At 68.3% G+C, this 55,395-nt stretch carries 55 protein-coding genes (1 of these 55 only partly in view); 17 read left to right on the top strand and 38 right to left on the bottom strand.

Translation table 11 applies throughout. The features are described from left to right. On the top strand, positions 1-110 hold the end of the coding sequence (locus DN824_RS08465) for an aldo/keto reductase (RefSeq protein ID WP_138407918.1). It extends 871 nt beyond the left edge of the window; only the last 110 of its 981 coding nucleotides appear in the window; the start codon falls outside the window, past its left edge; the stop codon is at positions 108-110. A gap of 63 nt (positions 111-173) precedes the next feature. Here DN824_RS08465 and katE read toward each other — a convergent pair whose 3' ends face one another. Next, the gene (katE, locus tag DN824_RS08460; protein ID WP_138407917.1) at positions 174-2,318 is read right to left on the bottom strand and encodes a catalase HPII; all 2,145 of its coding nucleotides are present in this window, start codon (positions 2,316-2,318) and stop codon (positions 174-176) included. Between the two features lie 311 nt (positions 2,319-2,629). On the opposite strand from katE, the gene DN824_RS08455 reads away from it, so the two are divergent. Genes DN824_RS08455 through DN824_RS08445 form a run of 3 tightly spaced genes read left to right on the top strand, consistent with a single transcriptional unit; the run spans position 2,630 to position 5,145 of the window. Continuing rightward, complete coding sequence (locus DN824_RS08455) at positions 2,630-3,637, top strand: methionine ABC transporter ATP-binding protein (RefSeq protein ID WP_138407916.1); 1,008 nt, start codon at positions 2,630-2,632, stop codon at positions 3,635-3,637. After that, a complete protein-coding gene (locus DN824_RS08450; RefSeq protein WP_138407915.1) occupies positions 3,637-4,314 on the top strand; it encodes a methionine ABC transporter permease in 678 nt (225 codons plus the stop codon). The genes DN824_RS08455 and DN824_RS08450 overlap by 1 nt, the downstream gene beginning before the upstream one ends. Before the next feature lie 57 nt (positions 4,315-4,371). Continuing rightward, the gene (locus DN824_RS08445) at positions 4,372-5,145 is read left to right on the top strand and encodes a MetQ/NlpA family ABC transporter substrate-binding protein (RefSeq protein ID WP_138407914.1); all 774 of its coding nucleotides are present in this window, start codon (positions 4,372-4,374) and stop codon (positions 5,143-5,145) included. Positions 5,146-5,249: 104 nt separating this feature from the next. On the opposite strand, the gene DN824_RS08440 is transcribed toward DN824_RS08445, so the two are convergent. The 8 genes from DN824_RS08440 to DN824_RS08405 all read right to left on the bottom strand — a co-directional run bounded on the left by DN824_RS08440 (position 5,250) and on the right by DN824_RS08405 (position 13,807). Next, positions 5,250-6,659, bottom strand: a complete 1,410-nt coding sequence (locus DN824_RS08440; protein WP_138407913.1) for an ABC transporter ATP-binding protein — start codon at positions 6,657-6,659, stop codon at positions 5,250-5,252. Beyond that, positions 6,656-7,453 (bottom strand): ABC transporter permease, encoded by a 798-nt coding sequence (locus DN824_RS08435; RefSeq protein ID WP_138407912.1) that lies wholly within the window; start codon positions 7,451-7,453, stop codon positions 6,656-6,658. The genes DN824_RS08440 and DN824_RS08435 overlap by 4 nt, the downstream gene beginning before the upstream one ends. Then, positions 7,450-8,388: an ABC transporter permease gene (locus DN824_RS08430; RefSeq protein WP_138407911.1), complete on the bottom strand. Its 939-nt coding sequence runs from the start codon at positions 8,386-8,388 to the stop codon at positions 7,450-7,452. Before DN824_RS08430 ends, DN824_RS08435 begins: the two co-directional genes overlap by 4 nt. Then, positions 8,385-9,905, bottom strand: a complete 1,521-nt coding sequence (locus DN824_RS08425; RefSeq protein ID WP_138407910.1) for an ABC transporter substrate-binding protein — start codon at positions 9,903-9,905, stop codon at positions 8,385-8,387. The genes DN824_RS08430 and DN824_RS08425 overlap by 4 nt, the downstream gene beginning before the upstream one ends. A gap of 155 nt (positions 9,906-10,060) precedes the next feature. Beyond that, positions 10,061-10,828: a heme ABC transporter ATP-binding protein gene (locus DN824_RS08420; RefSeq protein ID WP_138407909.1), complete on the bottom strand. Its 768-nt coding sequence runs from the start codon at positions 10,826-10,828 to the stop codon at positions 10,061-10,063. Beyond that, on the bottom strand, positions 10,828-11,865 hold the full coding sequence (locus DN824_RS08415) for a FecCD family ABC transporter permease (protein WP_138407908.1): 1,038 nt from the start codon (positions 11,863-11,865) through the stop codon (positions 10,828-10,830). The genes DN824_RS08420 and DN824_RS08415 overlap by 1 nt, the downstream gene beginning before the upstream one ends. Then, on the bottom strand, positions 11,862-12,746 hold the full coding sequence (locus DN824_RS08410) for a heme/hemin ABC transporter substrate-binding protein (RefSeq protein ID WP_138407907.1): 885 nt from the start codon (positions 12,744-12,746) through the stop codon (positions 11,862-11,864). The genes DN824_RS08415 and DN824_RS08410 overlap by 4 nt, the downstream gene beginning before the upstream one ends. Positions 12,747-12,748: 2 nt before the next feature. Next, the gene (locus tag DN824_RS08405) at positions 12,749-13,807 is read right to left on the bottom strand and encodes a hemin-degrading factor (RefSeq protein WP_138407906.1); all 1,059 of its coding nucleotides are present in this window, start codon (positions 13,805-13,807) and stop codon (positions 12,749-12,751) included. A 162-nt stretch (positions 13,808-13,969) separates the two neighbouring features. On the opposite strand from DN824_RS08405, the gene DN824_RS08400 reads away from it, so the two are divergent. Continuing rightward, positions 13,970-16,162 carry a TonB-dependent hemoglobin/transferrin/lactoferrin family receptor gene (locus tag DN824_RS08400; RefSeq protein ID WP_138407905.1) on the top strand — a complete coding sequence of 731 codons (2,193 nt, stop codon included), beginning with the start codon at positions 13,970-13,972 and terminating at the stop codon, positions 16,160-16,162. Between the two features lie 19 nt (positions 16,163-16,181). On the opposite strand, the gene DN824_RS08395 is transcribed toward DN824_RS08400, so the two are convergent. The 5 genes from DN824_RS08395 to DN824_RS08375 all read right to left on the bottom strand — a co-directional run bounded on the left by DN824_RS08395 (position 16,182) and on the right by DN824_RS08375 (position 20,254). Then, positions 16,182-16,817, bottom strand: a complete 636-nt coding sequence (locus DN824_RS08395; RefSeq protein WP_138407904.1) for an SCO family protein — start codon at positions 16,815-16,817, stop codon at positions 16,182-16,184. Positions 16,818-16,831: 14 nt separating this feature from the next. Next, positions 16,832-17,731: a heme o synthase gene (gene cyoE, locus DN824_RS08390; protein WP_138407903.1), complete on the bottom strand. Its 900-nt coding sequence runs from the start codon at positions 17,729-17,731 to the stop codon at positions 16,832-16,834. 10 nt (positions 17,732-17,741) lie between these two features. Beyond that, on the bottom strand, positions 17,742-18,809 hold the full coding sequence (locus tag DN824_RS08385) for a COX15/CtaA family protein (protein ID WP_138407902.1): 1,068 nt from the start codon (positions 18,807-18,809) through the stop codon (positions 17,742-17,744). Between the two features lie 85 nt (positions 18,810-18,894). Next, positions 18,895-19,470 carry a hypothetical protein gene (locus tag DN824_RS08380; protein WP_138408001.1) on the bottom strand — a complete coding sequence of 192 codons (576 nt, stop codon included), beginning with the start codon at positions 19,468-19,470 and terminating at the stop codon, positions 18,895-18,897. Next, positions 19,445-20,254 (bottom strand): SURF1 family protein, encoded by an 810-nt coding sequence (locus tag DN824_RS08375; RefSeq protein ID WP_138407901.1) that lies wholly within the window; start codon positions 20,252-20,254, stop codon positions 19,445-19,447. The genes DN824_RS08380 and DN824_RS08375 overlap by 26 nt, the downstream gene beginning before the upstream one ends. Between DN824_RS08375 and DN824_RS08370 the strand changes: the two genes are divergently transcribed. Continuing rightward, a complete protein-coding gene (locus DN824_RS08370) occupies positions 20,253-20,438 on the top strand; it encodes a twin transmembrane helix small protein (protein ID WP_138407900.1) in 186 nt (61 codons plus the stop codon). The two genes, DN824_RS08375 and DN824_RS08370, sit on opposite strands and share 2 nt — an antisense overlap. Before the next feature lie 9 nt (positions 20,439-20,447). Here DN824_RS08370 and DN824_RS08365 read toward each other — a convergent pair whose 3' ends face one another. The 8 genes from DN824_RS08365 to DN824_RS08330 all read right to left on the bottom strand — a co-directional run bounded on the left by DN824_RS08365 (position 20,448) and on the right by DN824_RS08330 (position 29,189). Beyond that, positions 20,448-21,344 carry a cytochrome c oxidase subunit 3 gene (locus DN824_RS08365; protein WP_138407899.1) on the bottom strand — a complete coding sequence of 299 codons (897 nt, stop codon included), beginning with the start codon at positions 21,342-21,344 and terminating at the stop codon, positions 20,448-20,450. A gap of 10 nt (positions 21,345-21,354) precedes the next feature. Beyond that, positions 21,355-21,906 carry a cytochrome c oxidase assembly protein gene (locus tag DN824_RS08360; RefSeq protein ID WP_138407898.1) on the bottom strand — a complete coding sequence of 184 codons (552 nt, stop codon included), beginning with the start codon at positions 21,904-21,906 and terminating at the stop codon, positions 21,355-21,357. A gap of 171 nt (positions 21,907-22,077) precedes the next feature. Next, complete coding sequence (gene ctaD / locus DN824_RS08355; protein ID WP_138407897.1) at positions 22,078-23,715, bottom strand: cytochrome c oxidase subunit I; 1,638 nt, start codon at positions 23,713-23,715, stop codon at positions 22,078-22,080. A gap of 13 nt (positions 23,716-23,728) precedes the next feature. Continuing rightward, on the bottom strand, positions 23,729-24,862 hold the full coding sequence (coxB, locus tag DN824_RS08350; RefSeq protein WP_138407896.1) for a cytochrome c oxidase subunit II: 1,134 nt from the start codon (positions 24,860-24,862) through the stop codon (positions 23,729-23,731). Positions 24,863-25,298: 436 nt separating this feature from the next. Further along, positions 25,299-25,565 carry a hypothetical protein gene (locus DN824_RS08345; protein WP_138407895.1) on the bottom strand — a complete coding sequence of 89 codons (267 nt, stop codon included), beginning with the start codon at positions 25,563-25,565 and terminating at the stop codon, positions 25,299-25,301. 52 nt (positions 25,566-25,617) lie between these two features. Then, a complete protein-coding gene (locus DN824_RS08340; protein WP_138407894.1) occupies positions 25,618-27,150 on the bottom strand; it encodes a SulP family inorganic anion transporter in 1,533 nt (510 codons plus the stop codon). A 76-nt stretch (positions 27,151-27,226) separates the two neighbouring features. Beyond that, positions 27,227-27,958, bottom strand: a complete 732-nt coding sequence (locus DN824_RS08335) for a carbonic anhydrase (protein WP_138407893.1) — start codon at positions 27,956-27,958, stop codon at positions 27,227-27,229. 166 nt (positions 27,959-28,124) lie between these two features. Beyond that, positions 28,125-29,189, bottom strand: a complete 1,065-nt coding sequence (locus DN824_RS08330; protein WP_138407892.1) for a PA0069 family radical SAM protein — start codon at positions 29,187-29,189, stop codon at positions 28,125-28,127. 156 nt (positions 29,190-29,345) lie between these two features. Here DN824_RS08330 and DN824_RS08325 point away from each other — a divergent pair, with 156 nt between their 5' ends. Continuing rightward, positions 29,346-29,876, top strand: a complete 531-nt coding sequence (locus tag DN824_RS08325; RefSeq protein ID WP_158295373.1) for a DUF4946 domain-containing protein — start codon at positions 29,346-29,348, stop codon at positions 29,874-29,876. On the opposite strand, the gene DN824_RS08320 is transcribed toward DN824_RS08325, so the two are convergent. From DN824_RS08320 to DN824_RS08305, 4 genes are all read right to left on the bottom strand, one after another. Beyond that, positions 29,863-30,657, bottom strand: a complete 795-nt coding sequence (locus DN824_RS08320; RefSeq protein WP_241666676.1) for a DUF1835 domain-containing protein — start codon at positions 30,655-30,657, stop codon at positions 29,863-29,865. The genes DN824_RS08325 and DN824_RS08320 overlap by 14 nt on opposite strands. Continuing rightward, a complete protein-coding gene (locus DN824_RS08315) occupies positions 30,654-30,923 on the bottom strand; it encodes a YheV family putative zinc ribbon protein (protein ID WP_138407890.1) in 270 nt (89 codons plus the stop codon). The genes DN824_RS08320 and DN824_RS08315 overlap by 4 nt, the downstream gene beginning before the upstream one ends. Next, positions 30,920-32,968, bottom strand: a complete 2,049-nt coding sequence (prlC, locus tag DN824_RS08310) for an oligopeptidase A (RefSeq protein WP_138407889.1) — start codon at positions 32,966-32,968, stop codon at positions 30,920-30,922. The genes DN824_RS08315 and prlC overlap by 4 nt, the downstream gene beginning before the upstream one ends. A 79-nt stretch (positions 32,969-33,047) precedes the next feature. Beyond that, positions 33,048-34,040 (bottom strand): bile acid:sodium symporter family protein, encoded by a 993-nt coding sequence (locus DN824_RS08305; protein WP_138407888.1) that lies wholly within the window; start codon positions 34,038-34,040, stop codon positions 33,048-33,050. Positions 34,041-34,122: 82 nt separating this feature from the next. On the opposite strand from DN824_RS08305, the gene DN824_RS08300 reads away from it, so the two are divergent. Both DN824_RS08300 and DN824_RS08295 read left to right on the top strand, forming a co-directional pair. Continuing rightward, positions 34,123-34,932, top strand: coding sequence for an AraC family transcriptional regulator (locus tag DN824_RS08300; RefSeq protein ID WP_138407887.1), 810 nt, complete (start codon positions 34,123-34,125; stop codon positions 34,930-34,932). 57 nt (positions 34,933-34,989) lie between these two features. Beyond that, positions 34,990-35,532, top strand: a complete 543-nt coding sequence (locus DN824_RS08295; protein WP_138407886.1) for a gamma carbonic anhydrase family protein — start codon at positions 34,990-34,992, stop codon at positions 35,530-35,532. Positions 35,533-35,686: 154 nt separating this feature from the next. Here the strand turns inward: DN824_RS08295 and DN824_RS08290 are convergent, their stop codons facing one another. Then, positions 35,687-36,445, bottom strand: a complete 759-nt coding sequence (locus DN824_RS08290) for an SDR family NAD(P)-dependent oxidoreductase (protein ID WP_138407885.1) — start codon at positions 36,443-36,445, stop codon at positions 35,687-35,689. Positions 36,446-36,564: 119 nt separating this feature from the next. Between DN824_RS08290 and DN824_RS08285 the strand changes: the two genes are divergently transcribed. Both DN824_RS08285 and DN824_RS08280 read left to right on the top strand, forming a co-directional pair. Further along, complete coding sequence (locus tag DN824_RS08285; protein ID WP_138407884.1) at positions 36,565-37,503, top strand: LysR family transcriptional regulator; 939 nt, start codon at positions 36,565-36,567, stop codon at positions 37,501-37,503. 70 nt (positions 37,504-37,573) lie between these two features. After that, the gene (locus DN824_RS08280; protein ID WP_138407883.1) at positions 37,574-38,218 is read left to right on the top strand and encodes an HAD family hydrolase; all 645 of its coding nucleotides are present in this window, start codon (positions 37,574-37,576) and stop codon (positions 38,216-38,218) included. A 71-nt stretch (positions 38,219-38,289) separates the two neighbouring features. On the opposite strand, the gene DN824_RS08275 is transcribed toward DN824_RS08280, so the two are convergent. The 3 genes from DN824_RS08275 to DN824_RS08265 form a co-directional block, all read right to left on the bottom strand. Next, on the bottom strand, positions 38,290-39,012 hold the full coding sequence (locus tag DN824_RS08275; protein WP_138407882.1) for a ferritin-like domain-containing protein: 723 nt from the start codon (positions 39,010-39,012) through the stop codon (positions 38,290-38,292). Positions 39,013-39,023: 11 nt separating this feature from the next. Continuing rightward, positions 39,024-40,193, bottom strand: a complete 1,170-nt coding sequence (locus DN824_RS08270) for a hypothetical protein (RefSeq protein WP_138407881.1) — start codon at positions 40,191-40,193, stop codon at positions 39,024-39,026. Between the two features lie 215 nt (positions 40,194-40,408). Continuing rightward, positions 40,409-41,467 (bottom strand): aminopeptidase, encoded by a 1,059-nt coding sequence (locus DN824_RS08265; protein WP_138407880.1) that lies wholly within the window; start codon positions 41,465-41,467, stop codon positions 40,409-40,411. A 65-nt stretch (positions 41,468-41,532) separates the two neighbouring features. Between DN824_RS08265 and DN824_RS08260 the strand changes: the two genes are divergently transcribed. The 3 genes from DN824_RS08260 (at position 41,533) to DN824_RS08250 (ending at position 43,884) form a co-directional block, all read left to right on the top strand. Further along, entirely contained in the window at positions 41,533-41,958 is a 426-nt protein-coding gene (locus DN824_RS08260) for a PA0061/PA0062 family lipoprotein (RefSeq protein WP_138407879.1), read from the top strand. 23 nt (positions 41,959-41,981) lie between these two features. Further along, positions 41,982-42,389 carry a PA0061/PA0062 family lipoprotein gene (locus DN824_RS08255; RefSeq protein ID WP_138407878.1) on the top strand — a complete coding sequence of 136 codons (408 nt, stop codon included), beginning with the start codon at positions 41,982-41,984 and terminating at the stop codon, positions 42,387-42,389. Between the two features lie 115 nt (positions 42,390-42,504). Continuing rightward, on the top strand, positions 42,505-43,884 hold the full coding sequence (locus tag DN824_RS08250) for a cation:proton antiporter (protein ID WP_138407877.1): 1,380 nt from the start codon (positions 42,505-42,507) through the stop codon (positions 43,882-43,884). A 3-nt stretch (positions 43,885-43,887) separates the two neighbouring features. On the opposite strand, the gene DN824_RS08245 is transcribed toward DN824_RS08250, so the two are convergent. From DN824_RS08245 to DN824_RS08215, 7 genes are all read right to left on the bottom strand, one after another. Beyond that, entirely contained in the window at positions 43,888-44,889 is a 1,002-nt protein-coding gene (locus tag DN824_RS08245) for an LLM class flavin-dependent oxidoreductase (RefSeq protein WP_138407876.1), read from the bottom strand. A gap of 294 nt (positions 44,890-45,183) precedes the next feature. After that, positions 45,184-45,399 (bottom strand): dodecin, encoded by a 216-nt coding sequence (locus tag DN824_RS08240; RefSeq protein ID WP_138407875.1) that lies wholly within the window; start codon positions 45,397-45,399, stop codon positions 45,184-45,186. 122 nt (positions 45,400-45,521) lie between these two features. Beyond that, on the bottom strand, positions 45,522-45,809 hold the full coding sequence (locus DN824_RS22875) for a KTSC domain-containing protein (protein WP_138407874.1): 288 nt from the start codon (positions 45,807-45,809) through the stop codon (positions 45,522-45,524). A 1-nt stretch (position 45,810) separates the two neighbouring features. Beyond that, on the bottom strand, positions 45,811-47,619 hold the full coding sequence (locus DN824_RS08230; protein WP_138407873.1) for an ABC transporter ATP-binding protein: 1,809 nt from the start codon (positions 47,617-47,619) through the stop codon (positions 45,811-45,813). Next, positions 47,616-48,773: a glycoside hydrolase family 1 protein gene (locus tag DN824_RS08225; RefSeq protein ID WP_138407872.1), complete on the bottom strand. Its 1,158-nt coding sequence runs from the start codon at positions 48,771-48,773 to the stop codon at positions 47,616-47,618. Before DN824_RS08225 ends, DN824_RS08230 begins: the two co-directional genes overlap by 4 nt. An 86-nt stretch (positions 48,774-48,859) precedes the next feature. Next, positions 48,860-50,125: a UDP-galactopyranose mutase gene (glf, locus tag DN824_RS08220; RefSeq protein ID WP_138407871.1), complete on the bottom strand. Its 1,266-nt coding sequence runs from the start codon at positions 50,123-50,125 to the stop codon at positions 48,860-48,862. Next, positions 50,113-51,300, bottom strand: coding sequence for a glycosyltransferase family 1 protein (locus DN824_RS08215; RefSeq protein ID WP_138407870.1), 1,188 nt, complete (start codon positions 51,298-51,300; stop codon positions 50,113-50,115). The genes glf and DN824_RS08215 overlap by 13 nt, the downstream gene beginning before the upstream one ends. A gap of 432 nt (positions 51,301-51,732) precedes the next feature. On the opposite strand from DN824_RS08215, the gene galE reads away from it, so the two are divergent. Further along, positions 51,733-52,782, top strand: coding sequence for a UDP-glucose 4-epimerase GalE (gene galE, locus DN824_RS08210; protein ID WP_138407869.1), 1,050 nt, complete (start codon positions 51,733-51,735; stop codon positions 52,780-52,782). A 13-nt stretch (positions 52,783-52,795) separates the two neighbouring features. Here the strand turns inward: galE and DN824_RS08205 are convergent, their stop codons facing one another. After that, positions 52,796-53,680, bottom strand: coding sequence for a LysR family transcriptional regulator (locus tag DN824_RS08205; protein WP_138407868.1), 885 nt, complete (start codon positions 53,678-53,680; stop codon positions 52,796-52,798). A 178-nt stretch (positions 53,681-53,858) separates the two neighbouring features. Between DN824_RS08205 and trpB the strand changes: the two genes are divergently transcribed. Then, complete coding sequence (trpB, locus tag DN824_RS08200; RefSeq protein ID WP_138407867.1) at positions 53,859-55,070, top strand: tryptophan synthase subunit beta; 1,212 nt, start codon at positions 53,859-53,861, stop codon at positions 55,068-55,070. Next, on the top strand, positions 55,067-55,395 hold a 329-nt coding region (gene trpA, locus DN824_RS08195; RefSeq protein WP_138407866.1), incomplete at its 3' end, for a tryptophan synthase subunit alpha. The genes trpB and trpA, both read left to right, overlap by 4 nt.

The following is a 55,395-nucleotide window of genomic DNA, read 5'->3' as shown; positions in this document are numbered from 1 at the left end:
CCGAGCACCTGGACGACGCGGTCGCCGCCCTGGGGCTGAGCCTCGACGCCGAGGAAATCGCCCGCCTCGAAGCGCCCTATGTGCCGCACCCGGTGGTCGGCTTCAGCTGATCGCCAGGCATTAAAAACCCGGCCTGGCGGGACTGCCCAGGCCGGGTCTGCGACACCCGGGCGTCAGGCCGGGATTGCCTTGGCCAGCGGCTCGCGGGCCCAGATGCGGTGCTGCGCCAGCGCCTTGGCGAAGCGGTCGAACACCGAATCCACATCGCCATCGGCACCGCCGATCAGGCCTTCGTCGGCCTGCAGCCGCAGGCTGGCGACCAGCCGCTGGGCATCGCCGAGCGCGGCGATCGGCTTGAGGTGCTTGTAGGCTTCGAGCACGTAGTGCAGCGCATCGCCCATCTCGCCGAGGGTCTGCACCGACGCCCCGCCGCCCGGAATGAAGACCCCGTCGAACATGATCGACGGCATGCCGTCGAAGGGCGCATCGACCATCAGCAGCTGGCCGTCGGCGGCGGTGACCGGCGCGGGCGAGGGACCGATGAACTTGGCGATGGCGCCTTCGGCTTCGAGCTTCTTCTGGAACGCCTGCACGGCGGCGGCGTCCACGCCATCGGCGATCAGGATCGCCACCTTGCGCGACTTGATGCCGCCGGGCAGGTGGTTCAACAGGCTCAGGGCCGGCGAGGATTCGAGGCTCAGCGGCTTCTTCTCCACGGTCGGCGCCGTCGGCGGCGTCAGCCCCAGGTTCTTCGCGACGCGGGTGGCCAGCTCCAGATCGATGTTGGCGAGGATCTGGTTGACCTGCCGCTCGCGGATGAAGATGCGCTCGACCTTGCCCAGCTCGAAGGTGTAGGCGCCGATGATGTGCTCCTTCTCCGGCGCGCTCATGCTGTTCCAGAACAGCGTGGCCTGGGAGAAGTGATCGCCGAACGAGGGGCTGCGATCACGGATCTTGTGCCCCTCGATGCGCTCGGGATAGCTCTCGAAGCCGCCGCCGCTGGCTGCCGGCGGGGTTTCCTTCGGCCAGCCGTTGTCGATCGAGTTGGGCTCGTAGTTGGCGCGGCCCTTGTTGATGGTCTGGCGGTGGAAGGCATCGCGCTGGTTGTTGTGCACCGGCGCCACCGGACGGTTGATCGGGATTTCGTGGAAGTTCGGCCCGCCCAGCCGCAGCAGCTGGGTGTCGGTGTAGGAGAACAGCCGGCCCTGCAGCAGCGGGTCGTTGGTGAAGTCGATGCCGGGCACGATGTGGCCGATGTGGAAGGCGACCTGCTCGGTCTCGGCGAAGAAGTTGTCCGGGTTGCGGTTGAGGGTCATCTTGCCGAGCTTCTGCACCGGCACCAGTTCCTCGGGGATGATCTTGGTGGCATCGAGCAGGTCGAAATCGAAGTTGTGCTCGTCCGCCTCCTCGACCACCTGCACGCCCAGCTCCCACTCGAAGTAGTCGCCCATCTCGATGGACTCCCAGAGGTCGCGGCGGTTGAAGTCCGGGTCCTTGCCGGCGAGCTTGAGCGTCTCGTCCCAGACCAGCGAATAGGCCCCGGCCAGCGGCTTCCAGTGGAACTTGACGAAGCGGCTGACGCCCTCGGCATTGATCATGCGGAAGGTGTGCACGCCGAAGCCTTCCATCGCCCGGTAGGAACGCGGGATGCCGCGGTCGGACATGGCCCAGAGCACCATGTGGGCCGATTCCGGGGTCAGCGAAACGAAGTCCCAGAAGGTGTCGTGGGCCGACTGCCCCTGGGGAATTTCGTTGTGCGGCTCGGGTTTGACCGCATGGACGAAGTCGGGAAACTTGATCGCGTCCTGGATGAAGAACACCGGAATGTTGTTGCCGACCAGGTCGAAGTTGCCCTCGTCGGTATAGAACTTGGTGGCGAAACCGCGCACGTCGCGCACCGTGTCGGCCGAACCGCGCGAGCCCTGGACCGTGGAGAAACGCACGAACACCGGCGTTTCCTTGCCCTCGGCGGCGAGGAACGAGGCCTTGGTCAGCCAACTGTGGTCGCCGTAGCTCTTGAACACGCCATGGGCCGCGGCGCCGCGCGCATGGACGATGCGTTCGGGGATGCGCTCGTGATCGAAGTGGGTGATCTTCTCGCGCATGATGAAATCTTCGAGCAGCGAGGGGCCACGGGTGGCGGGCTTGAGCGTGTTCTGGTTGTCGGCGATCTTCACGCCCTGGTTGGTGGTCAGTGCCTGGCCGGTGGCATCGGAGCGGTTGACCTCCAGTGCATCGAGCTTGGCGTTGTGGTTGCTGCGGTCGACGGTATCGGTACCGGCCAGTTCGCTTTGGATCGGTTTTTTCGAATCGGTCATGACGAGGCCTCGGCTAACGGTGCTTGCGTACGCTTTAAAAAAAATGCAGTCCGGTCGGTTTCGGCAGCTGTAACCGTGCAGACGTTCCTGGATTTCAACGACGGGGCGACGACCGGGGCGGCTCGCAGCGCCGCCACGCCCGGGCGTATCGTTAAAACGGACCGGCGCCGGGCGACAACGTTGCGTGACACCTAATAATGTGTGGCTATAACGACGATAGTGAGGCGCTATCCGGCGGCAGGCGGTGGGGGCGCGGCACAAAACAGGTAGAATGGTCCGCTTTGCCAGAGTCCGCCTCACAAGGTCCGCCCGTGATCGAATTCCACCACGTCCACAAAACCTACCGGGTCGAAGGGCGCGAGATCCCCGCGCTGCAACCGACCCAGCTGGAGATCGCCGCTGGCGAAGTGTTCGGCCTGATCGGCCACTCCGGCGCCGGCAAGAGCACGCTGCTGCGCCTGATCAACCGCCTGGAGGAACCCTCCGGCGGTCGCATCCTGGTCGAAGGCGAAGACGTCACCGCCCTGGATGCCAACGGCCTGCGCCGCTTTCGCCAGCGCGTCGGGATGATCTTCCAGCACTTCAACCTGCTCAGCTCCAAAACCGTCGCCGACAACGTGGCCATGCCCCTGCGCCTGGCCGGCGGGCATTCGTCCGCCGAGATCGACAGGCGGGTCGCCGCCCTGCTCGAGCGCGTCGGTCTCAAGGACCACGCGCGCAAGTACCCGGCGCAGCTCTCCGGCGGGCAGAAGCAGCGGGTCGGCATCGCCCGCGCGCTGGCCACCGAGCCGAGCATCCTGCTCTGCGACGAGGCCACCAGCGCGCTGGACCCGCAGACCACCGGCCAGGTGCTGCAGCTGCTCGCCGAGATCAACCGCGAACTGAAGCTGACCATCGTGCTGATCACCCACGAGATGGACGTGATCCGCCGCGTCTGCGACCGCGTCGCGGTGATGGATGCCGGGCAGATCGTCGAGCAGGGCCCGGTCGCCGAGGTGTTCCTGCACCCGCAGCACCCGACCACGCGGCGCTTCGTCCAGGAGGACGAGCAGGTCGACGAAGACGCGCAGCACGACGACTTCGCCCACGTGCCCGGGCGCATCCTGCGCCTGACCTTCCAGGGCGAGGCCACCTACGCGCCGCTGCTCGGCCAGGTGGCACGGGAAACCGGGGTCGACTACAGCATCCTTGCCGGACGCATCGACCGGATCAAGGACACACCCTATGGCCAGCTGACCCTGGCGCTGATCGGCGGTGACCTGCAGGCCGCCATGAGCCGCCTCGAAGCGGCCGACGTGCACGTGGAGGTACTGCGCTGATGGACGAACTGTTCGCCACCCTGTTCGCCAACGTCGACTGGTACGAGATCTGGCAGGCCAGCCTCGACACCCTCGCCATGCTCGGCGGTTCGCTGCTGTTCACCGTGCTGCTCGGCCTGCCGCTGGGCGTGCTGCTGTTCCTCACCGGCCCGCGGCAGATGTTCGAGCAGCGTGCCTTCTATGGCTTCGTGTCGCTGCTGGTCAACATCCTGCGCTCGGTGCCCTTCGTCATCCTGCTGATCGTGATGATTCCCTTCACGGTGGTCATCACCGGCACCTCGCTGGGGGTGGCCGGCGCGATACCGCCGCTGGTGGTGGGCGCCACGCCGTTCTTCGCCCGGCTGGTGGAAACCGCGCTGCGCGAGGTGGACCGCGGGATCATCGAGGCGACCCAGGCGATGGGCGCCACCACCCGCCAGATCATCACCAGCGCCTTGCTACCCGAAGCGCTGCCGGGCATAGTCGCCGCCATCACCGTCACCGCCATTACCCTCGTCTCCTACACCGCCATGTCCGGCCTGATCGGCGGCGGCGGACTGGGGGACCTGGCGGTGCGCTACGGGTACCAGCGCTATCAGCCGGACGTGATGGTCGTGACCGTCGTCCTGCTGCTGGTGCTCGTCCAGATCCTGCAAACCGTCGGCGACAAGCTGGTGGTACATTTCTCGCGCAAATGAACGCAAGGAGGCCGGCGCACGGGCGCCGCCTCGATCATTCAAAAAGGAGTTGAACCGATGAAGAAGCTATTGGCCGCCGTCGCGGCCTTCGCGGCACTGTCCGCCCATGCCTCCGAGCAACTGAGCGTCGCCGCCACCGCCGTGCCCCACGCCGAGATCCTCGAATTCGTCAAACCGGTACTGGCCGAGCAGGGCGTGGAACTCAACGTCAAGGTCTTCACCGACTACGTGCAGCCCAACGTACAGGTCGCCGAGAAGCGCCTGGACGCCAACTTCTTCCAGCATCAACCCTACCTCGACGAGTTCAACAAGAGCCGCCGCACCGACCTGGTGAGCGTCGCCGGTGTGCACGTCGAGCCCTTCGGCGCCTACTCCAGCAAGCACAAGTCGCTGGACGACCTGCCCAACGGCGCCACCGTGGTGATCCCCAACGACGCCACCAACGGCGGCCGCGCCCTGCTGCTGCTGGCCAAGGCCGGCGTGATCACCCTCAAAGACGGCGCCGGCATCACCGCCACGCCCAAGGACATCGCCCAGAGCCCGAAGAACATCAAGATCCGCGAGCTCGAAGCCGCCACCCTGCCGCGCGTGCTGACCCAGGTCGACCTGGCCCTGATCAACACCAACTATGCGCTGGAAGCCAAGCTCAACCCCACCGAAGACGCCCTGTTCATCGAAGGCAGCGACTCGCCCTACGTGAACATCCTGGTCTCGCGCAGCGACAACAAGGACAGCGACGCCATGCAGAAGCTCGCCGCCGCGCTGCACAGCGAGCAGGTCCGTCAGTTCATCGAAGAGAAGTACAAGGGCGCCGTGGTCCCGGCGTTCTGATCGCCCGACCGCCCGCCTGAAAAAACCCCGCTTCGGCGGGGTTTTTTTTCATGTCTGGGGCATGGCAAGAAGCCGCGCGCTGCACGGGCGACGGCCCGCTGCCGCTAAGCGCCTTGCCCACCCAGCGCCAGCTGCCGGTCGCAGGTCCTGACCAGCATCTGCGCGTCATGGCTGACCAGCAGGAGCGCGCAGCCACGCTCGAGGGCCGCCTCGGTGAGCAGCGCGATCACTTCGCGCGCGGTGATCGGGTCCAGCCGCGAGACCGGTTCGTCGGCGAACAGCAGCACCGGATCGAGCAGCAGGGCGCGGGCGATGGCCAGGCGTTGCAGCTCTCCACCGGACACCTCGGTTGCGCTTCGCGCCAGCAGGCCGGGCGCCAGCCGCAACTGCTCCAGCAACGGCGGCAGGCGCGCCGGATCGAGGCGGTGCAGCGCGATCAGGTCATCGAACAACCGACCCAGCGGGACGCCGGGAGCGAAGGCGGCCGGAGGGTCCTGGTAGAGCTTCAGGTAGCGGTGCGCGGCAACGCCCGGCTGACGTCGCACCTCACCCCGGTCGGGCGGCAGGAGACCGAGCAGAATGTCGCCCAGGCTGCTCTTGCCGCAGCCGCTGTCGCCGGCGATGCCGATGATCTCGCCGGCCGCGATGCGCAGGTCCAGCCCCTCGAACAACTGGTTGCCGCCGCGCTGCTTGGCCAGCCCGCGAGCCTCGAGCACCGCCGGCGCCTGCGCCGCGGCCACGCGCTCGGGTCGCACCGGCCAGAAGCGAGGGTCGGCCTCGATCAGCGCACGGGTGTAGTCGGCGGCGGGCGAACCCAGCACCTGCTCGGCAGCGCCCTGCTCCACCAGGCGCCCGGCGCGCATCACCAGCACCCGGCCACCGAGCTGGCGCGCCAGCGCCACGTCATGGGTGATGGTCAGCAGCGCCTGCTGCTCGCCGCGCTCGGCCAGCAGCGCGGCCAACTGATCGCGGCGACTGGCATCGAGCCCCTTGGTCGGCTCGTCGGCCAGCAGGATCTGCGCGCCGCCGGCCGTCGCCGCGCAGAAGGCCAGGCGCTGGGCCATGCCACCGGACAGCTGCCCCGGCAGCCGTTCGGTAGCGTCGTCAAGGCCGACGCCGGCCAGCGCCTGCGCCGCGTTCCGGTTCGCCTGCTCGACCGACAGGCCGGCCACGCATTCATGCACCTCGGCCACCTGCTGGCGGCTGCGCATCAACGGGTCCAGGGAATGCCAGGGTTCCTGCGGCAGCATGCCGATGCGCTGGCCCCAGAGCCGTTCGCGCTCGGCGCGGCCGAGGCTGGCGAGGTCGACGCCGTCGATCCGGACTCGCCCGTGGCTCCGCAGCGGCGGTGGCAGCAGGCCCATGATCGCCTGCATCAACAGGCTCTTGCCGGCCCCGGTCTCGCCGAGAATGGTGACTCGCTCGCCGGCCTGCAGGCTCAACGAAAGGCGTTCGAGCAGCGTGGCGCCTTCGGCGGTGACGCTCAGTTCGTCGATCTCCAGCAACGCGCTCATCGATCCTTCCCCGCCAGCAGGTTGAGCCCGAACACCAGCACGAACACCGCCAGTACCGGCTGCGCGAGCACCCAGGGTGCGTCGCTGTAATAAGGAAACAGCTCCACCATCATCAGGCCCAGCTCGGCGGTCGGCGGGCGCAGGCCGACCGCCACGAAGCCGAGCGCGGCCAAGGCCAGGATGGCGCCGGCGGCACCGAACGCGGCGAGGGTCAGCACCGGGCCGACCAGCGCCGGCCACAGGTGTCGGCGCAGGCAATAGAACCAGCCGAAGCCGAGCATGCGCGAGGCCTGCATCTGCGCCGAGCCGACCACGCTGCGGGTGATCGCGCGGGTCACCCGGAAGTATTCCACCCAGAGCACCAGCGAGATGGCCACGTAGAGCATCGGCAGCGAACCTGGCGCGAGGCCCGCGAACAGCAGGATCAGCACCAGCCCGGGCAAGGCCAGCACCATGTTCAGCAGCAGCGACAGCAGCCTGTCGATCCACCCCTGGCGCCAGCCCGCCGCAACGCCCAGGGCGACGCCGATGCTCGCCGAGGTGACCACGCAGAGCAGGCTCAGCAACAGCGACAGGCGCAGGGCCGCGCCCATGCGGGCCAGCATGCTGCGCCCGAACTGGTCGGTGCCCAGCGGTTCCGCCAGGCTCGGGGCGGCAAAGCTGCGGGCCAGGTCCTGCAGGGCCGGATCGGTTCGGTTGAACAGTCCCTCGAGCAGCGCGAACAGCACCAGCAGCGCAATCAGCGCGGCGCCGAGGCGCTGGCGGGCGGACAGCCCATGCAACGGATGTCTCATCGCTCGGCCCTCTGGCGTGGATCGATCAGGTAGCAGGCCAGGTCGATCAGCAGGTTGAGGACGACGAACAGCAGCCCGAGGGCCATCGCCGCGCCCTGGATCATCGGCACGTCGCGGTTGAACACCGCATGGGCCAGGCCGTGGCCGAGCCCGGGCCAGGAAAACAGGGACTCGATCATCACCACCCCTTCGATCACCGAAGCCAGCTGGATGCCGAGGAACGCCACCACCGGCAGCGCGCCGTTGCGCAGGCCATGGCGCACCAGGGACTGGCCGAAGCTGAGCCCCTTGACCCGCGAGAAGGTGAACATCGCCGAGCGCAGCACCTGGCTGGCGCTGTGGCGCACCACCCGACTGGACACCGCGGCCATCGCCAGCGCCAGGGTCACGGCCGGCAGTACCAGGTAGCGCGGCCCGTCGAAGCCGGCCACCGGCAGCAGCTTGAGCTCCAGCGACAGCACCAGGATCAATGCCAGGCCGATGACGAACACCGGTTGCGCACGCAGCAGCGCCGAAACCATCAGCGACAGCCGGTCGAACCAGCCCTCGGCGCGATAGGCCGCGTACAGGCCGACCGGAAGGGCGATCAGCAGCGAGATCAGCATCGCCGCGCCGGCCAGCAGCAGCGTATGGCCGAGCAGGTGACTGATCTCATGGGCGACCGGCAGCCCACTGACCAGCGAGTCGCCGAGGTTGAAGCGCAGCAGGTCGAGCAGCCAGTTCAGGTACAGCTGCAGCCCCGGCTGGTCGAGCCCAAGCTCGGCGCGCACCGCCTCGGCCGCGGCGAGGTCGACGTTGTCGTAGCCATAGCGGCCGGCGGCGATGCGAAACGCCAGGTCGCCGGGCAGCAGCCGCATCAGCACGAAGCTCAGGGTGCCCACCGCCCAGGTGACGAAGGCGGCCTGTCCCAGGCGTTTGAGAATCATCGGGATCATGGGGCGAAGCTCATGTCGGCGATCCGGTAGTTGCGCTCGTAGGGATCGAAACTGAAGCCGCGCACGCGCGCGGAAACGGCCGTCTGCTGGGTGTAGAAGAGCACCGGAATCACCGGCAGCTCCTCGGCCAGTATCTGCGCGACGCGCCTGGCGCCCTGGCGGTAGCGCGCCGGGTCGGGTTCGGCCTGCAGCGCCCGCAGCAGTGCCGGCAGCTCCTCGTTGTGCCAGCCCATCGCCCCCCAGTCGCCGTTGCCGCGGTCGCCGTAATCGGCCTGCAGCAGACTCAGCGGATCGGCGACGTTGCCGTAGTTGCGCGCCACCAGCGCCAGTTGCAGCGAACCGTCGTGATGGCCGGACGGAATGCCGCTGGAGTTGACCACCGAGACGTCGAGGGCGACGCCGATCTCGCGCAGCTGGGCCTGGATGGCCGTGGCCACGACGAACAGCTCGGGGCGGTCGGCGTAAGTCACCAGGCTCATGGCGAAACGCTGCCCGTCGCGCTGCAGGATGCCGTCGCCGCCCGCCCTCCAGCCGAGACCGGCGAGCAGCGCGCGGGCGCGGGACAGGTCGCGACCGATCGGTGGCAACGCGTCGAGGTGCCAGAGCGAGAGCGACGGAGGGATCAGCTGGTTGGCCTCGCCGCCGGGCACCCTGAGGATACGGCTGGCGATGCCTTCGCGGTCCAGCGCCAGGCTCAGCGCCTCACGCGCGTCGCGCTCGGCGAGAAACGGGTGGCTGGCGTCGAGCTTGATCTGGATGGTGCGCGGCACGGTGTCGGAATGTACCCGCACGTCGTCGCGACGGCGAAGCAGGTCCAGGCTCGCCGGGTCCAGGGTGTAGATGATGTCGGTCTGCCCGGCCATCACCTGCAGGGCACGACTCTCGGCGCGATGGCCCGTGAGGTAGACGGCGCGCTCGATGTTCGCCGGCTTGCCCCAGTAGCCGTCGAAACGCACCACGCCGAGCCGGTGCGGCGGGTCGAACTCGGCCAGCCGATAGGGGCCGGTGCCCAGCATCCAGCGCACCTGCCCGCGGGCGTCATAGGACGCCGGTGCGAGGATCGCGGTGGTGTAATGGGCCATCACCGCGCCCAGCGGGCTGTAGGGGCTGGTCAGGCGAATCGCGAGGCTCGACGGACCCTCGGCGATGACCTCGGCGATCGGCGCGGCGCGGATCACGCCCGGCTTGGCCAGGGCCTGCCGAACGGCCTGGGCGGCGGCCTCGGCATCGAGCGGCGAGCCGTCGTGGAAGCGCACCCCCTCGCGCAGCTGGAAGCGCCAGAGCAGACCCTCCTCGTGGGTCTGCCAGCGCTCGGCGAGGCCGGGCAGCAACCGGCCCTCATCGTCGACCTCGACGAGGGTCTGCGCGACCTGCAGGCGGGTGTAGAGATAGCCGTCGCGCGAGGGGTCCTGGCTGGTGAATTCGAACGGCCCGCCCAGGGTCAGCTGGTTGGGGTCCTGGTTCGGCGAACAAGCGGCCAGCACGAGCACCAGCAGCAGGCAACAGAGGGGTTTCACGAAGCGTCCTTCTTCCGGCAAACGACGATGTCGCCGGGCCGAGGACACACGGCCGCGGCGGCGAGCGCGGCCGCTGATGATATGTTATTGCATTCCTGTCGTGTACCTCCTGAAGAGCGCAACCGCTCTGGCGCGCCCTCCCGTGCAGGATATGCTCAGCGCACCACCACCAGCGGGTGGCCACGCTCCGGGTGGCGCTGCACCAGCACGTCCAGGCCGAACACGTCGCGCAGCGGCTGCGGCTGCAGGACCTGTTCGACCGAACCCTGCGAGTACGCATGCCCCTCGTGCAGGAGCAGCAGGCGATCGCAATAGCGCGCCGCCAGGTTGAGGTCGTGGAGGATCACCAGCACCGCCGCGCCACGCTCGGCGAAGCCGCGCACCGCCTGCAGGGTGCTGTGCTGGTGCAAGGGGTCCAGCGCCGAGGTGGGCTCGTCGAGCAGCAGCACCCGCCCCTCGGCGCCGGGCCAGAGCTGCGCCAGCACCCGCGCCAGGTGCACGCGCTGGCGCTCGCCGCCGGACAGCGCCAGGTAGCTGCGGTCCCGCAGATGCGCGGCATCGGCCGCGGCCAGCGCCTGATCGACGATGCGCAGGTCCGCCGCGCGGCCTTCGGCGTGGGGCAGCCGGCCCATGGCGACCACCTCTTGCACCCTGAACCCGAAACTCAGGCTCGACTGCTGCGGCAGCACGGCCAGGCGCTGCGCCCGCTCGCGCGACGGCCACTGCGCCAGCGGACGATCGGCCAGCAAAACCCGTCCCTCGCTGACCGCAAGCTCGCCACTGAGGGCACCGAGCAGGGTGCTCTTGCCGGCACCGTTCGGCCCCAGCACGCCGAACACCTCGCCGGCGCGCAGCTGCAGATCGATGCGCTGCAGGACGCTTCGGCTGCCGCGCCTGACTTCGAGATTCTCGACCCTGAGCATCAGCTGCGCCCCCGCACCAGCAGGAACAGGAAGAACGGCGCCCCCAGCAGCGCGGTGACGATGCCGATCGGCAACTCGGCCGGCGCCAGGAGCAGCCGCGCCAGCAGGTCGGCAAACAGCAGCAGGCTGGCGCCGGCCAGCGCCGCGGCGGGCAGCAGCACGCGGTGATCCGGCCCGCTGAGCAGGCGAATCAGGTGCGGCACCACCAGTCCGATGAAACCGATCAGCCCCGCCGCCGCCACGGCCGCACCGACGCCCAGGGCGGTGAGAAACACCAGCTCGCGCTTGAGCCGCTCCACCGAAAAGCCGAGATGGCGCGCCTCGGATTCACCCAGCAGCAAGGCGTTGAGCGCGGCCGCGCGGCGCGGCAACCACAGCGCCACCGCCGCGGCGATCAGCAGCAGCGGCCAGAGCCGGGCGTAACTCGCGCCATTGAGGCTGCCCAGGTTCCAGAAGGTCAGGGTGCGCAGGGTGGCGTCGTCGGCGAGATAGGTGAACAGGCCAATGGCGGCGCCGGCCAGGGCGGTCAGCGCGATGCCAGCGAGCAGCATGGTGGCGACGCTGGTCTGGCCCTCGCGGCGGCCCAGGCGATAGACCGTGGCGGTGACCACCAACCCGCCGGCGAAGGCACTCGCCGACAGCAGATAGGGCTCGAACGCCACCGGCAGGCCCCCCAGCGCGGAGCCGAAGACGATCGCCACGGCCGCGCCGAGGGCGGCGCCGCTGGAGACGCCGATCAGCCCCGGGTCGGCGAGCGGGTTGCGGAACAGCCCCTGCATCGCCACCCCGGTCAGCGCCAGCACCGCGCCCACCGCCAGACCCAGCAGGGTGCGCGGCAGGCGGATCTGGCCGAGGATGAGCTCGGCCTGGGCGAGCCCCGGATGGGAGTCGCCCAGGCCCGCCAGGCTGAGCACGGCGCGCCAGGTATCGCCCGGCGCGAGGCTCACCGGCCCGAGCGCCAGGGACAGCCAGACGGCGAGCAGCAGGAGAAGCGCCAGCAGTACGAACAGCAGGCGCGCGGGCAGGACAGGGGTCATCGGGTTACGTCGGTGGTCAGGGCCTGGGCGTGAGGATAAAAGGCCGCCGCCAGCGCCGCCAGCTCGGCGGGCAGGCGTGGGCCGAGCCCACCGACCAGCAAGGTCGGATCGAGGCCGTAGATCCGCGACTCGCGCACGGCGCGCAACGAGGCCAGCGCCGGGTGCCGGGCCAGCAGCGCCTCGCTCATGGCGGCGCCGGCCAGGCTGCGATCGGTGACGATCAGCACGTCCGGGTCGAGCGCGGCCAGGGTCTCGCTGGAAAGCGGCTTGAAGCCGTGATGGCCGGCCAGGTTGCGCCCTCCGGCCCGCTCGATCAGCCAGTCGGCGCTGGTGCCCTGCCCGCCCGCCAGCAGGTTGCCGCCGCCCTGGCCGAACAGCAGCAATACGCCGGGCGCCTCAGCGGACGTCTGCGCCGCGGCGACCCAATCGGCCTGGCGCGCCAGGCGCTGCCGGTACTCCTCGAACGACTGCGAGGCCCGGGCCGGCTCGCCGAGCAGTCGCCCGAGCCGTTCGAGGGTGTCCGCCAGGCTCGCCAGCTCCGGCTCCGCCGAAAGCGTCAGGACCTGCACACCGGCCCCGCGCAGTTGATCGAGTACCGTGGGCGGCCCCATTTCCTCGCTGCCGACGAGCACGTCCGGGCGCAACGCGAGTATCCCCTCGGCGGCCAGCTGGCGCTGGTAGCCGATGCTCGGCAGCGTCTGCACCGAGGCCGGATGCTGGCTGGTGGTGTCGACGCCCACCAGCCTGGCCTCGCCGCCGAGGGCGGCGATCCATTCGGTCAGCGAACCACCCGCGCTGACCCAGCGCTGGGGCAGCGGCTCGCCGTGGGCCGCGACGCTGCAAACGAGTCCCAACAGGACGCCCCCGAGCCAGGCACGCATGCTCAGGCCTCCACGGCAGCCGGCGCCTCGGCCAGCGCGCGCCAGTCTTCGCGCTCGGGAATCCCCGGCTTGCGCGCGCCGAACAGCTGCACGACCAGCTCGCCCTGGGCGTCGAAGGCCTCCCAGCTGGTGATGACGCCGTCGCTGCTCGGCTTGCGGACCCGCCACAGCTCGGTCACGCCGCGCACGTCCAGATGCAGGTTGAAGTCGGGGTCCAGGACGTTGAACCAGTGGTCCATCCAGCGAAGGCTGTTCACCGGGCCGGTGTGGATCTGGATGCAGTGGCGGTTGCCGACGAACACCATGATCGGTACCTGCGAGACGGCCGCCCGCTCGAACAGCATCGGCAGTTCGGTCAGCGGCAGGCGTTCGGCCCAGTCCCGCCCGGCCAGCCGCAGCGCCTGGGTGCGCTGCACGCCGTGCTTCTTCAGCAGGGCGAAGAAATGGTGCGTGTCCTTGAGTTCGGACCAGCCCAGGCGCAGCACGTCGACGTCGATGGCCGCGTCGGGACGGGCGATGGCGGCCGGCTCGTGCGGCTGCAGGTCCAGCGTCATGCCCTGGTCCGGTTCGGCGAAGCGCTCGGTCAGCGCCGCCCAGGCATCCTGGTCGCTGTCCTCGGTGAGGTAGACCTTGTGCACCGCGACGCCCTGGTGATCGAACACCTGCAGGCTGCGCTGCATCCCGCGCGGGGTCTGCTCGTTCACCGCGAAGGCGCTGCTCCAGCCGGTGAGGAACAACCGCAGGTCGATGTCGGGCGAGACCACCAGCCCCATCTGCCCGTTGCCGCCGATGGTGACGTCGCGGTAGACGCCCTTGCGCTCGTGGACGCAATGCTCGTTGCGGGTCAGGGCCATGATCCGCCCCAGCGGCTCGAGGGCCGGGAGCAGTTCGCGCCAGTTCGGCTGCAGGCGCACGGCGTCGATGCCCAGGCGGCTGGCCACCAGTTCGGCCTCGCTGACGGCCAGGGCGGCGGCCGCATCGCGTGCGCGAAGCGCCGGCTGCGCCTGACGCAGGGCCTGCCAGTTCTGGTACAGCGTGGAAGGAGAGGCGGTGAGTGACATCTCTTGAGCTTCCTTGAAAAGAGAAAGGGGGATGGCCCCGACAGCGGGCCGAGGCGGACCAGCTTACAAGCAAGTCACTCTCATTATCAAATGCGAATGATTTACATCCAAACAATTGCAGCCTAGGATCTGCGACCGCCACCTCGCACAGGAATGCACCCCATGAAGCCCACGCCTCGCCTTTCCCTCGGTTCCAGCCTCGCCTTATTGGCGCTCGCCCCGGCGGTGACCTTCGCCCAACCCATGCAGTTGCCCAGTATCACCGTCAGCGCGACGCGCACCCAGGCCTCGGTCGAGGACGTCCCGGCCAGCGTCTCGGTCATCGAGCGGCGAGCGCTCGACCAGCGCAACGTCAACAGCATCAAGGACCTGGTCCGCGACCAGCCCGGCGTCTCGGTATCCGGCACCGGGCATGCGTCCGGCCTCAGCGGCTATACCATCCGCGGCATCGACGGCAATCGCGTGCTGACCCAGATCGACGGCGTGGAAGTGCCCGACGCCTATGCCTTCGGCCCCTACGCCAATACCCGTCGCAACTACGTCGACCCGGAGATCATCCGCGCGGTCGAAATCCTCCACGGCCCCGCCTCGGCGCTGTACGGCAGCAACGCCATCGGCGGCGCCGTCAGCTACTTCACCCTCGATCCGTCCGACATCATCAAACCCGGCCAGGACGTCGGCGCACGCCTGAAGACAGGCTACAGCTCGGCCGACGAGAGCTGGCTGGGCTCGGCCACCGTGGCCGGTCGCCAGGATGCGTTCGAGGGGCTGCTGCACTACAGCAGGCGCAGCGGGCAGGAAACCGAGACCCGGGGCAACGTCGGCGGCACCGGCACCGGCCGCAGCGAGGCCAACCCCGAGGACAACGAGGCCTACAACGTGCTGGCCAAGCTCGGCTACCGCTATGGCGAGGACAACGCACTCAAGCTGACCTACGAGCATTACCGCGCGCGCATGGATGGCGACATCCTGAGCTCGCCGACCGCGCTGTTCGGCTTCCCGACCCGGGCCTACCTCGGTCGCAACGTGCTCAACGAGATCGAGCGCGAGCGCTACAGCCTGGAAAACCGCCTGGCCTTCGACTCATCGCTGGCCGACACCTGGACCGCGCGCCTGAGCTACCAGAACGCCGGGACCGACGAGCGCACCTACCAGCCCAACAGCGCCACCAGCCGCTACCGCAAGACCACCTACCAGGAGCAGAACTGGACGCTGGACAACCAGTTCGACAAGGCATTCGCCCTCGGCCGGACCGCGCATCACCTCACCTACGGCCTGAGCTACCAGCACAGCGACGTGAGCGGCCTGCGCACCGGCAGCGCCACCCCGCTGTATGCCAGTGACTTCCCCGATCCCACCGTGCGGACCTGGGGCGTGTTCATGCAGGACCGCATCGAATACGGCCGCTGGACCTTCCTGCCGGGGCTGCGCTACGACCACGAGACCCTCGACCCGAAAGCCACCGCGGCCTACCTGTCCACGGTCGCCGCCGACGAGATCGACCTGGACGACAAGACCTGGCACCGCGTCTCGCCCAAGCTCGGCATCACCTACGCCCTGAACGACCAGTACAGCCTCTACGGCCAGTACGCCGAAGGCTTCCGCACGCCCACGGCCAAGGCGCTGTACGGCAACTTCACCAACGACAGCGGCGGCTACCAGGTCATCGGCAACTCGAGCCTCGACCCGGAAACCAGCAAGGGCATCGAGGTGGGCCTGCGCGGGCGCTTCGACCATGGCCGCTTCGGCCTGGCGGCCTTCTACAACCGCTACCGCGACTTCATCGAAGAGGATGCGCTGGGCGGCGGCGGCAGCTACACCACCTTCCAGTCCACCAACATCGACAAGGCGGTGATCCGCGGCGCCGAGGCCCAGGGGCGGCTCGAACTGGGCGGCTTCGGCCTGCCGGCGGGGCTCTACACCCAGGGTTCGATCGCCTATGCCTGGGGCGAGAACCGCGACAGCGGCCGGCCGATCAACAGCGTCAACCCGCTCACCGGTGTGTTCGGCCTGGGCTACGACCAGGTCGAAGGCACCTATGGCGCCCTGCTCAACTGGACGCTGGTGCGGCGCAAGACCCGGGTCGACGACACCACCTACCACGCCGCGGACGGCACCACCCAGTTCCGCACCCCCGGTTTCGGCGTGGTCGACCTGACCGGCTACTACCGCGTCACGCCGGACATCACGGTCAATGCCGGGCTCTACAACCTCGCCGACAAGAAATACTGGCTGTGGGATGACGTGCGCGGCTACGACAGCACCGGCGAGGCGGGTTTCCTCGCGCCGGCCAACCTCGACCGCCTGACCCAGCCGGGGCGCAACGTGTCGGTGAACGTGGTCTGGTCGATCTGAGCGGCGCTCCGGGCGCGCCCTAGCCGTCGCGCCCGATCAGCTTCGGCAGCTGCTCGGCCAGCTTGTCGGTCTTGAGCGGCGCCCGGATGAAACCGTGCTGGCTGCCGTCGGGGCCGATCAGCGCGAGGTTGCCGCTGTGATCGACCGTGTAGTTTTCCTTCGAGGTGTCGGCCGGGATGAAGGGAATGCCCACGGCATCGGCCAGCGTCTGGATGCCCTCCATCGGCCCGGTCAGGCCCTTGAAGCCCGCGCCGAAGAAGCCCAGGTACTGCCTGAGCTGCTCGGGCGTGTCGCGGTGGGGGTCGACGGTCACCAGGATCGGCTGCACCCGGTCGCGCAGCGCTTCGGGCAGCCCGCTCCTGAGCTGGCGCAGCTCGGCCAGGGTGGCCGGGCAGATGTCCGGGCAGAAGGTGTAGCCGAAGAACAGCAGCGTCCAGCGGCCCTCGAGCTGGTCGAGCTGCACCGGCTCGCCGTTCTCGTCGGTGAGGCGCAGATCCGGCATGGGTCGCGTCTGAGGCAGGAGCACGATACCGGCGTCGAGCAGCGCCGCCGGGTTGGCCTGGGCGCTGCTGTTGAGGACCCGGTGCACGGTCAGCCCGACGATCAGGGCGACCACGGCGACGAGCACCAGTACGGTTTTTTGAATGCGGGTCATCGAAAGCCTGCGGGTCAGAGAGCCAGCATCAGATAGTGATCGACCAGCAGCGCGATGAACAGCAGGAACAGGTAGTAGATGCTGAACTTGAAGGTACCGATCGCCGCGTGCGGCCGGCTTTCGCGGTACAGCGCAACGGTCCAGTAGAGAAAGCGCGCGCCCAGCAGCGTCGCCGCCGCCAGGTACAGCCAGCCGCTCATGTGGATGGCGAAGGGCATGAAGCTCACCGCCAGCAGCATCGCGGTGTAGAGCAGGATGTGCACCTTGGTGTACTGCACGCCATGGGTCACCGGCAGCATGGGGACGTCGGCCTCGGCGTACTCGGCCTTGCGGTGAATGGCCAGCGCCCAGAAGTGCGGGGGCGTCCAGGCGAAGATGATCAGCACCAGCAACAGCGGCTCGGCCGTGACCTGGCCGGTGACCGCGACCCAGCCGAGCAACGGCGGCGCCGCCCCGGCCAGCCCGCCGATGACGATGTTCTGCGGCGTCGCGCGCTTGAGAAAACCCGTGTAGATCACCGCGTAGCCGACCAGCGAGGCCAGGGTCAGCCAGGCCGCCAGCGCGTTGGTGAAGGTCAGCATCAGCGCCATGCCCGCCGCGCTCAACACCAGGGCGAACAGCAGCGCCGGCACCGGGCCGACCCGGCCTTCCGCCAGCGGCCGGCGATGGGTGCGTGCCATCACCGCGTCGATGCGCCGGTCCACCACGTGGTTCACCGCCGCCGCCCCGCCGGCGCACAGCGCGATGCCGAGGTTGCCGAACAGCAGCACCGTCCAGGGCACCCCCGAACGCGTGGCGAGGAACATCCCGACCAGCGAGGTGATCAGCATCAGCACCACCACCTTGGGCTTGGTCAGCTCCAGGTAGTCGCGCCAGCCGGCACTGGCCGATCGTTCTCTGACTAGCGTGGCCATGGTGTTCTCCTTATGAGGTGCGTTGGGGCAAAGGGAAGGGGCGCGTCCGGTCGAAGGGCGCGCGGGTCGTCGCGGACAGGGCCTCGGGCTGGCGGGCGCGAAGTGGGCGCAACCGGTAGTTGACCAGCACCAGCACCAGCAGCAGCGCGGCGCCGCCGCCGTTGTGGCCCACCGCGACCGCCAGCGGCAGGTGGAACAGGACGTTGCTGATGCCGAGGGTCACCTGCACGGCGAGCGCCGCCACCAGCAGGGCGGCCAGCCGGCCGAGCCCCTGGCGCCAGAGCATGACGGCGAGCGTCAGCAGCACCAGGGTCAGGGTCAGCGCGCCGAGGCGATGGGACATGTGGATCGCGGTACGGGCCTCGTTGTAGAGCATCCCGCCGAGGTAGTTGGGGCCGATGTGCTGGGTCAGGTGGAAGCCGTTGGCGAAATCCATCTCCGGCCACCACTCGCCGTGGCAGGTCGGCAGGTCGACGCAGGCGACGGCCGCGTAGTTGGCGCTGACCCAGCCGCCGAGGGCGATCTGGCCGATCACCAGGAGCAGCGCGGCCGCGGCGAAGGCCCGCAGCCGGCGCGGCAGCCCCGGCAGCGGCGCGAGCCCGCCGGACAGCCGCAAACAGAGCAGGAACAGCAGGCTCAGGGTGGCGAACCCACCCAGCAGATGCGCGGTGACCACCTGTGGCCAGAGCTGCAGGGTGACCGTCCACATGCCGAAGATCGCCTGCGCGATGACCACCGCGAGCACCAGCAGCGGCAGCCTGACGGGTTGGCCGGGGGTGTGGCGGCGGCGCACCGCCTGCACCGCGAGGCCGAGAATGACCAGCCCCAGCGCTCCGGCGAAGTAGCGGTGGATCATCTCGTTCCAGCCCTTGTGCACTTCCAGCGGCGCATCGGGAAAGCGCTCGGCGGCCAGGCTCTGCTTGTGTTCGCTCATGGGTACGCCGAGAAACCCGTAGCAGCCCGGCCAGTCGGGGCAGCCGAGGCCGGCGTGGGTCAGGCGCGTGTAGGCACCAAGCAGGACCACCACCACGGTGAGCGCGGTGGCGAGCAGGGCGAGACGGTATCCGGGTCTGGCCATCGGGTTCTCCTTGAGGTCCCCGCTTAGGCAGTGACCCGCTTCGGTAATTCCAATTTCTGCTTAACGGCGAGGTTTTCGAATCGTGTCAGCCTATCTGCGAGAGTTTCAGCAGGTGGCGCAGGTCCTCCAGAATCGCCTTGCCGGGCGTCCTGGCGTCGTAACGCAGCACCAGGTTGCCGTGCGGGTCGACGATCCACAGCTGCGGCTCGACCGGCGCCAGGCCGCTGCGTCGATAGACCTGCGGCTCGAGCGGGTAGCGCTTGAGCTGCGGATATTCGGCCGCCAGCTTCGCCTCGTAGCCCTCATCCAGCGGCTCGGCGAGGGCCAGCGCATGGGCCGCCCGGGTGACCTCGCGCCCCAGCCCCACGTGGATCTGGCGCGCCAGGTAGACCAGCTGCCGACAGTCCTCGGCGCAGCCCGCCGGCGCGGTGACCAGCAGCTGCCAGTGAGGATCGGCCGGTGCCTGGATGCCCAGCTCCGCGCGGCCCTGGCCATTGCCGATCAGCACGCCGTCGAAGGTGCGCGTCTGCGGCACCCAGAAGCCGAAGCGGTACATGCTCGAGGCCAGCAGCATCGGCCCCAGCACCACCGCGACGATCGCCAGCAATTGCCAGCGCCCGCGGCTGCGGCGGCGATCAGGGGGCGCGACGGTCGGATTCATGGCGGTCATGGCGGTCTCCCTTGGCCTGGTGCAGGCCGAAATAGACGAACAGGGCGATGAGGGCGGCGGCCAGCGCGAACCACTGCACCGCATAGCCGATGTGCTGCTGCGGGCGCATGGTGGTCACCGGCCAGTCCACCCGGTAGGCGGCAGGCCCCGGCTCCAGGCGGACCTCGTAACCGAGCCCGTCGCGCTGCAGGGTGTCCCACAGCTCGGTCACATCGACATGGTTGACCAGCCGCGGCCAGCCTTCGGCGGGCCGGCGGTTGAGCACGAACGGCTTGCCCGAGGGCGCGTAGACCCAGGCGGTGACCTTCAGTGGCAGGTCCGGGGTATCGAAGACCGGCGGTATGCGCCGATCGGGCCAGGGCAGCCAGCCGCGGTTGACCATCACCCAGCGGCCGCTGGGCTGGTCCTGGAAGGGTTGCAGCAGCTCCACGCCCACCTGGCCGTCGCGGGTGCGGCTGTCGAGCAGGAAGCTGTGCTCGGCATCGAACGAACCCTGCAGCTGCACCCGCACATAGGCCGGGTCGTCGATCTGCTCCACCTGCTCCGGGCCGACTGCCTCGGCCTGCTGGCGGGCCTCCTGCCGCTCGATCATCTCGCGCTTCTGCTCACCGCGCTCGAGCTGCCAGAAGCCCAGCCAGAGCAGCCCCGGCAGCAACGCGATGACCACCAGCGTAGGCACCAGACCGGGCCGGAACCGCGCCGATCCACGCTTGGCTGGCGGTCGATTCGACTGGCTATACTGCACCACACCTCCCCCTGTCGCTGAGTCGCTCATGCTCAAGATGGCAATCGCCCTGTCGTTAGTGGCCACGCTGGTCAGTCTGTTCAGTGGGTTGTTCTTTCTGGTCAAGGACGAGGGCAAGACCTCCCGGGTGGTGACCGCCCTCTTCGTCCGCGTCGCCCTCAGCGCGCTGACCATCGCCCTGATGGCCTGGGGTTTTCTCACCGGGCGGCTGTGACCCGTCCGTTCAGGTGCCGAGCACATAGACGAAGACGAACAGCGCGATCCACACCACGTCGACGAAGTGCCAGTACCAGGCCGCTGCCTCGAAGCCGAAATGCTGCTCGGCATCGAAATGCCCGCGCATCACCCGCACCAGCATCACCGTGAGAATGATCGCGCCCATGGTCACGTGGGCGCCGTGGAAGCCGGTGAGCATGAAGAAGGTCGCACCGTAGATCCCCGAACCCAGGGTCAGGCCCAGTTCGGTATAGGCGTGGACGTACTCCTCGGCCTGCAGGATCAGGAAGATCACCCCCAGCAGGATGGTCGCCGCCAGGCCGATCTTCAGGTGCTTGCGGTGGCCCTTCTTCAGCGCGTGGTGCGCCCAGGTCAGGGTGAAGCTGGAGGTGACCAGCAGGACGGTGTTGATCAGCGGCAGGCCCCAGGCGCCGATGACGCCGCTGGGGGCCGGGTAGAGTTTCGGATCGGGGTTTTCCAGCAGCGGCCAGGTGTATTCGAAATTCGGCCAGAGCATGTTGCTGATGCCCTTCTCGCCTTCCCCACCCAGCCAGGGGCCGGTCCAGTAGCGGATGTAGAACAGCGTGCCGAACAGCGCCATGAACAGCATCAGCTCGGAGAAGATGAACCAGCTCATGCCCCAGCGGAACGAGCGGTCCATCTGCGGGCTGTAGAGCCCGGCGCGGCTCTCGCGGATCACCGAACCGAACCAGCCGTACATCATGTAGGCGATCAGCAGCGCACCGATGAAGAAGATCATCGGCCCGCTGGACTCATCGCGCCCGGCCTTGAGGTCGTTGAGCCAGCTGCCCAGGCCATACACCGTGGTCAGCAACGCGACGGTCGCGACGATCGGCCATTTGCTCTGCGCCGGGACGTAGTAGTTCTGGTGCGTGCTAGTCATGCTGGGCTCCTTAGCCGCCCGTATGGGCAACCGGCGGCTGGCGGGACGTGATGTCGAACAGCGTGTAGGCCAGGGTCAGGTGGCGGACCTCGGCCGGCAGGCCGCGGTCGACGATGAAGCGCACCGGCATCTCGATCCGCTCGCCGGGCTGCAGCACCTGCTGGGTGAAGCAGAAGCATTCGGTCTTGTGGAAGTAGGCCGCGGCCTTGGACGGCGAGACGCTGGGTATCGCCTGGGCGGTCATCGGCTTGTCGGTGGGGTTGTAGGCGATGAAGCGCATCTCCTGGGCGGCCCCCGGATGGACGCTGACCTGATCGGCCACCGGCTTGAACTCCCAGACCATGCCCGAGGCATTGGTGGCGAGGAACTGCACCCGCACCTCACGCGCCTCGTCGGCCGCCTGCGAACCGGTCCAGGCGGAGGTGGAGGTCTTGCCATTGATGCCGAAGGCCTGGCACATCACGTCGTAGATCGGCACCAGCGCAAAGCCGAAACCGAACATCACCACCACCACCAGTACCAGGCGGCGCACCAGCTTGGGTAAAGGCAGCTCATCGTTCATCTAGGCATCCTCCGGTGAGGTGGGTCGATGGAGACTGGCTGAAAGCTCGCGGTCGAGACCGCTCCCACAGGCTCGGCGGCGGTCTCGGCTTCCGTGGGAGCGGTCGGGGACGCCCAGTCTTGACCGCGAAGGGGGCCGCGCGGTCCCAGGTCCCCGACACCCCGTCCATGCTCACGGCGTCAGCTCCCCACCGGTGCCCTTGCGGTGTTCGTGCACGTCGCTCATGTCCGGCGGCACCTGGAAGGTGTGGTAGGGCGCGGGCGACGGCACCGACCATTCCAGCCCTTCGGCGCCATCCCAGGGCTTGGCCGGCGCCGGCACGCCGCCGCGGATGCACTTGATGACGATGAACAGGAACAGCAGCTGCGTCGCCCCGAACATGAAGGCACCGATGGAGGAAACCATGTTGAAGTTGGCGAACATCATGTTGTAGTCGGGGATGCGCCGCGGCATGCCGGCCAGCCCCACGAAGTGCATCGGGAAGAACGCCAGGTTCATGCCCACGAAGCTCATCCAGAAGTGCAGCTTGGCCAGGGTCTCGTCGTACATGTGGCCGGTCCACTTCGGCAGCCAGTAGTAGGCCGAGGCGAAGATGCCGAAGATCGCCCCCGGCACCAGCACGTAATGGAAGTGCGCCACCACGAAGTAGGTGTCGTGGTACTGGAAGTCGGCCGGAGCGATGGCCAGCATCAGCCCGGAGAAGCCGCCGATGGTGAAGAGGATGACGAAGGCCACGGCGAACAGCATCGGCGCCTCGAAGGTGAGCGAGCCGCGCCACATGGTCGAGACCCAGTTGAACACCTTCACCCCGGTGGGTACGGCGATGAGCATGGTCGCGTACATGAAGAACAGCTCGCCCACCAGCGGGATGCCGACGGTGAACATGTGGTGCGACCAGACGATGAACGAGAGGAAGGCGATGGCCCCTGTGGCGTAGACCATCGAGGTGTAGCCGAACAGCGGCTTGCGGCTGAACGCCGGGATGATCGAGCTGACCGCGCCGAACGCCGGCAGGATCATGATGTACACCTCGGGGTGGCCGAAGAACCAGAACACGTGCTGGAACAGCACCGGGTCGCCACCACCGGCGGCGCTGAAGAAGCTGGTGCCGAAGTGGATGTCCATCAGCATCATGGTCACCACGCCGGCGAGCACCGGCATCACCGCGATCAGCAGGAAGGCCGTGATCAACCAGGTCCAGACGAACAGCGGCATCTTCATCAGCGTCATGCCGGGTGCGCGCAGGTTGAGGATGGTGGCGACCACGTTGATCGCCCCCATGATCGAGCTGATGCCCATCAGGTGGATGGCGAAGATGAAGAAGGTCACCGACTCCGGCGCGTAGGTGGTCGACAGCGGCGCGTAGAAGGTCCAGCCGAAGTTCGGCCCGCCGCCCTCCATGAACAGCGTGCTGACCAGAAGCCCGAACGCGGCCGGCAGCAGCCAGAAGCTGAAGTTGTTCATCCGCGGCAGGGCCATGTCCGGCGCGCCGATCATCATCGGGATCATCCAGTTGGCCAGGCCGACGAAGGCCGGCATCACCGCGCCGAACACCATGATCAGCCCGTGCATGGTGGTCATCTGGTTGAAGAATTCCGGCTGCACGATCTGCAGGCCCGGCTGGAACAGCTCGGCGCGGATCACCATCGCCATCGAGCCGCCCAGCAGGAAGGCACAGAAGCTGAACCACAGGTACATCGAGCCGATGTCCTTGTGGTTGGTGGTCAACAGCCAGCGCGACAGCCCCTTGGCGGGGCCGTGGTGATGGTCGTGTCCGGCATGACCATGATCGTCGATCACTGCACTCATCTCGGCACTCCTCTTATTGGCTGGCTTCGTCGGCCTGTTTGAAGGCCAGGACGTCCTTGGGCAGGACCATGTCGCCGACCTTGTTGCCCCAGGCATTGCGCTCGTAGGTGATCACCGCGGCGATGTCGACTTCCGAAAGCTGGCCGCCGAAGGCCGGCATCGAGGTGCCGCGCTTGCCGTGGACGACGATGTCCAGGTGGGCCTGGGCCTCACCCGTGGCGATCGGCGAGCCCTTGAGCGCCGGGAAGGTCGGCGGGATGCCCTCGCCATTGGCCTGGTGGCAGGCGACGCAGTTGGTCTGGTAGACCTTCTCGCCGTGGGCCATCAGCTCGTCGAGGGTCCAGTCCTTGCTGGTCAGCTCCTTGATCCGCGCGGCCTCCTCCTTCTTCTCGCCGATCCAGGCGGCGTAGTCCTCGGCGGACTTGACCTCCACCACCACCGGCATGAAGCCGTGGTCCTTGCCGCACAGCTCGGTGCACTGGCCGCGGTAGATGCCGGGCCGCTCCACCCGGGTCCAGGACTCGTTGACGAAGCCGGGGATGGCGTCCTTCTTCACCGCCAGGTCCGGCACCCACCAGGAATGGATGACGTCGGCGGCGGTGATCAGGAAGCGCACCTTGGCACCGGCCGGAATCACCAGCGGCTCGTCCACCTCCAGCAGGTAGTGCTCGCCCTTGGCCTCGCGGTTGTTGATCTGGTCGCGCGGGGTGGTCAGGTTGCTGAAGAACTCGACGTCCTCGCCCAGGTACTTGTAGTGCCACTTCCATTGGTAGCCGGTGACCTGGATGTCGACGTCCGACTCGCTGGTGTCGTAGATGTGCATCAGCGTACGGGTGGCCGGAATCGCCATGCCGATCAGGATCAGCAGCGGGATGACGGTCCAGAGCACCTCGACGCGGGTGTTCTCGTGGAAGTGGGCCGGTTGATGACCCTGGGAGCGCCGATGCATGAGCATCGACCAGAACATCGCGGCGAACACCAGGATGCCGATGACGACGCAAATCCAGAAGATGGTCATGTGAAGGTTGAAAACCGAATGGCTGACGTCCGTCACCCCGGTTCGCATGTTCACATCCCAGGCCGCTTCGGCAAGGCCTGCCGCCGGCCACAGCCCGAGGCCCATCCAGACTCGTGGATGTCGCGTCATTGCGGGTTCCCCTTATGGTTATTGTTATCCCGCCGACTGGTTTACAGCCTCTGAAAACGATCGGTGTGCCCGCGCTGCTGCCGCCGCGCCGAAAGCCTCGCATCGCTTACCCCGTAAACGACGCCGCCTTCGCGCGCCCTGCCTGGCCGCTTGCACGTGGACGCCCTGCGTTTCCCGAACAAGGCCTAAGCAAGGCCCGTCTGGCCACCCCCGATGATTCGGTCGCCAGACCCGTGCTGTCGCACAGTCGGAACTCAACTGGTCACGCCTTCGTTTCCGGAGTATAGACAGCGATGCGGCTCTGGCAATTTGACGCAACACAATCGCCCGAAGCCGCGCCAGCCGAGGCGTTGCGCCCGCCGGGCGATTCCGGCAAGGGGATTTTGGGGGCGCGCCGGAGGGGCCGGCGCGCGGTCGCGCAACGCGCCGGTAGGCTTCAGGCCGCGCCTTGCGCCCCGGCCTGGCGGTCGTCGCGGTCGTTCTTCTTCACGCCGCGAATGTTCATGATCGCCAGGCACACCTGCAGGGCGATCAGCGCCCAGGCGCTGGCGTGCAGCCCCCACACGACCCACAGCACGTTGCTCGCGAGAAAGCACCAGAACCCCACCGTGCGCCGTCGGGGGTTGAGCGAGCCGATCAGCCAGGCCGCGGCGACCGTGATCAGCATCGCCGGCCACTGCAACAGGTCGAGAAAGATATCCAAGCGTCCTCCGGATCGTGGGCAAACCTGGGTCTTGGGGGCCGGGCGGCAGGCTTTAGTTCCCCCCTGCCGTCGCCATCCCGACGCCCTGACCGCCCTGCCCCTCGACCCGGCGCTCGAGGTCGCGCGGCTCGATGATCAGCCGCCCGCCGCTGGCGTGGTTGGCGCGCTGCCATTCCTCCAGCAGCTCCATGCAGGCGTGGTCGATGTAGCCCAGGCGCTCGAGCGGCACGTGCAGCCGGGCATCGCGCGGCAGCGTCTCGAGGGTCTGCGCCAGCTGCGGCACCTTGAGGAAGGTCGCCGCGCCGTCCATCTGCAGCTCCACGTCGCGGCCGCTGCGACGCAGGGAAATGTCCAGCCGCGAGGCACGCCAGGCGAGCTGCACCAGGGTCAGGGCAAAACCGAGCAGCACGCCGGTGAGCAGATCGGTGGCGACGATCGCCAGGGCTGTGGCCAGGTAGATCAGCATCGCCATCCGGCCGTAGCGGCCAAGGTGGCGCAGCGCCTTGAGGTCGACCAGCTTCAGGCCCGTGTAGACCAGCACGCCGGCCAGGCTCGCCACCGGTATCCGCTCGAGCAGGGCGGCCAGCAGGACCACCGCGGCGAGCAGCCAGACGGCGTGCAGCATCGCCGACAGGCGGGTGGTCGCGCCGGCCTGGACGTTGGCCGAACTGCGCACGATCACCCCCGTCATCGGCAGCGCGCCGAGCACCCCGCAGAGCATGTTGCCGATACCCTGGGCGGACAGCTCGCGGTCGAAGTCGGCCCGCGGCCCCTGGTGCATGCGGTCCACCGCCGCGGCGGACAGCAGCGTCTCGGCGCTGGCGATGAAGGCCACGGCCAGCGCCGCCACCAGCAGATGCGGATCGGCCAGGGCAAGCAGGTCGTCCGGCCGCAGCCAGTCGATCGCCTCGCCCAGGTTGGCCGGCACCTCGACCCGACGCACCTCCAGGCCGAACCAGAGCCCGGCGAGGGTCGCCAGCCCGACGCCGAGCAAGGCGCCGGGCAGCAGCTTCAGGCGGCGCGGGGCGAAACGGTCCCAGCTCCACATCACGGCGATGGTCAGCAGCCCGAGCAGCGCCGCCTCGCCGCCACTGCCCGAAAGCGACAGGGCCTCGCGCACCGCCGCCGGGAACGCGCCCAGGTTATCCAGGCCGGATGCCCGCGGCGTGGCGTCGAGCATCACGTGGACCTGCGACAGCACGATCAGCACGCCGATGCCGGCGAGCATCCCGTAGACCACCGCCGGTGCGGTGACGCGAAACCAGCAGCCCAGTCGCAGGCGTCCGGCCAGCAACTGCAGCGCGCCGGCCAGCAGCAGGATTGGCCCGAGCATCGCCACGCCGTGTCGCTGGACCAACTCGAAGACCAGCACCGTGAGGCCCGCCGCCGGGCCGCTGACCTGCAGCGGCGCTCCGGCCAGCCAGCCGACCACCAGCCCGCCGACGATGCCGGTGATCAGACCCTTGGCCGGCGGCATGCCGGAGGCGATGGCGATGCCCATGCACAGCGGCAGCGCCACCAGAAATACCACCAGCGATGCCAGCGCATCGCGCGGCAAGGTGGCTTTGAGCGATTGGATTGACATGAAGCGGTCTCTCCCCTGGAGCAAGACACGAGGCAGCCGCGACGCCGGCAGGCGCACGGCTTCGGAACAAGGCGGCTCAGGCCGGCTGGTAGCGCGGCCGTGGCGTGGCGACCGGCGCCGGACCTTCGCCGTCGAGTGGCAGGAAGACGCCACGGCGCGCGTCGTAGGCGCGGATGTCGCAACTCTCGATGTCGTACACCCAGCCGTGAATGAACAGCTGGCCGCTGGCAAGCCGCGCGGCCACCGAGGGATGGGTGCGCAGGTGGTCGAGCTGGGCGACCACGTTCTCCTCGGTGAGCACGCCAAGGCCGGCGTGGCCGCTGCAGGCGCAGTTCTGCTCGACCACGGTCCGGGCGACCTCGCTGTGGCGCAGCCAGGCCTTGACCGTCGGCATGCGCTCCAGCGTCTGCGGGTCGAGCACCGCCTTCATCGCCCCGCAATCGGAATGGCCGCAGACGATGATGTGCTGCACGCCGAGGGCCATCACCGCGTATTCGATGGCGGTGGACACGCCGCCGTTCATCTGCCCGTAGGGAGGCACCACGTTGCCGACGTTGCGGGTGACGAACAGGTCTCCCGGCGCGCTCTGGGTGATCAGCTCGGGGACGATCCGGGAATCGGCGCAGGTGATGAACATCGCCCGCGGCCGCTGGGCATTGGCCAGCCGGCGAAACAACGCCTGCTGCTCGGGAAACACCTCCCGGCGAAAGCGACGAAAGCCCTCGACGACCTGACTCAGCGCCTCGTCGGCGCTCGGCGTGACGGGCGGGTCTTCCGGGGTGCTGGCCGGTAGGGTGCGATCATTCATGCTCAAGCCTCCTGTGGTCGTGACCGGCTGGTCACATTCGCCACGAGGCTAGCTCGGCAAACTTAAACGAACCTGAATGCGCCGCTCTGCTACGCGGCTTTCACGCAGGCAATAGGCCACATCGGCAGGGCCGGTTCGCGCGGGGACGCATCCACTCCGCGGGCCGCTAGATCAGGCTCAGCTGCTGTCCGGGCGGGGCGAAACGGCTGCAATCGAGCCCGTAGTTGTCCTCGCGCCGGTTGTAGCCCAGGCGCTTGCAGGCGAGCCTGAAGCGCTGGGCGATCAGCTCGGCGAAATGGCCCTCCCCGCGCATCCGGGTGCCGAAGCGGCTGTCGTAATCCTTGCCGCCCCGGGACTGGCGCACCAGGCTCATCACGTGGGCGGCGCGGTCCGGGAAATGCTCGCCGAGCCAGGCCTCGAACAGCGGCGCGACCTCGTGGGGCAGGCGCAGCAGCACGTAGCCGGCCGAGCGCGCGCCGGCCTCGCGGGCGGCCTCGAGCATCCTCTCCAGTTCCATGTCGTTGATCATCGGGATCATCGGCGCGCACATCACGCTGACCGGCACGCCGGCCTCGTGCAGGGTGCGCAGGGTGCGCAGGCGCGCCGACGGCGAGGCCGCGCGCGGCTCCATGATGCGCTTGAGCTCGTCGTCCAGGGTGGTCAGGCTCAGGGACACGGTCACCAGCCGCTGCTCGGCCAGCGGCACCAGCAGGTCCAGATCGCGCAGCACCAGCGAACTCTTGGTGATGATGTGCAGCGGATGCTTGAAGCGCAGCAGGATCTCCAGCGCCTGCCGCGTCAGGCGCTGGTCGCGTTCGAGCGGCTGGTAGGCGTCGGTGTTGACCCCCAGCGCCAGGGGCTGCGGCACGTAGCCGGGCTTGGACAGCTCCTGCTCCAGCCGTTCGGCGAGGTTGGTCTTGGCGATCAGGCGAGTCTCGAAATCGATCCCCGGCGACAGGTCCCAGTAGGCGTGGCTGGGCCGGGCGAAGCAGTAGATGCAGCCGTGCTCGCAGCCCCGATAGGGGTTCACCGAACGGTCGAAGCCGACATCCGGAGACTGGTTGCGGGTCAGCACCGTCTTGGCCAGCTCGCGGCGCACTTCGGTGGCGCGGGTCGGCGGCACCTCCTGCTCCCAGCCGTCGTCGTAGGCTTCGGTCAGGGTCGGGGCGAAGCGGTTGTGCGGGTTGATCGCGGTGCCGCGCCCGCGCGGGGTGGTCTTGGGGGGAAACATGGGCGGCTCCGAATAGCTGTATATAAATACAGTATCAAAGAGCCGGCCCATGCGCACGGCCCGGGGCGCGCCGTTGGTCTGCCCGACGGAACGGCGGCGGTTGTGGCCCTGCGTCGCATCAGGCAGGCTGGTGCGATGTTTCCCAGAGTTCCCACGATGCCCTCTCGCGCTCCACTTGCCGTCCTTGCCCTTCTGTTCTGCAGCGCTGCCCTGGCCGAGACCTTCGAGGTGGACTGGCCCGCCGGCTGGGAGGTGGAGCAGATGCCCGCGCCGCAATCGCCGTTCGAACCGGAGGTCAGCGGCGAGCGTCAGCGCGCGATGAAGCTCAAGCCCAACGGCGAGCAGGAGGTGGTCGTCGAGATCACCCGCCTGCCGCTCTCGCCAAGCGTGGAGATCGATCTGGACAAGGTGCTCCGGCAGATGCGCCAGGGCATCCAGCTGGGGTTCGCGCAGAACCTGCTGCTGACCGCCTGCCAGCCGCCGGCCGATACCGAAATGGGCGACCTGCCCGCGCGCGAGGTGCGCTGCGACATCAGCCAGCAGGGCACGCCCGTGTTGCAGCAGAACCTGCTGATGGCGCGCAACGACAAGGCCGTCTATTCGCTCAGCTATGCGATGCCGGTGGCCAATGCCGCCGCGCTGGAGCAAACGCTGGAGACGCTGCGCAAGAGCCTCAGGCTGCACTAGCCGCGCGGCGTACCCGCAAGGCGGCGTATTGCGCGCGCGGCACGCCGTCCAGTTCGAGCCGGCCGGCCCGCGCCAGCTCGCGGGCACGCCAGTAGAGAAAATAATCGGTGGGGAAGAAGCCGTCGCAGTGCCTCATCACCTCGGCCATGGCTTGCGCCAGCGGCCTCCAGTCCGGTCCCGTCGCCGCGACGAGCGGCGCATCGATGGCCTCGAAACCCTCGCCGAAGAAGCGCCCTTCGCGCCAGCGGCGAATATCCGCATCCTCCGCCACCGCACCGCGCCATTGCTCGGCCAGCCGATGCTGGCGCGCAGCGTCGATCCGCTGCGGGCGAAAGCGCTCGGCCAGCGCCGCCGGCGGATGCATCGAGACCGCCATGCGCGTGCCGACGCGGCTGTCGCCGGTGCCACAGGCGATTTCGAACAGGGGCAGCGGGCTGCCGGCCAGGGCCGCGCAGACCCGCGCCAACAACAGCTGCTCGGACGCGCTGTCGCCATGCCAGACGGTCCCGCCGAGCCCCTGCCCCGGCAGCTCGGCGAGCCAGCGGGCATCGTTACCCAGGTCATCGGCGAAGTCGGGCCGCGGCTCGGCAGCGTCCGGCCAGACCGCCTCCCAGAACGAGGCGCGCGCCGGGCAGCGCGCGGCGTCCACGTCCCGCAGCGGGCCGACGGCAAGGTCGTCGCGCATGGCCCGAATCCGCACGTCGGGCTGGCCGGCCGTGACGGTGGCGACGCTTTCGGCCGCCAGGTCGCCACAGGTCAGGTGCCAGCCGGCGGGGATCACGGCTCGGGCTTTTTCAGCTTGGGGTTGGGGAAGAACTGCACCGACTGGACCTTGGCATCGGCGACCTTCGGCTTGGGCTGGTTGACCCGGGTGCCGAGCTCGCTGGGCACCGACTGGCCCTGGGCGTTGAGGGTGTCGGCGTAGCCGCAGACGACGCATTCGCGATGCGGCACGCCGTCGACGTCCCACATCTTGATGCTGTCCTGGGCGCTGCACGCCGGGCAGACCGCCCCGGCGATGAAGCGCTTGACCGGTGGCTGGCTCATGCCGCCTCCGCCGTCAGCCCGAGGTGGCGCAGCAGCGCGTCGATCGACGGCTCGCGGCCGCGGAAATCGACGAACAGCACCATCGGCTCCTGGGAGCCGCCGCGGGCGAGGATCGCATCGCGGAACGCCCGGCCCGTCTCGGCGTTGAACACGCCCTCTTCCTCGAAACGCGAGTAGGCGTCGGACGACAGCACCTCGGCCCACTTGTAGCTGTAGTAGCCGGCCGCGTAACCGCCCGCGAAGATGTGCGCGAAGCTGTTGGGGAAGCGGTTGTTGGCCGGCGGACGGATCACCGCGACCTCGTCGCGGATGGTGTCGAGCACGTCGAGCACGCTGCGCCCGTCGCCGTGGGTGGCGTGCAGCTCGAAGTCGAACAGCGAGAATTCGAGCTGGCGCACCATCACCATGCCGGACTGGAAGTTCTTCGCCGCGAGCATCTTGTCCAGCATCTGGCGCGGCAGCGCTTCGCCGGTCTGGTAATGGCCGGCGATCAGCGCCAGGCCCTCGGGCTCCCAGCACCAGTTCTCCATGAACTGGCTCGGCAGCTCGACCGCATCCCAGGCCACGCCGTTGATCCCGGAAGCGCCGGCATGCTCGACGCGGGTCAGCAGGTGGTGCAGGCCGTGGCCGAACTCGTGGAACAGGGTGGTGACTTCATCGTGGGTCAGCAGCGCCGGGCGCTCGCCCACCGGCGGGGTGAAGTTGCAGACCAGGTTGGCCACCGGCGTCTGCAGTTCGCCGAGGGCGGTGCGGCGCTTGTCGCGGGCGCCGTCCATCCAGGCACCACCGCGCTTGTTCGAGCGCGCGTAGAGGTCGAAGAAGAAGCGCCCGACGTGCTCGCCGTTTTCGCGGATCTCGAACAGGCGCACGTCCGGGTGCCAGCTGTCGAAGTCTTCCAGCTCGTGGATCTCGATGCCGTAGAGGCGCTGGACGATGGCGAACAGGCCCGAGAGCACCTTGTCCACGGGGAAGTACTCGCGCACGGCTTCCTGGTTGAGGCTGTAGCGCTGCTGGCGCAGCTTCTCGCTGTAGTAGCCCAGATCCCAGTTCTGCAGGTCATCCAGCCCCTGCTCGGCCGCGAAGGCGCGCAGCTCGGCCAGGTCGCGCTCGGCGAACGGCTTGCTGCGCCGGGCCAGGTCACGCAGGAAGCCCAGCACCTGGTCGGTGGACTCGGCCATCTTGGTCGCCAGCGACAGCTCGGCGTAGTTGGCGAAGCCGAGCAGTTTGGCGAGCTCCTGGCGCAGGTCGAGGATCTCGGCCATCACCGGGCCGTTGTCGAACTGACCGGCGTTCGGCCCCTGATCGGAGGCGCGGGTCGAATAGGCGGTGTAGACCTCTTCGCGCAGGGCGCGGTCATCGGCGTAGGTCATCACCGCGTAGTAGCTGGGAAACTCCAGGGTGATCAGCCAGCCGTCCAGCTCCTTGGCCTGGGCCGCCTGGGCCATCTGCGCCTTGGCCGACTCGGTCAGGCCGGCGAGCGCGGACTCGTCGGTGATGTGCTTGGTCCAGGCCTGGGTGGCGTCGAGCAACTGGTTGGAGAAGCGGCTGGCCAGCTCCGAGAGCTTCATGCGGATGGCGCCGAAGCGCTGCTGCTCGACCGGCGGCAGGTCGATGCCCGAGAGGCGGAAATCGCGCAGCGAATGCTCGAGGATGGTCTTCTGCGCCACCTCGAAGCTGTCGGCTTCCGGGCTGTTGGCCAGCGCCTGGTAGGCGCGGAACAGGTCGGGGTTCTGCCCCAGTTCAGTGGAATAGGCCGACAGTTTGGGCAGGCAGGCCTCGTAGGCGGCGCGCAGCTCGGGGCTGTTCTTGACCGAGTTGAGGTGGCTCACCGGACCCCAGGCGCGGCCGAGCCGCTCGTTCATCTCGTCCAGGCCGACCACCAGGGTCTGCCAGTCCAGGCTTTCGGCGGGCCGGCTGAGCAACTCCTGAAGCGCGACCCGGTTGTCACCGAGGATGGCGTCGATGGCCGGCTCGACGTGTTCCGGACGAATCTCCGAATAGGGAGGCAGGTCGAAGTCCCGAAGCAGGGGGTTGGTATCGGTCACGGCAATGCCCTTCTAGGAAATACTCACCCCCGCATGTTAAAGGCAATTGCGCGGCCACGCAGCCTCCATTCCTGGCCGTTCAGCGCGGCGACGGCGATGCCTCCGGCGCTTCATCACGGCGCGCGTAACGCTGGGCCAGGACCGCGCAGACCATCAGCTGGATCTGGTGGAAGAGCATCAGCGGCAGGATGATCATCCCCACCGCGCTGGTGGCGAACAGCACCTGCGCCATCGGCACGCCGGTGGCCAGGCTCTTCTTCGAGCCGGCGAAGAGGAGGGTGATGCGATCTTCCAGACTGAAGCCCAGCAGCCTGCCCAGCAGGCTCGTCAACCACAGCACCAGCGCCAGCAGCAGGCAGCACGCCAGCGCCAGACCCAGCAGGTTGACGAGCGGGACGGTCTGCCAGAGCCCTTCGACCACCGCCCCGCTGAACGCGGTGTAGACCACCAGCAGGATCGAGCTCTGGTCGACGGTCTTGAGCCAGTTCCTGTTGCGCGTCACCCAGGCGCCGATCCAGCGCCGCGCGACCTGCCCGGCGACGAAGGGCACCAGCAGCTGCAGGACGATCCTGCCGATCGAATCGAGCGTCGAGCCGGTATCGCCTTCGACCCCCATCAGCAGCAGCACCAGCACCGGCGTGAGGAAGATGCCGATCAGGCTGGACGCCGCCGCGCTGCAGATCGCCGCCGGCACGTTGCCCCGCGCCAGCGAGGTGAAGGCGATCGCCGATTGCACCGTGGCCGGCAGCGCGCACAGGTAAAGCATGCCCAGGTACAGCTCGGCGCCGACCAGCGGCGCCAGCACCGGCCTGAGCGCCAGCCCCAGCAGGGGAAACATGACGAAGGTGCAGAAGAACACCAGCAGGTGCAGCCGCCAGTGGCCGGCGCCGGCCAGGATCGCTTCGCGCGAAAGCTTGGCGCCGTGCATGAAGAACAGCAGGCCGATGGCCAGGGCGGTGAGCCACTCGAAGAACACCGCGCCACGGCCCTCGCAGGGCAAGACGGTGGCGATGGCGATCACCGCCAGCAAGGCGAGGGTGAAATTGTCGAACAGCAGGCGAAGCTTGGCCATCGAGCGGCTCCCGGGCTTGCGGACGAAGGGGAGCGACCTTAACGTGACGTTTTCCTTCCGGCTAACGCCAAGCAGGCACTAAATGTCGCCAATCGGACAACCGATCGCCGTGACCGCCGAGCCGAACATGCCCGCGACGTTGCCGCGGCCGGTGTACGGCAAGCTCGATTCGCCGCCCAACCTCAAGCTCGGCTATCGCCACAGCCACCCCTGGGTCCAGATTTCCCATGCCGTGGAAGGCGTGCTCGAAGTGCGCACCGACAGCGGCCGCTTCATCGCCCCGCCGCTGCGTGCGGTGTGGGTGCCGGCCGGCGTGCCCCATCAGGTGTTCTGCGCGCCGGATACCTGCATCCGCAGCCTGTACATCGACCGGCGCGTGGCCGGCGATGCGCCCGCGCATTGCCGCGTGCTGCAGGTGAGCCCGCTGCTGCGCGAGCTGATCGGCCACTTCGCCACGCTGCCCGAGACCTATGACGAACAGGGCCCCGAGGGCCGCCTGGTGCAGGTCCTGCTCGATCAGCTGGGCAGCGCGCCGGAGGTCGAGCTGATGCTGCCGCTGCCGGTCGAGCCGCGGCTGCATCGCCTGTGCAGGCGCCTGCAGGCGCATCCCGACTCCGCGCAGGGCCTGGCCGACTGGAGCCAGGCGCTGGGCGTCTCGGAGCGCACCCTCAGCCGCCTGTTCCTGCGCGAGACCGGGCTGACGTTCCGTGCCTGGCGCCAACGCCTGCGCCTGCTCAGCGCCCTGCCCGGGCTGGAGCGTGGCGAGCGGGTCACCGACGTGGCGCTGGCCAGCGGCTACGAGTCCCTGTCGGCCTTCATCGCGGCCTTTCGCGAACAGTTCGGCGCGACGCCCGGCGAGTTCTTTCGCCCCCTGCGCGATGCCGTCCATTAAGCTTCAGACCTTTCGCGCGGCTCGCCTGGGCGCGCCGCCATCACATCGGAGCCATCCATGACCATCCGCACCTTCCAGGACCACACGCCACGACTCGGCGAACGCGTCTTCGTCGACCCCTCGGCCGTGCTCATCGGCGACATCCACCTCGGCGCCGACAGTTCGGTCTGGCCGCTGACGGTGATCCGCGGCGACATGCACCGCATCCGCATCGGCAACCGCACCAGCATCCAGGACGGCAGCGTGCTGCACATCACCCACGCCGGCCCGTTCAACCCCGACGGCTTTCCCCTGACCATCGGCGACGAAGTCACCGTGGGCCACAAGGTCACCCTCCATGGCTGCACCCTGGGCAACCGGATTCTGGTGGGCATGGGGTCGATCGTGATGGACGGGGCGGTGGTCGAGGACGAAGTGATCATCGGCGCCGGCAGCCTGGTGCCTCCGGGCAAGACCCTGGAGAGCGGCTACCTCTACGTCGGCAGCCCGGTGAAGCAGGCGCGTCCGCTCACCGACAAGGAACGCACCTTCTTCAGCTACACCGCGGGTAATTACGTGAAGCTCAAGGACCAGCACCTGGCCGAAGGCTACGGCGGCTGATCCGAAGCCTTCGCGGTCAAAACCAGGCGCCCCCGACGGCTCCCACAAGCGCGGGCGCTGCCTTGGAGCACTCACCCGTGGGAGCGGGGTCTTGACCGCGAGCTCTTCAGCCCGACGCAGGCCATGCGGGCGCACACCCGCATCGCCCTCAGGGTCAGAGAAACATCCCGCCAGAGGCCTCGATGCGCTGGCCGGTGATCCAGCGGCCGCCTTCGCTCAGCAGCGCGGCGACGGCCAGGCCGATGTCGTCCGGCTGACCGACCCGGCCCTTGGCGGTGTTCGCCGCGACGAAGGCGTTGAGCTCGGCATTGTCGCGCACCGCGCCGCCGCCGAAGTCGGTCTCGATCGCGCCGGGGGCGAGCACGTTGACGCTGATCCCGCGCGCGCCGAGTTCACGGGCCTGGTAGCGCGTCAGCACCTCGATGCCGCCTTTCATCACCGCGTAGGCCGAGTAGCCGGGCAGCGTGAAGCGCGTCAGCCCGCTGGAGACGTTGAGGATGCGCCCGCCGTCGACGATCAGCGGCAGCAGCGCCTGGGTCAGGAAGAACGGCCCCTTCAGGTGCATGTTCATCATCAGGTCGAACAGCGCCTCGCTGGTTTCGGCGAAGCTGGTGGTCTGGCCGGTGCCGGCGTTGTTCACCAGAAAGTCGATGTCCTGGCGGCCGAAGCGCTCGGGCAGCGCCGCGCGCAGCCGTTCGGCGAAGTCGGCGAAGCCCGAGCTGTCGCCCACGTCCAGCGGCAGCATCAGCGCCCGGACGCCGAGACGCTCGATCTCTTCGGCCACCGCCTGGGCTTCGCTGGCCTTGCTGAGGTAGGTGCCGATGATGTCGACGCCCTGGGCGGCCAGCTTCAGGGCGGCGTTGCGGCCGAGCCCGCGGCTGGTGCCGGTGATCACTGCGAGTTTGCCTGTCATGTCGAGTCTCCCGAGTGGGGTGGTGGGTACGGGATCGACTCTATTGTTCAAACCAGGCCGGATAAATCATCCAGGCCCGGATAGACTGTTCGATCAACACGATCAATCAGGACGGTCCGATGAACCTGCTCGACCTGCTGCGCACCTTCGTCCGGGTCCATGAACTGGCGAGCTTCACCGGCGCCGCCGACAGCCTCGGCCTGCCCCGCTCGACGGTTTCCGAACAGATCCGCGCGCTCGAACAGCGGCTCGGCACGCGCCTGCTGCAACGCACCACCCGCCGGGTACAGCCGACGCAGGACGGCCAGCTCCTGTACGAGCGCTGCCGCGACATGCTCGATCAGGTGGACGAAGTCGAGGGGCTGTTCCGCGAAGGCAGCTCGCTCACCGGACGCCTGCGCATCGACCTGCCGGTCGCCCTCGCGCGCAACCTGGTGATGCCGCGCCTGGGCGAATTCCTCGACCGGCACCCGGCGCTGGAAATGGAAGTCAGCGCCACCGACCGGCGGGTGGACCTGGTGCGCGAGGGGTTCGATTGCGTCCTGCGTATCGGCGAGGTCAGCGACACGGGCCTGGTGGCGCGCCGGCTCGGCAGCTATCCGCTGGTCAACTGCGCCAGCCCCGCCTATCTCGAGGCCCATGGCACGCCCAGGACGCTGGACGACCTCGCCGATCATCAGCTGATCCACTACGTGTCGGTGCTCGGCGCCCGCTCGGCCGGCTTCGAGTACGAGGAGAACGGCAGGACGCTGTGCCTGCCGATGCGCGGCCGGGTCACGGTGAACAACAGCGACGGCTACAAGGAAGCCTGCCTCGGTGGTTTCGGCCTGATCCAGGTACCGCTGGCCGGCGTGTGCGAATCGCTCGAACGGGGCGAACTGCAGCTGGTGCTGCCCGACCACGTGCCGGCGCCGATGAGCGCTTCGCTGCTCTATGCCCACCGGCGCAACCTGCCGCGCCGGGTACGGGCATTCATGGACTGGCTGGGCAGCCTGATCGAGCAGGACCTCGCCGCCGCGAACGCCCTCGCGCAGCGCCTGCGGACCGCGGCGCGCTGAGCCCTGGCGCGTTGCCCGTACCGGCCGGGTACGGGACAATCGGCAACCCTCCCGCTGCCGGCCGCTGCCCATGCACCACGCGACGATTCTTTTCGACCTCGACGGGACGCTCACCGACCCGCGCGAGGGCATCACCCGCTCGATCCAGCACGCGCTGGCCAGGCTCGGCATCGACGAGCCGGACCTCGCCAAGCTCGAACCCTTCATCGGCCCGCCCCTGCTGCAGGCCTTCATGCAGTTCTACGGCTTCGACGAAGCGCGGGCGTGGCAGGCGGTGGAGCATTACCGCGAGCGCTTCAGGGTCACCGGGCTCTACGAGAACCTGCTGTTCGACGGCGTGCTGGAGATGCTCGAGCACCTGCGCGGCCAGGGACGCACGCTCTATGTCGCCACCTCCAAACCCTCGGTGTTCGCCCGCGAGATCGCCCGCCACTTCGCCTTCGACCGGCACTTCAAGGTGATCTACGGCAGCGAGCTCGACGGCACCCGCACCGACAAGGTCGAGCTGATCGCCCACCTGCTCGCCGAAGAACGCCTCGAGACGGCCGACACGCTGATGGTCGGCGACCGCAAGCACGACCTGATCGGCGCGCGCGCCAACGGCCTGCAGGCGGCAGCGGTGGGATACGGATTCGGCAGCCATGCCGAGCTGATGGCCGAGTCGCCGGCCTACTACTACGCCACGCTGCCGGAGCTGCGCGCGGCCTTCGCCTGAGCAGGCGTAGCGGGAAGCGGTCGGACGCCACCCGGCGGGCGGTTCGCCTGCCGGGCGTCGTCGCGAGGGAATTACTTGATCTGGGTGATCAGGTCGCGGCGCATCACGGTCTTGATCTTCACCAGATGGTCGTTTTCCTGGTCCAGCGCCTTCATGAAACTGTCGGCAATATTGTCGTGCCCAGCGGCGCGGGACAGCTCGATCAACAGCTCCCAGGCCGCGTTGTCCGCCAGCTCCACGGTCAGCAGCGCGTTGAGGCCCTGCTCGACGTTGGTGCGCGGGTCGGTCAGCACCTGGACGATGCCCATGGCCATGACCCCGACCACATCGGCGCTCGGCGTCTGCGCGGTGGGGTCGGCGCCCAGCTGCTCGATCGCGCTGACCAGCAGCATCATGTGCTCGGCCTCTTCCTCGCGGATGTGCTTGAGGGTATCGACCAGCGGCGAGTTGGCGGGCTCAAGCGCCTTGGCCTTGGCGATCATCGCGTCGTACAGGCGCACGCCGTTGCGCTCGTAGGCCAGGCGTTCGCCGAGCTTGTCGATGAGGATTTCCGGGCTCTTGCCCTTGAGCATGTCGAAGGTCGTCTTGATCATGCCCTTGGCCGAACCCGGGATCGGCACCGAGCCGATGCGCCCCGCGTCCTCGGCACGGGCCCCGCGCTCGCGGGCGATTCCGGTTTCGTCGCCCGGCACGTCGGGGGTGATGGAATTGACGGCCTCCAGGAGGCTCTTGGTGTCCTTGGGGGACATTTGCACGCCGGTCACGTTGGTGCCGACTTTGGCAGCGTGGGCCATGGTCATTCTCCTCAGGAAGCTTTACGGATCAGTTCGGTGCCCGGCGCCCACTGGTAGCCAGCGGAGACGATGTCGGCGGCGATGCCTTCCGAATTGAGCTGTGCACGGTAGTCGAGGGAGCTCTTCGGCTCCTGGGTGATATCCACGTACTGGGTGCCGCTGGTGCGCAGGTTGAGCTCGGCGGCGAGCACCTTGCGCACGAATTCGCGCTGGCTCTTGAACTCGACCATCTTGGGCAGCGGCCCGCCGAGAATTTCCGCCGGATCGCGCCGCTCGAGCTTCTTGAAGTACTCGCAGGCGACGTTCAGGTGGCCCAGCTCATAGTCGAGGAAGCGCTCCCAGATCGCCTTGATGCGCGGATTCGTTTCCTGCTCGGCACAGCTGGCGTAGGCGTAGACCTCCATGGCTTCGTGGACCAGCCACTTCTCCATGAAGCTTTCCTGCGGATCGGCCAGCGAGCCGTACTGGGTGACGTGCTGCTCCTCGACCGAGGCGATCTCGGCGTACAGCTGGCGCGCCAGCGGGTCGGCGAACAGCGGGCCGATGTTCATGTAGTAGTCGTGGGTCTGGAACTCGGCCGCGGTGATCATCGCGGCGTGGATCTTGGTGATCAGCGCCGCCTCGTCCTTCACGTAGCTTTCGCGCAGGTCGTCGTCGGGGTGCCGGTGGTGCTGGGAGGTCGGGCGGCCCGGCACGATGTCGGTGTAGCCCTGCAGGATGTTGTTCGCATCCTTGCCTTCGAGGCGGTCGAGCATCGCCGAATAGCGGTAGAGGTGATCGAAGTCCTCCAGCAGGCCGAAGCGATAGGTCTGCGCCTGGTAAGGGTCGGGCTCGCTCTGCGCCACCGCGGCCGTCACCTCGATGGCCACCTGCTCGTAGGCCACCGTGGTTTCCAGGGGCGAGTGGTCGGCGGAGATCAGCCAGTTGACCATGGTCGCCTGGTGCTGCTCGACCCGGCGGATCTCGGCCAGCGGCTGGCGCAGCTGGCCAGTGATGCGGGCGATGCCGTGCTTGAGACGCAGCGCGTCGGTCTCGATGCCGTTCATGAGGATGATGCGCACGCGGGTGAAGGCGTCGTCATCGAGTTTGCTGATGGGCTTGCCGGTCATCTCCTTCCAGGTGAACTTCTGCTTTGCCAAGGGCGTGCCCTTGTTGTCGAGTATGCCTGACAGCTTATCCATGGAGCCTCCGTGGGACGGGTCATTCACGGCGTACGGGGTACGCCCGAGGGGGCGGCCGCAAAACGCTGCGGCCCTTGAAAAGGGACGGAGGCGGTGCCGGACAAATTCCTTGCAGATCGTCGGGTCGGAGGTTTTCTGGATGGGCGGCGCCAAGGCGCTTGTGGATGGACGGCCTTCGATGGGGTCGGCCCGCGCCGTCGGTGCAGGGAAACGGCTCAGCGAAGCGCGTCGAGCCGCGCCTCCCGCTCCTTGACGGGCAACCGGCCGAGTTCGGCGACCCGCGCGTAGAAGGCCGGCCAGTCACGCCCGACCTGCTCGAACAGACTGGCGAAGGCGGGCACCCAGCGGTCATAGAGGCCGAAGGGCAGCAGCCGGGCGTTGTTCAAGGGCTGCTCGATCCAGCGATCGAAGCGCCCCACCCCGCCCCACTGCCGATCACGCCGCTCGCGGTAGAGACGCCGCAGGCGTTCGAATTCCTCGGCCTTGGCCTGGCGCATCCGCGCCTCGGGCAACCCCGAGGCATAGAGCCGGTCGAGCCGCTCGCGGGTCTCCAGCACCAGCTCGACGAGCGCGGCGTACTGCTCGCGCGCCTGCTCGTCGCGTGGTGGCAGCCCCCGGCTGGCGCGCCACTGACGCAGCCCCTCGCGCTCGACGAAGCTGGCGAAGGATTCGTTGAAGGCGGTGTCGTCCGGCACGTAGAGCTGCTGATGGGCGAGTTCGTGGAAGATCAGCGCGGCCAGCCGGTCCTCGTCCCAGCTCATCATCGAGCTGAGCAGCGGATCGTCGAACCAGCCCAGGGTGGAATAGGCCTCGACGCCGGCGACATGGGTGTCGTAGCCCTGCTGGCCGAGCAGCGCCGCCGCGCCGCGCGCCGCGCCCTGGCGGTAGTAACCGCGGTAGGCGACGCAGCCGGCGATGGGGAAGCAGTGGGTCAGCGGCTGGATCGAGAATTCCGGCGTGGCGAAGACGTTCCACACCACGTAGGGACGGCCGATGTCGGCGTAGACGCGGTAGCTGCCGTTGTCGGGCAGCCCGAGCCGCGCACTGGCGAAGGCGCGCGCCTGCAGGGCCAGGGCGAGGCGCTCGCGCAGCTGCGCATCGCGCGAGGGGTCGGCGATGATCCGCTCCACCGGCTCGCGCTGGCGCAGCAGTTCCAGCTGCCCACGGGCCAGCTGACCGTAGTAGGTGCCGCAACCGCCCAGACAAAGCATGAGCAGCAGGGGAACCCAACGGGGCATCAGGTGGTCGAGAAAGGCGGTTTCACGGCGCGGCATGCGCCGACCCTACCCCATTTGCCCGGGGGCACTCCAGCGTCCCGCTCGCCCCCTCGGAGACCCGCATGCGCGCTGCCCTGATCATCGCTTCCCTGCTGCTGTCGGCCGGCTGTGCCCATCCGATTCCCGACCCCGATCCCAGCCAGGCCTGGGTCGACCTCGCACCGAGCCAGGACACCCGGCTCGAGGCGCTGGCGGTCGACAGCGCGCGCCTCGAGGACGACCGCTACTTCCAGTTCGAGCCCGGCAGCCGCCAGCTGGAAATGCGCTACCGCTTCGACGTGGCCGGTCACGACGTGGGTGCCGGCAGTGCGCCGCTGCCACGCGACTGCCGCCTGAGCCTGGCCTATGACCGCTTCTCCGCGGGCGAACGCTATCGCCTGGTGGCCGGCCGCTACGGCTTCAGGCCCTGGGCCAAACTCTACGACGAGAAGAATTTCCTGCTCGCGCGGGCAGAAGAACGAGGCTGCGGCGATGTCTCAGGCTTATGATGCGTGTCCCCTGGAGATCCTTCATGCGCCGGTCGCTCGTCCTGTCCCTGCTGCTGATCCTGTCCGGCTGCGCCGGCCCGCTGCCCGAGCCGCGTGACGACCGGGCCTGGGTCGACCTGCACACGATGATGCCGATCGACACCTTCATGGCCCAGCGTATCGACCGCCAGCGCGTCGAGGATGGCCGGTTCTTCCAGGTGCCCCCGGGCCCCCACGCGCTGGAAGCCTCGTTCGAATTCGAGATCGGCGGCGGTGGCATGCTCAACGAGCCACGCCGGCTGCGCTGCCTGCTGACGGTCAACCACGACTTCGAGGCCGGCCGCCGCTACCGATTCGAGTCCCGCGCGATGGGCTTTCAGCCACAGGGCTGGCTCTATGACGAGCAGGACAACCTGCTCACCCGCGCCGAAGTGTCCTTCTGCGGCCCGTGATCCCTGGCGCGGCGGCGCCGGTCGTCCGCCGCGCCGGAACTCGCCTCCCGGCCCCGGCTCGAAAAACCACGGTCGCCACGCGCCGCTGACCGTCTCGCCCCTGTCCGGATAACCCATGACCTTTATCGAATGGATGGCCGTTCTCGGCGTCCTGTTGCTGATCCTGGCGCTGGCCTCGGCTTACCTGCGCTGGCTCCCGGTCACCACCTCGCTGATCTACCTCGGCTTCGGCGTGCTGATCGGCGAGCTCGGCATCGGGCTGTGGGAAATGGATTTCCTGCTCATCGCCGGCTGGATGGAACACCTCACCGAGGTCGCGGTGCTGGTCTCGCTGTTCATCAGCGGCCTGAAACTGCGCATGCCGCTGCGCCACCCGTCCTGGAAGAGCGCCTACGTGCTCGCCGGCCCGGTGATGCTGGGCTGCATCGCCGGCGTCACCCTGCTGTGCCATTACCTGTTCGGGATGAGCTGGGGCGTCTCGGTGCTGATCGGCGCGATACTCGCGCCCACCGATCCGGTGCTGGCAAGCCTGGTGCAGGTGAACAACGCGCGCGACCACGACCGGCTGCGCTATGGCCTTTCCGGCGAGGCGGGCTTCAACGACGGCACGGCGTTCCCCTTCGTGGTCTTCGGCCTGCTGCTGATCGAGCAGGAAACGCTGGCCGCCGGCTGGGTCGGGGAATGGGCGCTACACCGGGTGTTCTGGGCGGTTCCGGCCGGACTGCTGCTGGGCTTCGTGCTGGGCAAGCGGGTGGGACGCCTGGCGATCCACCTGCGCGCCCGGCATGCCGACACCGCCATGTCGCCGAACGATTCCCTGGCCCTGGCGCTGATCGCCCTGGCCTACGTCGGCGCCGAGGTGATCGGCGCCTGGGGCTTTCTCGCCGTGTTCGCCGCGGGCCTGGGCCTGCGGCATGCCGAGATGCAGGTCGCCGAGAAGTCGGAAACGCCTTCTGAGGAACTCGTCGTCGGCGTGGTGCCCCATGCCGCCGAAGGCGGGCTGACGCCCCGCGAGCTGCCGCTGGAAGACGGCAGGATCGCCGAGCCCAAGGTCGCGGCCGGCGTCCTGCTGGGTGACATCCTGGCCTTCGGCGGGCAGATCGAGCGCTCGCTGGAGGTGCTGCTGGTAACCCTGCTCGGGGTGCTGGTCTCGGTGCACTGGGACTGGCGGGCGCTACCCCTGGCCCTGGCGCTGTTCCTGGTGATCCGGCCGCTCTGCGTGCTGCTGCTGATGCCGCGTCGCTACCTGGACCGCCCGCAGCAGCTGCTGGCCGGCTGGTTCGGCATCCGCGGCATCGGCAGCCTGTACTACCTGAGCTACGCCATCACCCACGGGCTGCTGCCCGCGGAAACCGACGACCTGATCCCGCTGGTGCTGTCGGTGGTGGCGCTGAGCATCCTCATCCACGGGCTCAGCACCCAGCCGCTGCTGAGCCGCTACGAACGCCGCCGTGGCTCCACGGCCATGCCCGACGCTTCCGAACGCGCGGGCTGATGCTCAGCCATGCGCCAGGCGCTTGAGCAAGGTGTAGGAATGACGCCGCGCCGCCGGGTCGTGGATGGCGCTGTTGACGATGAATTCGTCGGCCTGGGTCTGCTGCAGGAAATCGTCGATCTGCGCCGGCAGGCTCTCGCGAGTGCCGACGAAGGTCGCGCGCAGCTGGCCGTTCACCGCGGCGCGCTCGTGGGGCAGCCAGAGCGAGTCGATGTGGTGGGTCGGCGCCGGCAGCGCGGTGGGTTTGCCACGGATCAGGTGCAGGAAGGCCTGCTGGTGCGAGGTCGCCAGGTAATGCGCCTCTTCGTCGCTGTCGGCGGCGACCACGTTGATCCCGACCATGGCGTAGGGTTTGTCCAGCACGCCCGAGGGCACGAAGCTCTGGCGGTAGATCGCCAGCGCCCGCAGCGCGTTGTCCGGCGCGAACTGCGCGGCAAAGGCGAACGGCAGGCCCAGCTGGCCGGCCAGCTGGGCGCTGAAGCCCGCCGAGCCGAGCAGCCAGATCGGGATGTGCAGCCCCGCGCCGGGAATGGCGATCAACTTCTGCCCCGGTACCGGCTCGCTCAGGTAATGGCGCAGCTCTTCGAGCTGCTGCGGGAAGGCGGTGTCCTCGTCGCCCAGGTGCCGGCGCAGGGCGCGGGCAGTGAGCTGGTCGCTGCCGGGCGCGCGGCCCAGGCCCAGGTCGATCCGCCCGGGAAACAGGCTTTCCAGCGTGCCGAACTGCTCGGCGATCACCAGCGGCGCGTGGTTGGGCAACATGATGCCGCCCGAGCCGATGCGCATGCGCCGGGTGGCCGCGGCGACCTGCCCGATGACCACGGCGGTGGCGGAGCTGGCCACGCTGGGGATGTTGTGGTGCTCGGCCAGCCAGTAGCGGTTGTAGCCGAGGGCTTCGGCGTGCTGCGCCAGCTCGAGGGTGTTGTGCAGCGCCTGGGCGATGGTGCCGCCCTCGGTGATGGGGCACAGGTCCAGGACGGAGAGCGGCAGGTCGGACAGTTGGGGCATGACGTCACCCATGAAGCAGAAGGAAATAAAGGCTGGGCACTTTAGGTCAGCGCCAGGGCGCTGGCCAGTTACGAGGGTTGATACCCACTATTAACGAACCCGCTGCCAGCCCCGGCGTTAACGGCTCCATCAGGCGGCCCCTACGCGCCAGACCCGTAGCGCCTACAGGCCTGCGCGGTCCGTGGCAGCGGCCCCGCCACCTGCCTGACGAACCCCGCACCGCCCGTCAGGTAGGACCGCCGTTCCGACGGAACCGGCCCGAAGCAGCGAAGGGCTGCAGACGCAGCCCCGGCATCAGCTGTTGATCAGGCGGAAGCCGACTTTCAGGGTGACCTGGAAGTGGCCGACCTTGCCGTTCTCGACGTGGCCGCGAATCTCGCCCACCTCGAACCATTCGACGTTCTGCAGGCTGCTGCTGGCCTCGCTGATCGCGTTCTGGATCGCCTCGTCGACGCTGTTGCGCGAAGAACCGACGATTTCGACTTTCTTGTACGTGTGGTGATCTGTCATGGCCTCTCCCCTGAATGGGTTATAGGCTTCCGGCCCGTTGGTGCGCGTCCTGCCCTATTTCAGGCCCGCGAACGCGGGCAGAAGTTCAGCGATACGGCCGCGATCACCACGGCCGATACCGCTCAATCCAGGCGCCGGTAGCGATGGCCCCGGGCCTTGAACACCTGGTTGAAATAGGTGCCCATCGACTCGGCCTCCAGCAGCTCGAGCACCACCTCGGGCGGCACGTCCTCGTAGCGGTAGAGCCCGTCGCCCTGGAACTCCACCTCCAGAATGCGGCTGTCCGGGTCGTAGCCCACGCTGCGCAGGCTCTCGGACTCGACCCGGACCCGCGCGAGGGCCGCCGGCTCGGGGCGCTTCGCACGCCCTTTGCGGTCGAGACCGCCGTCGCGGGGCTTGCGCGCGCTCATGTCACTCGGCGGGTGCCGACGCGGGGGCGGCCGGTGCTGCGGCGGCGGTGAACCCCTCGGACTGCATGCGCCAGAGCGACTCGAACTCGCCGCCGCGGCTGCGCAGCTCCTGCGGCGTGCCGTCCTCGATCAGCTTGCCGTGCTTGAGCACGACGATGCGATCGAAGGAGGCGAGCGTCGACAGGCGATGGGCCACGGCCACCACCGTGCGGTCCTGCACCAGCTTGCTCAGCGCCGCCTGGATTTCCGCTTCCGACTGGGTATCGAGCGCCGAGGTGGCCTCGTCCAGGATCAGGATCGGCGCGTCCTTTAGGAACGCACGGGCGATGCCAAGGCGCTGGCGCTGACCACCGGACAGCATCACGCCGCGCTCGCCCACCATGGTGTCGTAGCCCTCGGGCAGCTCGCGGATGAAGGCATCGCAGAAGGCGTTGCGCGCCGCCTCGATCACGTCCTCGTCGCTGGCGCCGGGCCGGCCGTAGCGGATGTTCTCGCGGATGGTGCGGTTGAACAGCGCGGTTTCCTGCGGCACCACCGCGATCTTCTCGCGCAGGCTGTCCTGGCTGACGCTGCGCACGTCCTGGCCGTCGATCAGGATGCGCCCGTCCTGGACGTCGTCCAGCCGCTGGATCAGGTTGATGAGGGTGGACTTGCCCGCCCCCGAGGAGCCGACGATGCCCACCTTCTGCCCGGCCGGGATGTGCAGGTCGAACTTCTCGAACACCGGGCCACGGTCGGGGTAGGCGAAGCTGATCGCCTCGAAGGTGATGTCGCCTTCGGCGAGCTTGAGCTGGGTCTCGGCATCCTGCAGGCCATGGGGCTGGACGATGATGCGCAGGGTGTCGTCGATCGCGCCGATCTGCTGGGTGGTGTCCACCAGCGCCAGGGCCAGGTCGCGCGAGCCGTGCAGGATGCGGAACGTCAGCGCGCTGACCAGCACCACGTCGCCGGAGGTCACCGAGCCGCCGACCCACAGGCTGATCGCCCAGATCAGCATGCCGCCGGCCATCAGCGACAGGCAGATGTCGTGCATCACCCGGGCCTTCTCCAGGTACATCCAGCTGCGCCGCTGGGCGCGGGCCTCGTAGCCGATCTCCTGGGCGAGCCGCTCGCTCTCGCGGTCGCGGGCGGAAAAGGCCTTGATGGTCCAGACGTTGGAGACCGCATCGACCAGCTCGCCGCCGACCCGCGCGGCCTGCGCGGCGAAGCGCTGGTGCTTGGAGCGCCCACGGATGCCGAAACCGGTGATCAGCGCGGCCACGATCATCACGAAGACGATCAGCGCCACCGCCATCCGTCCGTCGACGGTGATCAGCACCACCACCGCGCCGAGGAAGTCCACGATCGGCGGCACGATCTTCCAGGCCAACCCACCGTAGATGGCGCCCGCGGCCTGCCCCAGGGCCGAGATGCGGTTACCCAGCGAGCCGGCGAAATGCTCGGTGAAGTACCGCATCGGGTGCCCGGTCAGGTGCTTGAACAGGTCGACGCGGATGTCCACCACGCTCGCCACCACGGTGCGGCAGCCAAGCCAGCCGCCCAGGCGCCAGAAGACGTTTTCCAGGACGATCAGGCTGATGAACAGGCCGAGGGGGAACCAGACGTTGGCCTCGGAGCGGTCGCGGGTGGCCATGGCATCGACCAGCAGCTTCATCCCGTACTGCACCGCCACCGCGCAGGAAGCCGCGCCGACGATCAGGGCCAGCAACCCGCCGAAGTGCCAGGGTCTGACGCGGATGTAATGCCAGAGAAAGGCCACCGGCTGGCCGGGAAGAAGTGGTTGACCCTTCGACGCGGCCTTGGCGCTCATGATGTTATGTCTACCGTCTTCGACTCGGGGTGTTCGGCGTGGGCGAAGCGGGCCTGTTGCAGGCGCAGCTCATCGGCCAGGCCGTCGTGCGGCTTTCGCGTGCCGTTGTCGTCGGGGAAGCCGAGCAGCCCGACCGGGCAGTGCCTGTCGTCCGTCCAGCCAGGGTAGTCCACCACCGGATACAGGCAGATGCCCTCGACCGGCACGCCGCGCTGCATCGCCAGCCCGACCTGCTCGGCCACGTAGCGCAGCCATTCGCCACGCACATCGCCTTCGGCACCGGTCTCGGCGACCACCAGCGGGCGCTCGTAGCGCCGCCAGATCTCCTGCAGGATGCCCTTGAACGGGCGGTAATCGGGGTTGCTGCGATCGATGGTCTGGCCGTCGCCGTGATACCACTGGTTGTCCGAGTAATAGTTGACCCCGAGAATGTCCAGGTACTCCGGCGCACCGCCCAGGCCCGGCCAGGCCAGCCCGCAGAGCATGTCCCAGGCCTCGAACTGCGACTGGCGGAAGTTCTCCGCCTCGCGCTGCGGGCCCGGCCGGTCGTTGCGGGCCACCACATGGATGGCCGGGTCGACCTGGACGAAGCGCGCCCGCGGTTCCACCTCGCGGATCGCCTCGATCGCGGCGATGGTCGCACGCACCAGCTGGTGCTTGAGCTCCGGCCCACGGCCCCGGGCCATCGGGTTGAAGTAGGCCACGTCGCCGCCGGCCCACGCCCAGAAGGAGATTTCGTTGAGCGGCGCGAAGAACGGCACCTCGCCGGTTTCGTCCTTGACCACCTGCGCCAGGGCGGCGGCATAGCGCGCGAAGCGCTGGACGAACTGCGGACGCCAAATGTCGATGTCGTCCGGCCAGCCGTAGTGGCACAGGTCCCAGATCACCTGGGTGCCCTGGCGGTGCGCGGCGCGCAGCATCGGCAGGAAGCTGGACCAGTCGTACTGGCCCGGCACGCGCTCGATCAGGTGCCAGCGCGCGCCGTCCCGGACGGTGCGCAGCCCGTAGCGCTGCAGCGTGGCGTAGTCGTGGGCGGCGAACCGGTCATGTCCGGTCGCATCGAGCAGGTCCAGCCGGCGGCCGTCGCCGCGGCGGTGGTTGGAACACTCGAAGCCGCCCATGAAGAAGCTGTCGAAAATCGTCGGTCGGTGCATCGTCTCTTCACTCGCAAGCGCAGCCCCGGGGCGTCGCGCGTCGGCGACCCGGGGGCTACGGTTAGGCGCGTCACGCGCCGCTCAACTCAAGGTGCCTGCTCGGCCAGGCTGCGGGCGTGCTCCGCGCTCTCGCCGGCCTCGGGGCCCAGCTCGGCTTCCTCGATGCGTTTGTAGGCGGCCAGCGCCTGCCCGACGACCTGGTCCATGTTGTAGTACTTGTAGGTCCCCAGCCGGCCGATGAAGGTCACCCCCGGCGTCTCGTCGGCGAGCTTCTGGTAGCGCTTGTACAGCTCGGCGTTCTCCGGCCGCGGGATGGGGTAGTAGGGGTCGCCATCGGCCGAGGGGTACTCGTAGGTGATGCTGGTTTTCGGGTGTTCCTGCCCGGTGAGGTGCTTGTACTCGCTGATGCGCGTGTAGGGCACGTCCTCGGCCGGGTAGTTGACCGTGCCGACCGGCTGGAACCGGGCCTGGTCGAGCTGCTTGTGCTCGAACCTGAGCGAGCGATAGGGCAGCTTGCCGAAGCGGTAGTCGAAATACTCGTCGATCGGGCCGCAGTAGATCAGGTGGTCGTACTCGACCTCGTTGCGGATCTCGCGGTAGTCGGTGTTGATCATCACCTTGATGTTGGGGTGATCGAGCATCTTCTCGAACATCTTCGTGTAGCCATGCCTGGGCATCTGCTGGAAGGTGTCGGTGAAGTAGCGGTCGTCGGTGTTGGTGCGCGTCGGCACCCGCGAGGTCACCGACTTGTCCAGCTGCGACGGGTCCAGCCCCCACTGCTTGCGGGTGTAGCCGCGGAAGAACTTCTCGTAGAGCTCGCGGCCGATGCCGTTGATCACCACGTCTTCGCTGGTCTGGATGTCGTCCACCGGCTCGGCGCGGCTGGCCAGGTAGTCGGCGGCCTCCTGCTCGGTGGTCATGTTCAGCCCGTAGAGCTTGTTGAGCGTGGTCATGTTGATCGGGATCGGCACCAGCTGGCCGTCCACCTGGCCGAGCACGCGGTGCTCGTAGGGCCGCCACTCGGTGAAGCGCGACAGGTAGTCGACGATGCGCTGCGAGTTGGTGTGGAAGATGTGCGGACCGTAACGGTGGATCAGCACCCCGGCCTCGTCATGGTGATCGTAGGCGTTGCCGCCGATGTGCGGGCGACGGTCGACCACCAGCACGCGCTTGTTCAGCCCGGCGGCGAGGCGCTCGGCCAGCACGCTGCCGGCGAAACCGGCGCCGACGATGAGGTAGTCGAAACCGCGTTCGCGGGTCGCGCGCGACGGCGGCTCGCCTGCGGGTCGGGTGTGGTCGCTGCGACCGGAGGCCTGGTTGGGATTGCTGTCTTGGACGCTTACAGGGCGCATTGCATCTTCTCCTTCATCAGGCTCCAGGTGTAATCCCAGGACATGTCGCCCAAGATCTCGTCGGCGGTGGCCAGCAGGCGGTCGCGGTCGGCGGCGTCGGCCAGGGCGTCCTCGACCGCGGCGACGAACTCGTCGGTGGTCGCGGCGATGTAGACGATGTCGGTATCGCCGTAGGTGCGCACCACGTCCTTGATCGGCGTGGACACCACCGGACAGCCGCCGGCCAGGTATTCGGGGGTCTTGGTGGGGCTGATGAAGCGCGTCGACTCGTTCATCGCGAAGGGCATGATGGCCACGTCCCAGCCCGCCAGGTAACGGGGCAGCTCGTCGTAGGTCTTGCCGCCCAGGTAATGGATGTTGTCGCGCCGTGGCAGCTCGGCCGGGTCGATCTTGACCACCGGCCCGACCAGCACGAACTGCCAGTCCGGCCGCTGCTCGGCGGCTTCGGCGACCAGCTGGATGTCGAAGCGCTCGTCGATCACACCGTAGAAGCCCAGGCGCGGCCGGCCGATCATGGCCTGGTCTTCGGGATCGGCCTGGGGCCTGCGGGCCGCGGCGAAGTGCTCGACGTCCACGCTGCTGGGGAACGCATGGGCGTTGTCGTGCAGCTCGCGCTTGGCTTCCCAGATGCTGTAGCCGCCGGTGAAGACCACGTCGGCGCGCTCGAGCAGGGTGCGCTCGTTCTCCACCAGCGCCGGCGGGGCGCCGCGGAAGGCCGAGAGCTCATCCATGCAGTCGTAGACCGTGAGTCTGGGCTTGAGGTGGCCGGCATAGCCGAGCGCCATGGGCGTGTAGTACCAGAGCATCAGGTCGTCGCCCACGCCGAGCTTTTCCAGGTAGCCGTCCAGCAACTGGCGCTGGACGCGCAGCGCGTCTTCCCCCTGGCAACCTTCGGGCAACCGCGGCACCAGCACCTGCACGCCGCTGGCATCGGGGCGCACCTCGAGCCAGGGCTGGTCGTCCTCGGTACTGATCGGCTCCTCGAAGAACAGCACGTTGTAGTCACGGGCGAACCGCGACATCAGGTGCTGAGGACGCTGGTAGACGAAGCTCCAGCGCAGGTGGGAAAGACACAACAGCGTCGGAATCTGCTCGTCGAACACCACTTCGACCGGTGGCTGATCCGGGCTGCGCGACTTGCCGATGTCGTACTGGTAGGGACCGGCCCAACTCATTGTGCACCTCTGTTCACGGTTGGCGGCGCGCAGTCCGTCCTTCTCCGCGCATCGCGCTCGAAGCCAACGCCTCCTTGCGTAAAGCATCAATTCGGTGGGAATCGTCGGAGCGCTCGGCTGCTTCAACGAGAGCGACCCCGCCGGCTATGGACGATGCCAAACGCCGAGGGTTCCAAATCGGCGGTGTGCGACCGCTTCGCACTACCCGCTGTCGGCTGGCTGACACCGATCCGGAACTTGCCAGCCACCTCCCCGTCACTATTCACAGGACGTCTGACTTAGCCGGCAGCAGCCCAGCGCACTTCGATGCGGCTGACGTGCCTGCCCCGGCCCGCCGATCCCATTTCTGGAGACTGACTCGCCCGCTGCCCGTCAAGGCGAGCTGCTGTGTCTTCGACCGTGTTCGAAAAGTGCATATCCGGAGGTAGAAACATGATTCTGGTGACAGGGGGTGCGGGATACATAGGTTCCCATGCGGTCCTGGAACTGCTTCTGGCAGGCCACGATGTGCTGGTGCTCGACAACCTCTGCAACAGCTCGCGTACGGCGCTCGAGCGGGTAGAGAAGCTGGCGGGCCGGCCGCTGCATTTCGTCAAGGGAGACGTGCGCAACCGTCCCCTGCTCAACGCCCTGTTTGCCGCCTACCCGGTCACCGCGGTGATGCACTTCGCCGGTCTCAAGGCCGTGGGCGAAAGCGTGCGCGAACCCCTGCGCTACTACGAGACCAACGTCAGCGGCAGCATCGCGCTGTGCCAGGCGATGGCCGAAGCGGAGATCTTCAAGCTGGTGTTCAGCTCCTCGGCCACCGTCTACGGCGAGTCGCCGGTGATGCCGATCACCGAAAGCTGCCCGACCGGGATTCCGACCAACCCGTACGGCCAGTCCAAGCTGATGGCCGAGAACGTGCTGCGCGGCCTGGCTGACTCCGACCCGCGCTGGTCGATCGGCCTGCTGCGCTACTTCAACCCGATCGGCGCCCATGAGTCGGGCCTGATCGGCGAGGACCCCAACGGCATTCCCAACAACCTGCTGCCCTACATGCTGCAGGTGGCGGTCGGCAGGCGAAAGCAACTGAACGTCTTCGGCGCCGACTACCCCACGCCCGACGGCACCGGCATCCGCGACTACATCCACGTGGTCGACCTGGTCAAAGGCCACCTCAAGGCGCTCGACCGCCTGGAAAGCGTCAAGGGCGTCTCGGTGTGGAACCTGGGAACGGGCAAGGGCCATTCGGTGCGCGAGATGATCACCGCCTTCGAGCAGGTGATCGACCGGCCGCTGCCCCACAGCTTCCAGCCCCGCCGCGCCGGCGACATCGCCCAGTGCTGGTCGGACCCGACCAAGGCCTGGGAGGAACTGGGCTGGCGCGCCGAGAAAGACCTCACCACCATGCTCGCCGACGCCTGGCGCTGGCAGAGCCGCAACCCGCGCGGTTACGCGGTGGAAACACCGGAACCGGCCACCGCCGCCCTGGCCAGCTGATCGCCTCGGCGCTTCAGCCGAGCGCCTTGCGCAACCAGCCGGCCAGCTGCTCGGCGCGCCGGTCCTGGCGCCGGGCCGGCACCCAGAGCGTCAGGCGCGCCGAGGTGCGGACGAACCCCCAGGGCGCGACCAGGCGCCCGCTGGCCAGATCATCGGCCACCAGCTGCTGCGGCGCGATCGCGACGCCGAGACCCGCCAACGCCGCTTCCAGCAAATAGTAGAGGTGCTCGAAGCCCTGCCCCATGCGCAGCCTGTCCACCGCCAGCCCCTGCCCCGCGGCCCAGGTCGGCCAGGCTTGCGGGCGGGAAGTGGTGTGCAGCAGGGCCTGGTCGAGCAGGGCCGCGGCGGGTGCCTGGCGCAGGCTTGCGAACTGCGGGTGGTAGGGGCTGAGCACCGGCCCGATGGCCTCCTCGCCCAGTTCATACACCCGCATGTCCGCCGGCCAGGGCGGCTCGGCGTACCAGAGCGTGGCGTCCAGCCCGGCGCGGCGCGGGTCCAGCTCCCCTTCGCTGGCCGACAGCTGCAGGTGCAGGTCGGGCAGCTCGCGGTTGAGCCGGTCGAGCCGCGGAATGAACCAGCGCGCCAGCAGACTGCCCGGGCAGCCGAGCACGAAGGGCGCATCGACCGTCTGCTGGCGCAGCTCGGCACAGGTGCTGCGCAGCCGCTCGAACGCCTCGCCCGCGGCATCACGCAGCCGCAACCCGGCATCGGTGAGTTTTATGCCCCGCCCGTCCTTGCTGAACAGCGCCAGGCCCAGGTCTTCTTCGAGCACCCGGATCTGCCGACTGACGGCGCCATGGGTCACGCTGAGTTCGACTGCCGCCTGGCTTACGCTCTGCAGCCGGGCGGCGGCCTCGAAAGCGCGCAAGGCATTGAGCGGGGGAAGGTCCTGGCTCATCGGTGAGTTTTCCTGACAGGTTGCGGCAATCTTATCGCTTTTGCTCCGGCGCGCGCAGCCGTAACCTTGGTCTCATCGCACACCTGCCCGGTTGTCGTGGGAGCGGTCTTGCACGAAAGATCGCGGTCCAGACCGCTCCCACGACACCCCCGGCAGGCGACCCACAGAGGAGCCTCCCATGACTTCGTTACGCAACGGCCCCGACGCCAAGGGCCTGTTCGGCCACTTCGGCGGTCAATACGTCGCCGAAACCCTGATGCCGCTGATCCACCAGCTCGCCGCCGAATACGAGAAGGCCAAGCAGGACCCCGAGTTCGCCAAGGAACTGGCCTACTTCCAGCGCGACTACGTCGGCCGCCCCTCCCCGCTCTATTTCGCCGAACGCCTGACCGAGCACTGCGGCGGCGCGAAGATCTATTTGAAGCGCGAAGAGCTCAATCACACCGGCGCGCACAAGATCAACAACTGCATCGGCCAGATCCTGCTGGCCCGGCGCATGGGCAAGCAGCGCATCATCGCCGAGACCGGCGCCGGCATGCACGGCGTGGCCACCGCCACCGTGGCCGCGCGCTTCGGCATGCAGTGCGTGATCTACATGGGCACCACCGACATCGACCGCCAGCAGGCCAACGTCTTCCGCATGAAGCTGCTGGGCGCCGAAGTGATCCCGGTCACCGCCGGCACTGGCACCCTGAAGGACGCGATGAACGAAGCCCTGCGCGACTGGGTGACCAATGTCGACACCACCTTCTACCTGATCGGCACCGTCGCGGGCCCGCACCCCTACCCGGCCATGGTGCGCGACTTCCAGGCCGTGATCGGCAAGGAAACCCGCGACCAGTTGCAGGCCCAGGAAGGTCGCCTGCCCGACTCGCTGGTCGCCTGCATCGGCGGCGGCTCCAACGCCATGGGCCTGTTCCACCCCTTCCTCGATGACCAGAGCGTGAAGATCGTCGGCGTCGAAGCGGCCGGCCACGGCATCGAGACCGGCCAGCATGCCGCCAGCCTCAACGGCGGCGTGCCCGGCGTGCTGCACGGCAACCGCACCTTCCTCTTGCAGAACGAAGACGGCCAGATCATCGACGCGCATTCGATCTCCGCGGGCCTGGACTACCCCGGTATCGGCCCGGAACACGCCTGGCTGCACGACATCGGCCGCGTGGAGTACACCTCCATCACCGACAAGGAAGCGCTCGCCGCCTTCCACACCTGTTGCCGCCTCGAAGGCATCATCCCCGCGCTGGAGTCCTCCCACGCGCTGGCCGAAGTCTTCAAGCGCGCGCCGAGCCTGCCGAAGGATCACCTGATGGTGGTCAACCTCTCCGGCCGCGGCGACAAGGACATGCAAACCGTCATGCACCACTTCGACGAACAGGAAGAACACCTATGAGCTCCCGTCTGAAGACGCGCTTCGACGAGCTGAAGCAGCAGAACCGCGCCGCGCTGGTGACCTTCATCACCGCCGGCGACCCGGACTACGCCACCTCCCTGGCCATCCTCAAGGGCCTGCCGGACGCCGGCGCCGACGTGATCGAACTGGGCATGCCCTTCACCGACCCGATGGCCGACGGCCCGGCGATCCAGCTGGCCAACATCCGCGCCCTGGCCGCCAAGCAAGACCTGGCCAGGACGCTGCAGATGGTCCGCGAATTCCGCCAGGGCAACCAGACCACTCCGATCGTGCTGATGGGCTACTTCAACCCCATCCACAAGAT

This window comes from Stutzerimonas nosocomialis, assembly GCF_005876855.1.
GTDB classification, from domain to species: Bacteria; Pseudomonadota; Gammaproteobacteria; order Pseudomonadales; family Pseudomonadaceae; genus Stutzerimonas; species Stutzerimonas nosocomialis.
The sequence above is the reverse complement of the archived record's forward strand: the minus strand, read 5'-3'. Positions and strand labels throughout refer to the sequence as shown.

Coding starts and splice junctions, on each gene's coding strand:
- DN824_RS08450 (WP_138407915.1), top strand. CDS start 3,637: ATGGACGAACTGTTCGCCACCCTGTTCGCCAACGTCGACTGGTACGAG.
- cyoE (WP_138407903.1), bottom strand. CDS start 17,731: ATGGCCACGCTAGTCAGAGAACGATCGGCCAGTGCCGGCTGGCGCGAC.
- DN824_RS08415 (WP_138407908.1), bottom strand. CDS start 11,865: ATGACCCCTGTCCTGCCCGCGCGCCTGCTGTTCGTACTGCTGGCGCTT.
- DN824_RS08270 (WP_138407881.1), bottom strand. CDS start 40,193: ATGGATAAGCTGTCAGGCATACTCGACAACAAGGGCACGCCCTTGGCA.
- DN824_RS08230 (WP_138407873.1), bottom strand. CDS start 47,619: ATGAGCGCCAAGGCCGCGTCGAAGGGTCAACCACTTCTTCCCGGCCAG.
- DN824_RS08280 (WP_138407883.1), top strand. CDS start 37,574: ATGCACCACGCGACGATTCTTTTCGACCTCGACGGGACGCTCACCGAC.
- DN824_RS08275 (WP_138407882.1), bottom strand. CDS start 39,012: ATGGCCCACGCTGCCAAAGTCGGCACCAACGTGACCGGCGTGCAAATG.
- DN824_RS08440 (WP_138407913.1), bottom strand. CDS start 6,659: ATGAGCGCGTTGCTGGAGATCGACGAACTGAGCGTCACCGCCGAAGGC.
- DN824_RS08250 (WP_138407877.1), top strand. CDS start 42,505: ATGACCTTTATCGAATGGATGGCCGTTCTCGGCGTCCTGTTGCTGATC.
- DN824_RS08435 (WP_138407912.1), bottom strand. CDS start 7,453: ATGAGACATCCGTTGCATGGGCTGTCCGCCCGCCAGCGCCTCGGCGCC.
- DN824_RS08265 (WP_138407880.1), bottom strand. CDS start 41,467: ATGCCGCGCCGTGAAACCGCCTTTCTCGACCACCTGATGCCCCGTTGG.
- DN824_RS08285 (WP_138407884.1), top strand. CDS start 36,565: ATGAACCTGCTCGACCTGCTGCGCACCTTCGTCCGGGTCCATGAACTG.
- DN824_RS22875 (WP_138407874.1), bottom strand. CDS start 45,809: ATGAGCGCGCGCAAGCCCCGCGACGGCGGTCTCGACCGCAAAGGGCGT.
- DN824_RS08290 (WP_138407885.1), bottom strand. CDS start 36,445: ATGACAGGCAAACTCGCAGTGATCACCGGCACCAGCCGCGGGCTCGGC.
- DN824_RS08205 (WP_138407868.1), bottom strand. CDS start 53,680: ATGAGCCAGGACCTTCCCCCGCTCAATGCCTTGCGCGCTTTCGAGGCC.
- coxB (WP_138407896.1), bottom strand. CDS start 24,862: ATGACGCGACATCCACGAGTCTGGATGGGCCTCGGGCTGTGGCCGGCG.
- DN824_RS08240 (WP_138407875.1), bottom strand. CDS start 45,399: ATGACAGATCACCACACGTACAAGAAAGTCGAAATCGTCGGTTCTTCG.
- DN824_RS08375 (WP_138407901.1), bottom strand. CDS start 20,254: ATGAGCGACTCAGCGACAGGGGGAGGTGTGGTGCAGTATAGCCAGTCG.
- DN824_RS08335 (WP_138407893.1), bottom strand. CDS start 27,958: ATGAATGATCGCACCCTACCGGCCAGCACCCCGGAAGACCCGCCCGTC.
- DN824_RS08400 (WP_138407905.1), top strand. CDS start 13,970: ATGAAGCCCACGCCTCGCCTTTCCCTCGGTTCCAGCCTCGCCTTATTG.
- DN824_RS08330 (WP_138407892.1), bottom strand. CDS start 29,189: ATGTTTCCCCCCAAGACCACCCCGCGCGGGCGCGGCACCGCGATCAAC.
- DN824_RS08430 (WP_138407911.1), bottom strand. CDS start 8,388: ATGATCCCGATGATTCTCAAACGCCTGGGACAGGCCGCCTTCGTCACC.
- trpB (WP_138407867.1), top strand. CDS start 53,859: ATGACTTCGTTACGCAACGGCCCCGACGCCAAGGGCCTGTTCGGCCAC.
- DN824_RS08315 (WP_138407890.1), bottom strand. CDS start 30,923: ATGAGCCAGCCACCGGTCAAGCGCTTCATCGCCGGGGCGGTCTGCCCG.
- DN824_RS08405 (WP_138407906.1), bottom strand. CDS start 13,807: ATGTCACTCACCGCCTCTCCTTCCACGCTGTACCAGAACTGGCAGGCC.
- DN824_RS08255 (WP_138407878.1), top strand. CDS start 41,982: ATGCGCCGGTCGCTCGTCCTGTCCCTGCTGCTGATCCTGTCCGGCTGC.
- DN824_RS08395 (WP_138407904.1), bottom strand. CDS start 16,817: ATGACCCGCATTCAAAAAACCGTACTGGTGCTCGTCGCCGTGGTCGCC.
- DN824_RS08245 (WP_138407876.1), bottom strand. CDS start 44,889: ATGCCCCAACTGTCCGACCTGCCGCTCTCCGTCCTGGACCTGTGCCCC.
- DN824_RS08305 (WP_138407888.1), bottom strand. CDS start 34,040: ATGGCCAAGCTTCGCCTGCTGTTCGACAATTTCACCCTCGCCTTGCTG.
- glf (WP_138407871.1), bottom strand. CDS start 50,125: ATGCGCCCTGTAAGCGTCCAAGACAGCAATCCCAACCAGGCCTCCGGT.
- DN824_RS08325 (WP_158295373.1), top strand. CDS start 29,346: ATGCCCTCTCGCGCTCCACTTGCCGTCCTTGCCCTTCTGTTCTGCAGC.
- galE (WP_138407869.1), top strand. CDS start 51,733: ATGATTCTGGTGACAGGGGGTGCGGGATACATAGGTTCCCATGCGGTC.
- DN824_RS08225 (WP_138407872.1), bottom strand. CDS start 48,773: ATGCACCGACCGACGATTTTCGACAGCTTCTTCATGGGCGGCTTCGAG.
- DN824_RS08370 (WP_138407900.1), top strand. CDS start 20,253: ATGCTCAAGATGGCAATCGCCCTGTCGTTAGTGGCCACGCTGGTCAGT.
- DN824_RS08420 (WP_138407909.1), bottom strand. CDS start 10,828: ATGCTCAGGGTCGAGAATCTCGAAGTCAGGCGCGGCAGCCGAAGCGTC.
- DN824_RS08445 (WP_138407914.1), top strand. CDS start 4,372: ATGAAGAAGCTATTGGCCGCCGTCGCGGCCTTCGCGGCACTGTCCGCC.
- DN824_RS08385 (WP_138407902.1), bottom strand. CDS start 18,809: ATGGCCAGACCCGGATACCGTCTCGCCCTGCTCGCCACCGCGCTCACC.
- DN824_RS08295 (WP_138407886.1), top strand. CDS start 34,990: ATGACCATCCGCACCTTCCAGGACCACACGCCACGACTCGGCGAACGC.
- DN824_RS08260 (WP_138407879.1), top strand. CDS start 41,533: ATGCGCGCTGCCCTGATCATCGCTTCCCTGCTGCTGTCGGCCGGCTGT.
- DN824_RS08360 (WP_138407898.1), bottom strand. CDS start 21,906: ATGAACGATGAGCTGCCTTTACCCAAGCTGGTGCGCCGCCTGGTACTG.
- ctaD (WP_138407897.1), bottom strand. CDS start 23,715: ATGAGTGCAGTGATCGACGATCATGGTCATGCCGGACACGACCATCAC.
- katE (WP_138407917.1), bottom strand. CDS start 2,318: ATGACCGATTCGAAAAAACCGATCCAAAGCGAACTGGCCGGTACCGAT.
- DN824_RS08215 (WP_138407870.1), bottom strand. CDS start 51,300: ATGAGTTGGGCCGGTCCCTACCAGTACGACATCGGCAAGTCGCGCAGC.
- DN824_RS08410 (WP_138407907.1), bottom strand. CDS start 12,746: ATGCGTGCCTGGCTCGGGGGCGTCCTGTTGGGACTCGTTTGCAGCGTC.
- DN824_RS08340 (WP_138407894.1), bottom strand. CDS start 27,150: ATGTCAATCCAATCGCTCAAAGCCACCTTGCCGCGCGATGCGCTGGCA.
- DN824_RS08380 (WP_138408001.1), bottom strand. CDS start 19,470: ATGAATCCGACCGTCGCGCCCCCTGATCGCCGCCGCAGCCGCGGGCGC.
- DN824_RS08365 (WP_138407899.1), bottom strand. CDS start 21,344: ATGACTAGCACGCACCAGAACTACTACGTCCCGGCGCAGAGCAAATGG.
- DN824_RS08300 (WP_138407887.1), top strand. CDS start 34,123: ATGTCGCCAATCGGACAACCGATCGCCGTGACCGCCGAGCCGAACATG.